We start from the raw sequence: 55,395 nt of genomic DNA on the forward strand, positions 1-55,395 counted from the left end.
CGATCGATCAGCCGGGCCCGGTTGGCTGAGGGCCCGGCTGTCTCAAGGCCTAGTTGGACTGCAGCGCCTGGACCGCAGGGCCGAACATGCCTTGTTTGATCGCACCCAGGGTGCCGGGGTCCTTGCCGCCCAACGGGCGCAGCAGCGTGGTGGCCGTCGTCGTCGCCGCGCCCTCGGGTGCCGTGGCGTCAACCAGGCCGAAGGCCTCGGCGTCGACGCCGCCGAACCGGCGTCCGGTGGTCATTGAGGCGACTGCCGCCTGCGGAGTCAGCTTGGCCTGGATCAGCGCGGCCATGCCCGGGGTGAACGGGATCCGGATGTCGACCTCGGGGAAGCAGAAGAAGCCGCGGTCGTCACGCATCACCCGGAAGTCGTGGGCGATGGCCAGCATCGCGCCGGCACCGAAGGCGTGCCCGACCACCGCGGCGGCTGTCGGGATCGGCAGCGTCAGCACCCGTGCCAACAGGCCCTGCACCCGGCCGACGTACCAATCGCCCTGATCACTGTGGGCGCCAAGCCAATCCAGATCCAGTCCATTCGAATAGAACTTGCTGTCGGCCGTCGTCACCAGGCCGTGTGCGCCCTTGGCCAGGACCGCGTCGAGGTGTGCGTCGACCGTGTCGAGGAACTCGGGGGTGAACCGGTTCTCGTCGTCGCCCAGGTCGAGGATGGCGATTTCACCGTCGTAATCCAGGGTGGGGGTCATGCGATTCCTTTCGTTGGGGGGAGTTTCGGCGTGTGTCTCGGGGCAGGTCCCACCGCCAGCACGGCGGCCACGGCCGCGTTGAGATGATGGCGGGCGGTCGGGTCGGTGAGGCGGTTGCGGTGCAGCAGGATGGCCGTCGGCAGGTCCACGATGCACGTCGTCACCGTGTCCACGGCGGCCCGGTCGCGCCGGTCCCATGCAGCCATCGCAAGTTCGATCATCAAGTCCACCAGTTGCTTTTCCAGCGCGTGCGACTGATCGGCCAGCTCCTCGGGTAAGTCGGGGCCGAGCACCTGCTCACGGCGGAGCTGCAGGAGCAGCCGCGCCGAGTCCGGCCGGCGCTCGGCGAAGATCACCGGCGCATACGCGGCGGCGGCGATCGCGTCGGTGCCCTGGTTGGCCGCGTCGACAAGTTCACGCTGCAGTGCCAGGAACCGGCGTCCGGCGCGGAGCCAGACCCGGCCCAGCAGGCCGGCCCGGGAGCCGAAGGAGTGATACAGCGCGCCGTTGGACAGCCCGACCGCATCGCTGATAGCCCGGATCGTCACGGATGCCGGCCCCGAGCGCACGGCCAGCGATTCTGTGGCATCGAGGACCGTATCCGGGTCGTAGACGCGAGGGCGTGGCACCACGTCACCATAACAGAGCAACTGCTCTGTTATTGAGGGGGCGGTTGACGGGAACTAAGGTAACCCTTAGTTTGTGGGTAACTTTCCCGTGGAGGTGCTCGTGGCCGGATCCGGTGTCCCCGCGACGACGCCCCTTTGATCCGGGGACTGCTGACGTCCGCGGTCCCCGGCAGGCCGATTACCGACATCGTGGCGGAGCTGACCGCCAAAGGAGAGGACCGCTGATGGCACGCGGATTTCAGGGAGTGATGATGCGCGGCTTCGGCGCGCGCGATCACCAGGCGACCGTGGTGGAGACCACCTACCTGACTCCGAACATGTTGCGGCTGCGCATGGTGTCGCCGACGGTGTTCGAGGACGCCGTCGCCGAGCCGACGTCGTACCTGCGCTTCTGGGTTCCGGACCCTGACGGCTCGAAGACCGAGTTCCAGCGGGGCTACACCATGTCCGAAATGGATCCCGAAACCGGGCATTTCGCGGTCGACGTGGTGCTGCACGAGCCGTCCGGCCCGGCATCGAAGTGGGCGAGGACCGCCAAGCCGGGCGACACCATCCCGGTGATGGCCCTGGGCTCGACGGGATTCACCGTGCCCGAGGATCTGCCCGCCGGATACCTGTTGATCGGTGATGCGGCGGCCATCCCGGCCATCAACGGAATCATCGGCGTTCTACCGCACGACATTCCGATCGAGGCCTACCTGGAGCAGCACGACGAGAACGACCTGCTCATCCCGATCGCCGAGCATCCACGGTTGCGGGTCCACTGGGTCAAGCGCCACGACACGACATCACTGGCCGCTGCCATCGAGGCCCGGGACTGGTCGGACTGGTACTGCTGGGTGACGCCGGAGGCCGGCTCGCTCAAACATCTGCGCACGCGGCTGCGGGACGAGTTCGGCTTTCCCAAGTCCGAACTGCACGCCCAGGCCTACTGGACCGAGGGCCGGGCCATGGGCACCGATCGCACCGAAGCCGCCGAGCCCGTCACCCCGGCCGAGTCGGAAACCGCTGTGGCTGAGCCCGCCCCCGCTGAGCCCGCACGCGGCACCTGGCGAGCGCAGGGCGCGGGGCGTCTGCTGTCCCCGCTGAAAACCCCGCTGATCGTGTCGGGTGTGTTGCAGGCGCTCATCACCCTGATCCAGCTGGCCCCGTTCGTGCTGCTGGTCGAATTGGCTCGACTGCTGTTGGCCGGCGCCGAGGAATCCCGGTTGTGGACACTCGGTTTGACCGCGGTCTGGCTGCTGGGCCTGGGCGCGCTGCTGGGTGCCGGCCTGACCCTGTGGCTGCACCGCCTCGACGCGCAGTTCGCTCGTGAATTGCGGACCAGGTTGTTGACCAAGATGGCCCGACTGCCACTGGGCTGGTTCACCGCGCGCGGGTCGGGCTCGATCAAGCAACTGGTGCAGGACGACACCCTGTCGCTGCACTATCTGGTGACCCATGCGATCCCGGATGCCGTTGCGGCGGTGGTTGCCCCGGTGGCCGTGCTGGTCTACCTGTTCACCGTCGACTGGCGGCTGGCCCTGGTCCTGTTCATCCCCGTGCTCACCTACCTGGTGCTGATGTCGGTGATGACCATCCAGTCCGGCGCCAAGATCGGTCAGGCGCAACGGTGGGCCGACCGGATGAGCGGGGAGGCCGGTGCCTACCTCGAGGGCCAGCCCGTCGTCCGGGTGTTCGGCGGCGCCGCATCGTCGAGCTTCCGCCGCCGCCTCGACGAGTACATCGGCTTCCTGGTCGGCTGGCAGCGGCCCTTCACCGGCAAGAAGTCGTTGATGGACCTGGTGACCCGACCCAGTACCTTCCTGTGGCTGATCGCCGCCGTCGGCACCCCGATGATCATCGGCGGCTCGATGGCCCCCGTCGACCTGCTGCCGTTCCTGTTGCTGGGCACCACATTCGGGGTTCGGCTGCTGGGCGTGGGCTACGGGCTCGGCGGGATTCGCGGTGGCATGCTGGCCGCGCGACGCCTCCAGAACGCGCTCGACGAGGCGGACCTGGCGCTGCTCGAGCAACCGGGCGAGCCGGGCGCCCCGGCTGCGGTGGTGTTCGACGGCGTGACCTTCGGGTACCGGCCGAGTGTCCCGGTGATCAAGGACGTGTCGCTGACCTTGCGTCCGGGCACGGTCACCGCGCTGGTCGGTCCGTCGGGGTCGGGCAAGTCCACCCTCGCCGCGCTGCTGGCTCGCTTCCACGATGTCGACTCGGGATCGATCCGTTTGGACGGCAAAGATATTCGAGCACTGTCGGCTGACGAGCTGTACCGCCGGGTCGGCTTCGTGCTGCAGGAAACCCAGCTCGTGGCCGGCACCGTGGCCGAGAACATCGCGCTGGCCGACCCCGACGCCGGCCTCGACCGGATCGAGCAGGCCGCGCGCGACGCCCAGATCCACGACCGGATACTGCGGCTACCCGACGGGTATCAGACGGTGCTCGGCGCGTCGTCGGCATTGTCCGGCGGTGAACGGCAGCGGCTCACCATCGCCAGGGCCATCCTCGCCGACACCCCGGTGCTGATCCTCGACGAGGCCACCGCCTTTGCCGACCCGGAATCGGAATACCTTGTGCAGCAGGCACTCAACCGGCTCACCGAGGACCGCACCGTGCTGGTGATCGCGCACCGTCTGCACACCATCACCCATGCCGACCAGATCGTGGTGCTCGACGGCGGCCGTATCGCCGAAGCCGGCACCCACGATGAACTGCTGGCCGCCGGCGGTCGCTACCACCAACTCTGGCAGACCGGACAGTCGCTGCACCCCGGCGACGCCGTCACCGCAGGAGAGGCCGCACGATGATCCGCACCCTGATCACCCTCATCCCGGCTGATCGCCGCGGCCGGGTCGGCCTCTACGCCACTCTCACCCTGGTCTCGGTGGTGATCCGCGCTGCAGGCACGGTGCTGTTGGTCCCCCTCGTGGCGGCCCTGTTCAGCGAGGCGCCGCGCGACGCACTGCCGTGGCTGGGTTGGCTCACCGCCGCGACCGTCATCGGCTGGATCGTCGACACCGCCACTTCACGGCTCGGGTTCGACCTCGGCTTCGCGCTGCTGGACCACACCCAACACGACGTGGCCGACCGGCTGCCCGGTATCCGGATGGACTGGCTCGGTGGCGACGGCGGGGCGAACACCGCCAATGCCCGTCAGGCGATCGCGGCCACCGGGCCGGAACTGGTCGGCATGGTGGTCAACCTCCTGACCCCGTTGATCGGGGCGATTCTGCTGCCGGCAGCCATTGCGCTTGCACTGCTGTTCATTTCGGTTCCCTTGGGGTTGGCCGCGCTGGCCGGTGTGGTGATCCTGCTCGGGGCGTTCTGGGTCTCGGGTCGGCTGAGCCGCAAGGCCGACGCGGTGGCCGACGAGACCAACCGGGCGTTCACCGAACGCATCATCGAGTTCGCCCGCACCCAGCAGGCACTGCGCGCCGCCCGGCGGGTGGAGCCGGCCCGGAGCATGGTCGGCGACGCCTTGGCCGCACAGCACGGTGCGAGCATGCGGCTGGTGCTGATGCAGGTGCCGGGACAGTTGCTGTTCAGCCTCGCCAGCCAGTTGGCTCTGCTGATCCTGGCCGGGATGGCCACGGCACTGACGGTGCGGGGGACCCTCGGGGTTCCCGAGGCGATCGCGATGATCGTCGTCGCCGCGCGCTATCTCGAGCCGTTCACCTCGCTGTCCGAGCTGGCCCCGGCGATCGAATCCACCCGGGCCACGCTCGGCCGGATTCGCGCGGTACTCGACGCCCCCGTGATGGCGACCGGCACCGCCACGCTGGCCACGAACACCGCACCCCGCATCGAATTCGAGGGTGTGAGTTTCGGTTACGGCGATACCCCGGTGCTGCAGGATGCCAGCTTCGTCCTGGAACCCGGCGGCACCACCGCGATCGTCGGCCCGTCCGGATCGGGCAAGAGCACCATCCTGTCGCTGATTGCCGGGCTGCATCACCCGAGCGCCGGCCGGGTGCTGATCGACGGAGTGGACACGGCTCAGATGGACGCCGAAACCCGCAGGGCGGCAACCAGTGTGGTGTTCCAGCATCCCTACCTGTTCGATGGGTCGATCCGGGACAACATCCTGGTCGGCGACCCGAGTGCCGATGCCGGGCAGCTCGCCACCGCGGCGCGGTTGGCCCGGGTGGACGAGTTGACTGCGCGGTTGCCCGACGGTGACGGCGCCAAGGTGGGTGAAGCCGGAACGGCACTGTCGGGCGGCGAGCGTCAGCGGGTCAGTATCGCCCGCGCCCTGGTCAAACCGGCACCGGTGTTGCTGGTCGACGAGGCGACCAGCGCGCTGGACACCGAGAACGAAGCCGCCGTGGTCGATGCCCTGACCGCCGACGAGAGGTCGCGAACCCGCGTCATCGTCGCGCACCGCCTGGCCAGCATCCGGCACGCGGACCGGGTGTTGTTCCTCGACGGCGGAAAGGTTGTCGAGGACGGCAGCATCGATGAGCTGCTGGCCGCGCGCGGACGGTTTGACGAGTTCTGGAATCAGCAGCGCGAGGCCGCCGACTGGCAGATCACGCACTAGACGTCGGCGTGGGCTTTTGAGGTTTTGGATGACACCGTCAGTTGCGCGAAGGTCGGTGGCGGAGCCTATCTGGTTCTCTTCGAGTTGTTACGAACCTCTGCAGGGGACGACCCGACTGAGCACCGTCCGAGTCTCAGCGTGACGCCTCGTCGACAGTGCCAAGTTCCGCACGCTGCGTCCTGATCCACCCGTATATCGGCAGAATCTGGCCAGGCGAATGCGCCCAAGCGAAGAGGTGCGCCTTAAACTCGCCACGAAACGCAGGGTCTCGCGCCTTGTTGGTCACCGCGTAACGGTCCTTGGCAAGCTGCCATAAATCCGCAATGGGACGCCAAGCGTTCTTATCAGCCGCCACTGCAGTTTTCGCCTCCAGATCCCACCACCACGTGGACGCCGATGTGCCGTCATTGATCAGTTCTAGGTGGTTGTGCAGTCGCAGCAAATCCTCGACAATTGTCAGCCGGTCCGCTCGTTCGGCGGTCTGTCGGTGGTATTCCAATGCGTCCTTCTCCGTCTTCACCGCCGCCTGCGCGGACAGCGCGGCAGCTTCAGCCGTTTTCGCGGCCCTCCTGGACGTAAGCCAAGCTGCTGTCGCGACTACGAAGGTCGATATGGCGCCAAACGCACCTACGCCGACCTGCCACCAGTCAGCACTGGTCGGCTCCTCTGCCGCGAGCACTACGCTGAGGGCAACATGCGCCGTGATGCTGCTAACAAGCATGCACTTGGTGTATCACGATTGCTCGAAGCCTTCCCTGGGATACCACCCACTTCTAAGATCTGCATTGCAGGCTAGGCGCGTCCGTATCAACCAGTCACAAGAAATAGAGACATAGATTGAACAACTTGGACGAATTGTCCATCAAGCTTCGCTCGCTCGACGTTCCCGATCAACTGATTGCTGAGCTAGCAACGAAGCTAACCGACGTGCCAATGATAGGCGCGCTCCTTTACGGCAGTTGGGCACGTCTCGAGGCAGAACCAACATCCGACCTAGATATTCTGATCCTTTCCGAACAGCCTGCAAGATCCTCACACGGCGACCGAGTGAGCGTGTCAGGATATACCCCAGATCAGCTCCTGAGCGCGGGCTCGACGCTTTTTGGAATGCATCTGGCCCGCGATGGCATAATTCTTACCGATTCGAGCGGAACGCTCCAATGCATTCTGCACCAGTTCAGTCGGCCCGATCCCAATGATCTATTGGACCGTCTGCGCCGGCTTTCAGCCGTACTCGACTCGCCCGACGCGGAGGTCTACACATACATAGGCGGATTTTGCCGACTCGCACGGTATCTCTTGCGGACTGCTATCTACGCATCCGCGATCCGCGAAGGAGAGCCATGCTTCTCGATCAGGGAGTTAGCAATTCGCTACAACGATCCCGCCTTAGAGACGATATTGTCGTCTCATTCCAGCATTCATCCAGAACCCTCGATGACGGTATTCGAAGATCTAAAGCATCGCATAGTGAAAGTCCTGGGATATATATCGCGTAATGAGCACTATTCACTTCACTCTTTGATCGTTGGCTCCTGGGATACCGATCGGGAAGTGTCCTACTTGGCACTTCTGGTATTAGGCCAAGACGATAACCTACCGTACGCTGAGATCCCGAAGGTCATTCTATGATTCAGTACGGTTTCGTAGGTGACATTCATGGCTGCATCCGACAACTCCACGAAGTAATCGGTGAGGCAAAACATATCGCCACCCATCTAGTGTTCTTGGGCGACTATGTAAATCGCGGCGCACATTCGAGAGAAGTTATCGAATACCTAGTTGAGCTCAACAAGGAAATCCCATCGACATTCCTGTCCGGCAACCACGACCAGAGCCTGCTGAGGTCTCTTGAGGGGCCCGGCTTCGATGAATTCTTGAGGATGGGGGGTGCGTCGACCGTAAGAAGCTATATTGAAGCGTTGCCTCAACCCGATGTACTTTCACAATTTCGTAGTTCGGTGCCACCTGAGCACTTAATCTTCCTGAACAACCTGCAACCCATATTCGATGCCAGCGGCGTATTTGCCACGCATGAGCTAACCTCGCTAGGGTCCGCCAGGTCGAAATTCCAGGTCTGCGGCCACGCACCTCGGCCCACTATCACTCCTTTAATAAGCGATCGCGCCGCACTAATTGACACCGGATGCGGAACGCTCAGCGGAGGCCGGCTTACCTGCTTCTTTTGGCCAAGCCGACAGTGGATACAATCGACGCCCTGGGATGAATAAAGCCATTATGCCCAACAATCAATCGTCCACGTTCAATTTTGCCGCGGTCGAATCAAGATCCAGCTTGAACAAGGAATCAGGGTCATTCCGCGATAGTTCACGAGCCTCTTTGAGGTGCATTTTTGCATCGTCGATGCGTTGTTTTGCCGAAGCAACCTCAGCCAAAAGCCATGCAGCAGTAGCACGGCCGCCGAGATTCAGCGCACGTTCACTCTCCTCCTGACACCGCTCGGCAAGACTCTGGGCACCTCCGATGTCACCACTAGCAAGTGCGAGACGCGCTTGCAGACCCATGCAAATCGACACGCCATCCGAGTTCATTAGTGTTTGATTCGTCTCCAGCGCCTCCGAGAGGAGCTCTCCCACCCCCTCCGTTCTACGGGCACGGATTCTTGCCTCGGCAGAACCTGCCAGTGCATTTGCCCTCAGAGGACTGTCACGGGCCCCCTCGGGCAGGATATCAAGAGCACTGTTGAAATTGACTTCCGCGGCCTCATATTCCTGTAGAAATAACTTTGCTCGGCCCAAATTGATTTCAGATTGAGCAATATCGGCGGGTTCGGATCCGAAATTAGTGCGGAGTTTCTTGGCTTCCTCGAACTGTTCTACCGCATCTTCCGGACGATCCAGTTTCATTAGGGTGAAACCGTAATTATCCAGAGCATAACAGAGTTGTCTATTGATGACTTGCGGACTAGAATTTGCGGTCTTTACTGCCTCATCTAGCACACGCTGAGATTGGGCGAGATCGCCCTTCTTGCGATAAATTATGCCCAGATTTGCCAGCGATTTCACTCTATAACCGATCGCTTCCGCGTCATTTCGGCGGAGTAAATTCGGATCCCCAAGAAGCTGCTTATTCAGTTCTATCGCTTTCTCTGGCCGTCCGGTCCTGCGCATAAAACTTGCAAAGCGGGACATCGCTTCTGGGTTACCATCCGCGATTGCGTGGGAGAAAGCTGATTCAGCTTGCGTGTATAAACTTTGTTTCCACAACTCAAGTGCGCGTTGCAGGAACTCGCTCGGGCTCTGCCCCTCTTGCGTACCGGCCACCTCTTCCGACAGCGATATCGCGATACGACGAACTTCACGATCCTCAAGTGGTTTAGCCCATTCGGCAAGTTTTAAATTGATTGCCACAGTCAAGCTCTCAATGGAATCGAAACTACTGTAGGTGAGCACATGCGATTTTTCGAGCGCGCCTCGGAAGGCTACAACTTTCTTAAGTTCGTCACCAGGATCGCGCAATCTCGACGCATCGACAGTCCGAAACAACACCAGAATATCGCGCATGGAAGCCTCTGAAAGGCCGATTAACTCCACGCCGCGGAAGAATTCCTCTTCTGTACCCGACGAGTACAGCCCAGCAGTCGCGGGGGCGGTGCCCCATCGCTCGGCAAACATTAGAATCATGAAATCGCAATCATCAATAACTGCATTGATGCGTCCCTGGGGGCGCCCGATACCTCCAGGCATCTGCTCCCACGCGCGGACCATGAAGTGAACACCGTCGAGGTTCGCTCGACTCTCGTTGAACGAGCGGACAACATCCCTGCACACCTGCCGCTCCGAGGCCAGGTCACCCGGAGAAGCTAGGAAGACATTGCGTCCGGACAGCGAAATCGGCATGAGCGTCAAGATAACAGCGATCTGAACAAGCCGAATCTACATACTGCTGCGGTCGCGCAACAATCAGCGACCCCAACCGCGTACTAGCCGACCGGATACTTGAACCCAACCTACTGTAACCATTACAGTTGGGCGTCCCGCAATGATGTCGGGGCCGGTTGCGGTACTTGGCGGGAGGTTGTGGTGACGACATCGCAGGTGGTGTTCGACCCGTTCTCGACGGATTTCTTCAATGGCCCGTATGAGACGTATCGGCGCATGCGGGAGGAAGCCCCGGTCTATTACAGCGCCGAGTACGACTTCTACGCGCTGACCCGGCACGTCGATGTGGCGGCCGCGTTCAAGGACTTCGAGACGTATTCGTCGGCCTACGGCGTGGACCTCGCCATGGTCCGGACGGGGCAGAAGGCACCGGCGAAGATGATCATCTCGCTGGATCCGCCCGAGCACCGGCACATGCGCAGCCTGGTGAACAAGGTCTTCACCCCCAGGGCGATCAGCGCGCTGCAGGACATGGTGGCCCAGCAGATCGATCGCTACCTCGCCGCCGTCGATCCGGTGGAATTCGATGTGGTCTCCGACTTCTCGGCGTACTTCCCGGTCGAGGTGATCACCACGATGCTGGGGGTACCGCCGGAATCGCGCCAGCAGGTGCGGCTGTGGATCGATGCCTCGCTGCACCGGGAATCGGGCCAGATCGAGATGTCGGAATCCGGGATCGAGGCGATGGCCCAGTCCTGGCTGTTGTACTACGACCTGATCAAACAGCGTCAGGCCGAGCCGCGCGACGACATGATCAGCAGGTTGATCTCCGCCGAGATCGAACGCGAAGACGGCGAGCTGACCCGCCTGCGCAATTCCGAAATCGCCGGATTCGCCACCCTTCTCGGCGGTGCCGGAGCCGAGACGGTGACCAAGCTGGTGGGCGCGGCCACGGTGATGTTCGCCCGCCATCCCGAACAATGGCAGCGCCTCGCCGCGGACCGCAGCAAGATCCCGGCTGCGATCGAGGAGCTGCTGCGCTACGAGGCTCCGGCCCAATACAACGTGCGGCGATCGCAACGTGAGATTCACCTGCACGGTGTGACGATTCCCGAGGGTAAGCCGGTGTTCCTGGTCGGTGGCTCGGCGAACCGTGACCCCGATGCGTGGACGGACCCCGACGCCTTTGACATCGACCGGGACCGCACCGCGGCTCAGAACCTCGGATTCGGATACGGGATCCACAGCTGCCTCGGCGCTGCGCTGGCCAGACTGGAATGCAGCATTGCCCTGGACAAGCTCCTGGACTTCATGCCCCGCTACGAGGTGGCCTGGGACCGCTGTGAGCGCGTCAGTATGCAGAACGTCGCCGGATGGGCGCACGTCCCGGTGCGGGTGCTGCGATGAAGAGCGAAAAGGCGTGTGGCACAGTCGGATATCGCATGCACGTGGTGGCACGGGATGCGGCCGAACTGGCCACGAATGCCGGGGGACTGATCGTCGATCGGACGATGAGCGGTTGGCGCGTGAGCGTGCAGCTTTCGCAGGAAGGCGACGTTCGGCCGGTGCAGATCCTCGGCGCCGAGCTGGTCGACGCGGTGACTTCGCCGGGCCTTCCGGACGAGGAACAGTGCGTCCTGGTCATGGGAGCCGACGCATACGCCCGTGCGATTTCGGGTGACGGTCAACAGCTCCCCACGGGGTGCGCCGAGGTTCTGGTCTGGGGTGAATCCCCGGACCAGAACCACGTATTCGGACACAACCTGAGTGCGGCGGCGCGGGCATTCAAGACACTGGCCATTGCCGCCGCCCATCTCACCGTCGATGAGGTGGGCATCGCCGAGGCCTTCACTTCGGTGGTCGCGAAGGCCGGCGATGTAATCCTGCGCGCCTGAGGTCAGGCCTTGGAGAGTTGCTTCTGCTCGTAGAGGCGGGCCCATTCGGCGCGCGGGCGGATCGAGGTGTCGACGTCGGCGGCCTCGGCACGCAATGCACCGACGGTGGCCTGATCCCGTGGAGTCAACCCGAACGGATCCCAGCCGAAGAACCGCGCCGAGTTCTGCCAGGTGATCTTGTTGATATCGGAATCGCTTGCGCCCGCGGCATTCAGCTCGGCCAGCACCTGCTCGGGTGCGTCGGGCCAGAAGCAGTCGGAATGCGGGTAGTCGCATTCCCACGCGATGTTGTCGATACCGATCTCGTGGCGCAGCTTCAGCGAGGTCTTGTCGGTCACGTAGCAGGCCAGTGAGTGCTCGCGGAACACGTCGGACGGCAGCTTGTCGCCGAAGTCCCGGCGCAGCCACTTCTGGTTCGTGTAGTGCCGATCGCTGCGGTCCAGATAGAAGGGGATCCAACCGATTCCGCCCTCGGAGAAGGCGAACTTCAGGTCCGGGTAGTTGCGCATCGCCGGACCCCACAGCAGATCCTGGGCACACATCGCCGAGACCTGGGTGGCCAGGATGATCAGGTTGTCGATGGGGGCGTTGGGGGCCATGCTGATCGCACCGAAGCCCGTGCCGATGTGCAGGCACATCACCACGTTCTCCTCCGAGAGCGTCCGGAAGACCGGGCCCCAGTAGTCCTCATCGTGGTAACTCGGCAGACCCTCGAGGTGTGGCAATTCGGGCATCGTCACCGCGCGGCAGCCCTTGGCGGCCACGCGGCGGATCTCGGCGCACATCCCCTCGGGAGTCCACGTCGGCAGGATCGCGATGGGGATGAACCGATCCGGGTAGCTGCCCGCCCACTCGTCGATGTGCCAGTCGTTGTAGGCCGACACCATCACCAGCGTGACGTCCTCACGTGTCATGTTGAGGTGCCGGGCGGAGAACCCGGTGAAGGTCGGGAAGCACATCGACGCGAGGATGCCGTTGCGGTTCATGTCGCGGACCCGCTCGTGCACGTCGTACACGCCGGGACGCATCTCGGCGAACCCGGCCGGATCGCGGCCCCACTCCTCGGCCGGCCACGACACCACGGCGTTGAGTCCGGACACGCCCTGCGGGCGTCCCTGATACATCCACTGGTCGACGCCTTTGTCGTCCGTCACCACGATGGGTGCCTCGGGCTTGAACTTCGCCGGCACGTGGTTGAGGAACATGTCGGGCGGCTCGACGACGTGGTCGTCGATGCTGATCAGGATCAGGTCGTCGGTCTGCATGATTCAACTAGTACCCTCGGACGGTGTGACCGTCTCTGCACTTTCGGACAGAGGTTTGACTCAATCGGCCAACATGTCCAGGCCGGTCATCGAACTGCGCCGAGGCGGCCACGCACTGGCCGGCAGCTACCTCTATGAAGGCGACGGGCTGATCACCGGGTGGCACTCGCACGAGGTGCATCAGATCGAATACGCGCTGCACGGCGTGGTCGAGGTGGAGACAGACGCCGCTCACTACCTGTTGCCCCCGCAGCAGGCCGCGTGGATTCCGGCCGGCCTGCAGCATCAGGCCGTGATGAACCCCGACGTCAAGACTGTCGCGGTGATGTTCGATGCGCAGTTGATTGCCGACCCCGGTGACCGCGCCAGGATCATCGCGGTCTCACCGCTGATCCGCGAAATGATGATCTACGGGCTGCGTTGGCCGGTCGACCGAACCCATGGCGACGACACATCCGACACGTTCTTCCGGACCCTGGCCAACCTGGTCGTGGAAGCGCTCGATCACGAAGCGCCGCTGAGCCTGCCGACCACCGATCATCCGATCGTCGCTGCAGCGCTGGCGTACACCAAGGAGCACCTCGCCTCGGTGACGGCCGAGGACGTCAGCCGGGCGGTGGCGGTGTCCGAACGGACGATGCGGCGCTTGTTCGCCGAGACGATCGGGATCTCTTGGCGGACCTACCTTCTGCATGCCCGGATGCTGCGGGCCATGGCGCTGCTGGCCGGCCCTGACCAGTCGGTGCAGGCGACCGCGACGGCGGTGGGATTCGAGAATCTCAGCTCGTTCACCCGGTGCTTCAGCCAGTTCTGCGGTGAGACTCCGTCGGCGTATCGGTACCGCGCACGTGAGGAACATCTGGAGCAGCCAACCCGGCCCGCTCGACACTGAGCAGGCTCTCGGTGTGATGCTCGGCGCGGTAGGCCTCGCCGCCGCCGTTGATCCCGAAAAGCCTTTTGCTCCAGAGCAACCAGATCACTGCGGCCAGGTTGATCACCAGTGCGCCTAGGCGCAGGACGGTCACCTTCTCGGTGAGCTCGTAGATCTCCAGCGGCAGGAACACGCCGGTGGCGATCACCGCGAAGTACTCGCCCCACCGTTTCATCAGCCACAGTCCCACGGCCTCGGTGAACTCGATCAGGGCATAGGCGGCGACGCCGACGGCGATCCACAGCAGGGTGGTCGACGACAGGGTGAATGCCTCGCCGATGTGTCGCACGATCTTGGAATCATCGATGTTCCAACCGATTTGGTCGGCCAACGGCCGCATCAGCGGAATGTCCTTCTCGAAGGCGTCCTGCAGCTGACTCCGTGACGCACGGACCTTGAGGATGCCCACTGCCAGCAGCACGAAGACGATGCCGCGGACCGCCCGCTCGGCGGCGAGCAGCCGCATGATGGTGCGGTCTCGCAGCAGCCGGCCGCGGGGGATCTCCGGTGCGGTGTCGGCAGGCCCGTGACCGCGGGGAGGGCCGACGACAAACGTCTCGCACCTCAGGCAGCGCCACGCCTCTCCGACGGGGGTGTCTATGCGCAACCGGTCGCGCAGTTCCGGTTCATCGGGGGCGAACGTCGCGTGCCCGCGTAGCCCGCATGACCGCAGGGCGAAATCCACCATGGTCAGCACCGTAGCGCTGCGGGGTGCGTCAGGCCCGGCAGCTGAGCTCCATGCTGTCGCTGTCGCGCGCGAGGAAGTTCACGCTGACATACCCGTTGGCGGGCTCGCGGACGTGGTCCAGGTACGGCTGGGTGTCGGCCATCGACGTGTTGTCCGCAACCAGCAACGCGCCAGTGGTGAGCTGTGGCTCGAGGAGCTCGAGCACCGGCAGATAGAGCTCCTTCCAGCCGTCGAGCAGCACGAAGCCGATGTCGCCGGTCACGGACTTCAGCGTCTCCAACGCATCGCCTTCGAGCACGGTGATGACATCGTCGAGACCGGTCTCGGCGAACGTCTGCTTGGCCGCGGCGATCTTCGTGGCGCTCAACTCGGTGGTGAAGACCCGCCCAGACCCGTTGTCGCGCACAGCCGATGCCAGGTGCAGGGCCGAGAGGCCGAACGACATCCCGAACTCGACCACGATCGCGGGCTTGGTGGCCCGGACCAGGGAGTACAACAACCGGCCGGCCTCCCGCGTCACCGGCATGTAGATGTCGCTGAGTGCATCCGCACGTTCCTGTGCGGTCGCGTTGGACAAATCTGCGAACCTGCGGGCGCCGTCCTCGCGCATTTTCTTGAACTGCTCGTCGGAGGCGGCGTACATCCGGTCCAGCGCGCCCGCGACGCGGGCGTCGTTGAGAGTAGTCACGCTAACGAACCTACGCCGAAGGGTGAATTATGGCCGGTGTGCGAAAACTACGAGCACTCCCGCTGTCCGCCGCCATCGCCCTTGTCCTTGCCACGCTGTTGGCGCCGATTGCGGCCGCAGGTGGTTACCGCTCCATCACCCTGACCTTTGTCCGTCACGCCCAGTCGGCGGGGAACGCCTCGGGACTCATCGACAGCTCTACACCGGGCCCGGCGCTCACCGATCTGGGCCGGACGCAGGCCGTCGCCAGCGCACAGCGGCTGGCGCCGAACCATTACGACGGCATCTTCGCCTCGACCATGATCCGGACGCAGCAGACCGCCCAGCCCATGGCCGACACGCTGGGTGAGCCGATCACCGTGCTGCCCGGCCTTCACGAGGTCGAGGCGGGCATCTATGAGGGCCAGCCCGAGGCGAGCGCGGTGCAGACGTACTTCGCAGCGCCGGAGCAGTGGTTGCGCGGCGACCGGAATGCCCGTATTCCAGGCTCGATCGACGGCAACGAGTTCGACGCCCGGTTCGACGGGGCGGTGCAGCAGATCTATGACAGCGGCGACGACGATCCCGTCGCGTACTCGCACGGCGCGGCCATCATGTTGTGGGTCCAGATGAACGTCCGTAATCCCAATCCTCAACTGTTGATGCAGCACCCGCTCGACAACACCGGCTACGTGGTGATCAAGGGCAATCCGACCGACGGTTGGACGCTGACCGACTGGGACGGGGCCGGAAGCTAGCTACCGGTGTGATCCGCTGGCCATAAACTGGCGGAATGCGGCGCCGGTCACGTCTGGGTGGCACCACGCCCGGGCGCGGATACTGTGAGCCAAGGCAAGCGGAGATGGGAGCGGGGCTATGAGGTTTCGGTTGTTGCCATACGTGACCGTCGAGGTCGACGACCGGGTCCGACTGCGGGCACGCAGGGCCGGCGAGCGGCTCCGGGTCAACCTCAGGGGCTACCTGCGCAGTGCAGCCGACGAGGTCGAGACCGCCAGCGGCCGGGTCCGCGACCTGTGCGACACCGCGGTGAACCGCGTCGACCACGCGGTGGCCAGCGTCAACGACAAGATTGCCCCCGAACCGCAGTCGGCCCCCGACACCCCATTCACCGGATCCGCCGGCACCACCGACGAGCCCCCGAAGCGGCATCTGCAGGTGGTCTAGCGCCCGGTCCAACCCCGGGCGGCGCGGCAACCGTCAGCGCTCTACGGTTGGAGGGCACTGGCCTTCTCCCTCTGGAGAGGTCGACACATCGGCCCGGGAGGGGTTGACGAGGCTTGCTCGGCAACAGTCTTGCGGTGCTGTTCGCCCTGTGCGCAGCGGTTTTCGCGGCTGTCGGCATTGTGGTGCGACAGCGCGCCACCATGGACGTTCCGCCCGAGAAGGGCGTCAGCACGGTCATGCTGCGCACCCTGCTGCGCCGCAGGTTGTGGTGGGCGGGAACCGCGTCAGCGGTGGCCGGGTACGTTTTCCAGGCGCTGGCACTCGGGTTCGGCTCGCTGCTACTCGTCCAGCCGGTGCTCGTGTCGGCGTTGTTGTTCGCGCTTCCCTTGAGCGCCCGGCTGGCCCACCGGAAGGTCAGCCGCGCCGAATGGGCCTGGGCCCTGCTACTGACCGGGGCGTTGACCGTGTTCGTCGCGCTGGCCAGGGCCAGCACCGGGACTTACGGGGTATCTGTGGCCACCACGGTCACCGTCGTCATCGTGTGCGCAGCGGCCGTCGGCCTGTGCGTCCTGGCCGCCACGCGGAGCACCAACTGGCGCCGCGCGGTGCTGTTGGCACTTGCCGTGGGCGTGATGTTCGGCGTGGTCGCCGTGCTGACCAAGATCGTGATGCACACGATCGCCGTGGACGGCGTGCTCGCCGTGCTGACCACGCCGGCCCTCTACCTGGTGGTGACACTCGGAGTGATCGCGACGCTGCTTCAGCAGTCGGCATTTCACGCCGGATCGCTGCAGACCTCGGTGCCGACCATGCTGGTGCTCGAGCCCGTGGTGGCCGTGGTGCTCGGCTCTGTCGTATTGGGCGAGCACCTGTCGATCACCGGTTGGGAACCGGTGGCCCTGTCCGTGGCGGTCGGTGCGATGGCCGCGGCCACCATCGCACTGGGCCGTGACGAGGGCGCCTACGAGGAGAAGCTCGAGGCCGAACTCGAAGGCAAGGCCGCCGTGCCGCACATCCAGACGGCCGGCGAGGACCGCTAGGTTTTCGGCGCGTTTCGCCGGAACACTTTGCGCAGGTCTGTGGCGGCGGCGGTGGCGTGCGGACCGGTTTGATCCTCGGTCAATCAACAGTCAGGATGCCTCGACATGCAGATCAATTGGCTCAGTGTCGCGCTCGCCCTGATGGCGGGCATGGTGGTCGCCGGTGACCGTTTCGGCCACCGGGATCCACTCGGTCTGGCTCGCACTCGTTGTCGGGTTCGCAGCATGGCGGGCGTTCTCGGCGACGACGCTGTTTCAGCACAACGCATTCGAACTCAAGCCACCGAAGTTGACGGCGATCAACACCGCGTATCAGCTCGCGCTCTTCCTCGCGATGAGCTTCGTGATCGGGCTCTTCTAGCGAGCGCTAGGGGTTGATCGTGTTCTCGCCGATCTGGCGTCCCCACACGTACTCGGACACGAGCGGCTGGCCGAGTTCGAAGTGGTTGTACGGCGCGATCGATGCACCGATGTCCATCACCAGATACGGAGCCGGCCACAGGTCCTTCGTGACCGGCTGCCAGCAGCCGGGCCGGCCTTCGGGCCCGCCGGTGGCGTTCACCCGCGGCAGGTTATCCGGATACACCCACGCATTGGGTGCGCCGACCAGGAAGTCCTGCAGCTCGAACCCGTAGCCGTTGCGGGTCTGCTGGGCGAACTTCGGGGCGGCCAGGGCGTAGTTGTGGAACATGCAGTACAGCGCTGGGCTGTTGCGGTCGAACATCGCGCTGACCGGCAGCAGGTCCTGGGCGCCGCGGACCAGGTAGGGGCCACCGCGCTCGAAGATGTCGCCGCCGGTGTTGCCGAAGCCGACCGCGGCCACCAGGGCCTGGTCGAGGTTGCCGCGCTGCTCGTTGAGGGTGCGGGCAGTGGTGACGGCGTTGGTCAGGCCGTCGAACAGGTCGGGGGCGGCGTTGGCGTAGACCTCGCCCAGGTCGGCCAGACCGGAGATATCCCGGCGGATCTGGGGCATCCGCGGGTTGAGGTCGGCCAGGATGTCGTTGCCGTTGACGATCGACTGGCCGAACTTGTCGCCGAGGCCGTCGAGGGCCTGGGCGGTGGCGGTCAGGGTTTCGTTGAGTTTGATCGGGTCGATCTGCTCGGAGATCGCGGTGATGGTCTCGAACAGCGTGTTGAATTCCGTCGTGACGCCCTTGGCGCGGATCGGCGTGTCCGGGTCGACGCGTGCCGACGACGGATTGTCCGGTGCGACGAACGAGATGTACTTGTTGCCGAACACCGTGGTGGCCTTCAGTTCGGCGGTCACGTTCTCGGGGATCAGCTTGAGGTACTTGGGCTTCACGTCCACGGTCAGTCGGGCCTGCTGCTCGCCCTCGACCTCCGCGACGTCCACGGCGGTCAACCGGCCGATCGGCACCCCGTTGAAGGTGACCTTCGAGCCCGGGTCCATCGACAGACCGGAACGGTTGGACAACACCGTGAGCTGTGTTTTTTCCTCGAATACCCCGCGGAACTGCATCCACGTCAGCGCCAACACCGCGACCACAAGGATGACCATGCCCGCGCACGCGGACTTGTACGGCGGGTCGTACCGCCAGTGCTTGAACCGCTGTTCGAAGCGGTCCCGCACCGTCGCGGTGGATGAGGCCACGCGCAAACCTCCGACATATTTGACGCAGCCAGCTAGTTAGGAGCAAAACTGTCGCAAATAACTAGAGACAACTGCAACTACAAGCCGCCCAATGCGGCGAACATCAAATTGCCAACATTGGGAGACCCCCGTCACAGCGTAAGCGCTGATCAGGTATTTCTGCCGCCGTTCACGCCGACGACCTGGCCGGTGATGTAGCCGGCCTCCTCCGAGATGAGGAACGAACACGTTGCTGCAATGTCCTCCGGCCGCCCTATCCGCCGCACCGGGGTGGCGTCGATGGTGTTCTGGATGTCGCCCAGCTCACCGCGAGATTCGGCGGCGCGCAGCATCGGCGTGTCGATGAAACCCGGCGGTACGGCGTTCACAGTGATCCCGGCCGGGCCGAATTCCAGGGCCAGCGACTTCGTCAGCCCGTTGACGGCGGACTTGGCGGCCACGTAGTCCGACATGTACGGCACGCCCGAATGCGTGCTCGACGAGGAGATGTTGACGATGCGGCCCCAGCCCGCGGCGATCATGTCGGGGAGCGCGGCCTGCACTACGTGGAACACCCCGTTGAGGTTGACGTCGACGACCTTCTGCCAACGCTCGAAGGTGAGTTCGGTGAACGGCGTGAAATCGCTGAGACCGGCCGAGTTGACCAGGATCGTGACCGGGCCCAACTGCTCGCGAACCGCCTTGAAGACGGCATCGACCTGGGCCCGGTCGGTGACGTCTGCGGCGTACGAGTGCGGGTCGTCGGTTGCATTGAGGTCGAGGGTCGCCACCTGGTATCCGTCGGCGGCCAGCCGGTCGGCGATCGCCTTGCCGATTCCGGATGCACCTCCGGTGACCAATGCTGTCTTGACTGTCATCTCGTTCCTTTCGGTAAGCCGTGTACTTCGGTAAAGCTCTGAATCGCAATGTGTTTCGTCATCGCCGGACGGCGCGCAGGCCGAGGGTGCGGCGCGCGGCATCGGTCAGGAGGCGGTGGAGCCGCTCATCGGGTAGATCCGGCGGGGCGACGCCGGCGCCGCCGGCGATTCCCGCGAACACCATCGCGGCCTTGACCGCGCCGGCCGGGCCGGGATCGACATCGGCGAGCAGTGCCAACTGGCGGTCGATCAGGTTGTCCCATTCGGGCCGGGTGCGCAGGGCTTCGTCCACGCTCGGATCGCCGGCCAGAACCGCGACCAACGCCCGATTGTGGACGGCGAGATTGGCGTAGCCGCGCACCATGCGGTCGGCCCGGGCGTGCACGCCGCGGTGCGTCTCGGCCTCCTCGGCGATCCGCTGAAGCTGCGCGAGCACCGGGTCCAGGACGGCTGCCAGCAGCTGTTCGCGGGTGCGGAAGTGGTAGTAGATGGCGGCCTTGGTGAAGCCCAGTTCATCGGCGATCATCTGCAGCGATGTCCCCGCGAAGCCGTGTCGGGTGAACAGCCGGACCGCCGCCTCGACGAGGCGCGCTCGGGTGGTGTTCACGCTGGCCGGTTCGGCCGTGGCGGTGTCCATCGGTGCGTCCTCTCGTGTGCGCTGCGACAAAATGTCCTTTACGATCGTAAAGGAGATTACTAGTCGATCGTAAAGTAGGGCTATCGCATGTTGACGCCGTTGCCGGCTGAAGACTGGGACGATCAGGCGCGCGAGGCGTTGGCCTCCACGGTGCCGCCGGAGCGCCGCCGCCCGGACAAGGCGGGCAACGCGTTGTCGACGCTGGTGCGCCACCCCGGGTTGGCCGGGGCGTTCCTGCCGTTCAACACATACCTGCAGAAGGGCTCCACGCTGCCCAAGCGCATCCGTGAGCTGGTGATCCTGCGTACCGCTTTCCACCACGGCTGTGTGTATGAGTGGGGTCATCACAGCGCGATGGCGCGGCAGGTGGGGTTGACCGAGGCTGATGTCGAGGCAGCTCAAAGCGGCTCGGCGGCAGACGAATTCGACCAGGCCGTGCTGGACGCGGTCGATGAACTGCACGCCGGATCCCGGATATCGGCTGGAGTCTGGGAGCGCCTGGGGCAGCAACTCGACGACCGTCAGCGGATGGATCTGATGTTCACCTTCGGCGGCTACAGCACGCTGGCCTTCGCCTTGAACACCTTCGAAGTCCAGCTCGAGGACGGCGCAGGCAGCGACGAGTTCTACGCCTCGCTCGCGAACTGAAAGACGACTACGCGGTGCGGCGTACCCGTGCCGCGGCGGATTCGGGCATCGGCTCGTAGCGGGCGAACTGCCGGGTGAATGCGCCGGCGCCGTGCGAGAGGGACCGCAGGTCGATCGCGTACCGGATCAGTTCGACCTCGGGAATTTCGGCCTTCACCACGGTCCGGTCCTCGTCGGCCTTGTCGGTGCCGAGGACCCGGCCCCGTCGGCTCGCCAGATCGCTCATCACCGCGCCGACCAGATCGTCGGGCACCACCACGGTCACGTCGTCGATCGGCTCGAGCAAGTTCACACCGGCGGCCGCGGCGGCTTCCCGCAACGCCAGCCCGCCGGCCATCTGGAAGGCGAAATCCGAAGAGTCGACACTGTGTGCCTTGCCGTCGACCAGCGTGACCCGGATGTCGACGACGGGGTAGCCGGTGTCCCCGTGATCGCCGGCCATTCCCTTTTCCATCTGGGCCCGCACGCCCTTCTCGACGCTCGGGATGAACTGGCGCGGTACGGATCCGCCGACGACCTTGTCGACGAATTCGAATCCGGAGCCCTCCGGCAGCGGTTCGACCTCGATGTCGCACACCGCGTACTGTCCGTGCCCGCCCGACTGTTTGACGTGTCTCCCGTGTCCTTTTGCCTTGCCGCCGAGCGTTTCCCGCAGCGGTACCCGCAGCTCGACGGTATCCACCGTGACTCCGTAGCGCCGGGACAATCCGTCGAGCACCACCCCGGCGTGCGCCTCACCCATGCACCACAGCACGATCTGGTGGGTTTCGGGATTCTGTTCGATGCGCAGCGTGGGATCCTCGGCGGCCAGCCGCTGCAACCCGACCGAAAGCTTGTCCTCGTCGGTCTTGGCGCGGGGCTGCACCGCGATCGGCAGCAGCGGGTCGGGCATCGTCCACGGGCGCAGCACCAGGGGATCGGCCTTGTCGCTGAGGGTGTCACCGGTCTCGGCGCGGCTCAGCCGCCCGATCGCGCAGATGTCACCGGCCACCACCGTCGGTGCCGGGCGCTGCTGCTTGCCCAGCGGGAAGGACAGCGTGCCGATGCGTTCGTCCTCATCGTGATCGGCGTGGCCGTGCGACCCGGCCGGCGCCACGGATCCGTTGAACGCAGAAAAATGGCCCGACACATGCACGGTGGCGTCGGGCCTGATGGTTCCGGAGAACACCCGGACCAGGCTGACCCTGCCGACATACGGATCCGACGTCGTCTTCACCACCTCGGCCAGCAGTGGCCCGGACGGATCGCAGCTCATCGGCTTGCGGGAAGCGCCACTGGCCGCGAACACCTCGGGCAGGCGGTGCTCGGGCGGTGACGGGAAGCCGCGGGTGGCGATCTCGAGCAGTTCGAGCGTGCCGACCCCGGATCCGCTGCACACCGGGATCACCGGGAAGAACGAGCCGCGGGCCACGGCCTTCTCCAGGTCGGCGATCAACACTGCCTCGTCGATCTCCTCGCCGCCGAGGTAGCGCTCCATCAGCGTCTCGTCCTCGGACTCCTCGATGATGCCCTCGATCAGGGAGCCTCGGAGTTCGGCGATCTCGTCGTCGTAGGCGCCGTCGGGCGGCCGGGTGGTCCGGGTGCCGCCGCTGTAGCAGTAGTACGTGCGGGTGAGCAGACCGATGACACCGCCGGCCGAGCCGGCAATCGAGCCGGAGTCCCCGGCCGGGAAGTACAGGGGTGCCACCTTGTCGCCGAAGGCCTGTTGGGCGCCGGCCAGCGCGTTGGCGTAGTTGGCCCGGGCGTGATCGAGCTTGGTGATCACCACCGCACGCGGCATGCCCACCGCCGCGCATTCCTGCCACAACGCCTTCGTCGGTTCGTCGATGTCCTCGTTGGCCGCGATGACGAACAGCGCACAGTCGGCGGCACGCAACCCGGCGCGTAGCTCCCCGACGAAATCCGCGTATCCGGGGGTGTCGATCAAATTGACCTTGATTCCGTTGTGCTGCAACGGGGCCAGCGCCAGCCCGACCGAGCGCTGCTGGCCGATCTCGGCCTCGTCGAAATCGCAGACCGTCGACCCGTCGACCACCGAACCCGCGCGGGTCAGCACACCGGCGGCGACCAGCAGCGCCTCCACGAGGGTGGTCTTGCCTCCACCCGACGGGCCGACGAGCGCGACGTTACGAATGACGGCGGGGCTGTCCGCGATCGGAACAGCCCCGTTGCCGGCCGAATGCGTCTTGTCCGCCATGGCGTTCCTCCTGGTGTCCCCGGGGCGCCCCGCTGCGGCCCGCCGGACCTGCACTCCACCATTCCCCGATGTGACCTGGAGCACAAGATCTGCCCGATCGGACTGCAGGTGAACGCTCCGAGAAAATGCACAGCAGGCTGTCAGAATGTGTTCATGACACATGCGCCGAGTCTCGGTACGGCAGAGTCGTTGGACGCGGTGGGCAGTATTGCGGTGGTCGATCTGGAGGCGGCCTGCGAACTGTACGGCCGCGACATGTTGCCGTATCCGTTGGGCCGTAGCCGACCGGTGGGATCGGTGTGGCTTCTCACCAGAGAAGTGGGGCCGATCGAAGATCGCCTCAACGGTGGAGACCTTTATGGTGTTCGAGCGTGGGTGGAAGCCTTTGTACGGGCTGATGATTGCGTGGGCTGCCGGGTGAGCTTCTCCGATGAGGGCACCCCCGATCTTCGTTTGCAGGGTCTGCTGGCCGGCGAGTCCGGGTTTGTTGCGGTGCAGCACAGTGACCCTGATGGAGTCGACACCGTCGACATCTACTCCGCAGCACCGGCGGACTTGAGCGCGGTGATCGCTGATTCGGTCGGACTGGTCGGCCCTGGCTCTCATGCGCGCATCGCGGTCGCGGGCTTGGAGGATCGACTTCCGGCCCCGCCTGAGTCGATCGAGTTGTATGACGACCTCGGCTTCCCGATTCCACATGCGGAGCCAGACGGTCCGCCCGTGCGCGTTGTGGATGGGAGTGAGGTCGCAGCGATCGGGACAGTGCAGTCGCTCTCCGGCGCGACTCGGTACTGGGTCAACGTCGACGATGACGGCGACTACCTGTACGAGCCTGATGATGCCGGCTATGCCGTACCGCTTGATGCCCAGAGGCTCCGCGCGTGCATCGATGGCGAGGTATCAGTCCGGTGGGACGAGTGATGACAGTTCGTTGTTGACGCGTAGGACAAGCGTTGTGTTCACGCGCCAGATGTCTTTGGCTTCGTCAATGGTGGGTCCGGGTAGCGTCCACAGGGTTTCACACGTCATCAGATCCATGCCCTGGGCCAGAGCCTTCGTGTTGCGCCCACCGCTCGTGACGACAACGTCGCCGCTGGAGCCGATATAGGCGTATGAGATCGCCTCGTTGTCACAAGTCTTGCCTTCGGTGCCAGTGCGCAGATCGAACTGCCGCCATATCCGTTGGTCCTCGTCGGTGGAGACCAACAGCGTCGTGCCGGCCAGACGGGTGTACGGCATCAAATTGAATTTCGGCAGCTCCAGCAGTGGCTTGCCGGCGATCGTGAGAACTCGGTCAGCAGTTTCGGTTTGAGCAATCGGAATGACTTCAGAGCCGGAGCGTAGCTGCGCGTCACCGTCGAGTCGGCCCTGCTCGCGGCCCTCGTCATCGAAGAATGCGATGCCGGTGCCCGTGTAATCGCGATCGAGCTCGTAGGCAAAGCCGTCCGCGTATACGACAGCTCGGCGAACCTTCTCGCCGGCGGGCACCGGCGGCGTGAGTACCTTGCCGTCGGCGAGGGAGAACACCACGTCGGGCTCACGCAGACGGGACTGCACTGCCAGGGCCGGCGCGGGGACATCGCTATCGTCGTCTTTGGGGAATGACCCGGATCCGGTGCCCGGCACGTGCCAGGTCAGTTCGGCGCGAGGGCCGACACCGTAGACTCCCTGATCATCGGCGGTGGCCACCAGATAGTCGCCGAGTTGCTTGACGGCCGGATCTGCCTTGGGCATGGCCCAATTCAGGTCGGTGGGCCCGTCGTAGCGCAACCCACCGGTGTCGGTGTCGATGACCCAGGCATGTGTCCGGGCACCCGGTTCGGTGCCACCTCGAAGGCACACGACCATTTTCGGGCCGTTGGCAAAACAGGCCGAGGCCAGCATGCCTTCGGCGCTTTCGTGACGGCCCAAGCGGACTGGCTCGAACAGTTTGTGTCCGTTGCTCACGTCGATGCCGATCACCGACCAGTCCGCAGAGGTCATCGCCAGAAAGATTGCCCGGTCCCCGATGTTGCGGATCGGTGAGTAGCGGATGTTGGCTTTGGAATCCAATCCGAGTGTGGCTGCGCCGATCCGCCAGCCCCGCACCGGCTGGCGGCGCATCGGCATCGCGAACAGAGATTGCTGGGGCAACCCCAATTCCGTTGCGGTCGGCAATCCGTCGCGGACCGGGCGCCCGTCGACGACACACCCGGTGGCGGTCAGCAGCACGAGCGCGATACGCGCTGTCGCTGTCAGGCGAGACCGGATACGCATTGCGGAGTCACTAGACGTTGAACTTCCCATCCTCAAGCCGCTGTAGGGCACGTCCGTCGGTCAGTTCGGTGCGGTAGTCGGGATGCTGCCAATAGAACCGCGCCCACTCGCGGAGCGCATGGCTGTCGGCGGTGATGGTGCCGGAGCCCAGCTTTGCGCTGCGGCCTTTGGGGAGGATGAAAACAATCAGATCGGTGAATGACGTCTTGCCCTTGAGGGGGTGATCCAGGATCTGTTCGACATCGTCCCACGTTCCACGTGCGAACGAATTCCACTGACCGTCCCACACCTCGAAACCGTGCGGATCCAATCGCAGGTGTTTTCCGTCTTGGTATTTGAACATCCGATAGAGGACCGGCGCGCCGTAGATGACGTAGAAAATGCAACCGGCCGGCAAAATCAGCCGGTTGGTGCTGGATGGAATGAAATCGACCATATCGAACTGCGCGAATATGAGGAATGCACCCGCGGACAGGACGCCCATCAGGAGGCCGATGCTGAATATCAGATCTGCATATCTCTGCGGACGGACTTGGGTGCCTTCGGGGCCGTACTCGCACCTCGGGTGTGCTGCCCCCGATAGTGGGTAAGCATGGTGAAACAGCAAGCTGAAGAGCAACAGCGATGCGCCGAGGCAGAGGGCTGCCGTCAAATAACTGCCGCGGGTGAACCAGATGACAGCCCAGACCGTGACGAAGCCGCCGCCGCCGATCAATATGGCGAAGATGAATGCCAGGCGGAGGTAACCGGAGGTTTTCATCGGGGGCAGAAGGTGTTGCCGATCCAGTTGCCGAGGGCTTCGCCGCCGAGCGCTGCGGTCAGGCCAATCGGGATGGCGAGCGGGCCTGTCTCTGACGCCGCGATTCCGGCGAGCGTACCGGCGGTAACCGAAGTGACACCCTCAGCTGTGGCGACGCATTTCTGAAAACTCGTCTCTGCCACGGCTATGTCCCACAATGAGGTGGCAATACTTACGCCCGGCCCGAAGTATTTTCCGGTAGCGCCGAGCGGGCTCAAAATTGGATGGTCGATGAGATTGATGGGAACATCTGCCTGACGACCATCCGGCGTACGGACGTAGGCGGTTTCCTTGCCATCGGGCCACTTCGTCACCTCGGCGATCGTGCCATTCGCGTATTGGGTAGTGCTGATGGTCTTTCCGGCCATCCCGTACTGAGCCCAATCCTCAAAAGTGACCGTCGTTGTTCTGGAAACCTCGTTGCCGTTCTTGTCGATATGCACGTCGGTGGTGAGCGGCCCTCGATCTGAGAAATTTGGTTTGGCATCGACAGTGTGGACGTTCTTGCTGCCGTCCATCATGTATCGGGTCGTGGTTGTCGCGACCGCTTCTCCGGTGGCGGGGTTGTACTGCGTCTCTACCTTCGTTTCCCGCACTGTCTGCGACATGTCGGTGTCGCGGAGGATGCCCTGCTGCAGCATTCCGATCGTTGACAGCGGGTTTGGCACCTCGTCGCCCGGCTTCTGAATTCCGGGAAACAGACTGCCCAGGCCGCCTGGGTTGGGCACCTCGAATCCGTGCTGTTGTGCCGCGCTCGTCACCTTCCCGGCGACGCTCTCGTCGGCCGCACCCACCTTCGCCAGCAACAAGTTGACATTGACCTGCTCGGACTGAGCACGCTTCTCCAGCGCAGCAGCCTGCTCGACGGTCATTTGACCGCCGTGGATCAACACCACCCATTGATCGCTGACATGCAATTGGCCGGTTGCGTCGATCTCGTCGGCCTTGTTCAGCAGTGGGGTGCGGGCACCTCCGATGGTGCCGGCACCCTCTTTGAACGCGTCGCCCACGGCGGTGGTGTATTTCGAGAAGTCGTCGGTCTGTTTTTTGGCCCGGTCGAACATCGCCGTGGCTGCGTTGTGCGCATCACCTGACCACGCTTTGGTCTCGGGCATCGTCGCGAGATTGCTGTTGATCCGCGAGACCGCGTCCCCGACGGCCGCACCGGAAGTCTTGATGGCTTCACCGGCGGGAGTCAGCGAGTCGGGATTCCAGCGTTCGAGACGAGGACGTGAGGGCAACACGGGTCAGAAGATCTTTCCGAAGCTGCCCGCCAGACCGGCGTCCGTGACCTCATAGCTGTTGCCCGCGCCGCGCACCGCGGTACCCATGTCGTTGACGCTGGTAGCGATTTTCTCGGCCACCTGTTTGACGTGTGCACCGACGAGCTGTGCCGCCCACTGCGTGGTCGATCCGTCCAAGCCGTTGGCCGCGGTGGAGACCTTGCTACCGACGTCAGCCTCGCGGATCAGCCCCGACGCGATATCCACCTGACCGGCAAAGGCACGCAGGACCTCGGGGTCAACCTCCATGACAGCCTCCGTTCCCCTGTTGGTTTGCTGTCTCGTCAAAGATGTTAAGGCAGGTCGGTGACCCCTCCGATCACCAATCTGGCTGCCCCGACGTGCTCACACCTGCCAGGACGACCAGCGCGTGACCTCGACGGTGACCACCGGACCATTGAGCGCAATTCGCTCGTACTGCGGGTACTTCGCGCGCAGAAGTCCATAGCCCGTGGCCATCTGGTCGCCGCTGTGATGGACCGTCGCCAGTCCGTCGGCCCGAACCCACCACAAGTGCGCCCACTCGTCGGCGTAGTGGTCGACCAGCAGGCTGACCCGGGAATCGCCTTCGATATTGGCCAGCCGGCGCAGCCGCTGGGTGGACTTCGGTTTGGCGTCCACTGCCGTGTAGATCGTGGCCGGTGTGGGTCCGTCGCCGGATCGCTGGACCGCGAACACCACCGGCACCAGATGCGGTGCGCCGTCCGGTCTCAGTGTCGCCAGGACCGCGGTGGGTGCCGTGGCGAATCGCATTGCGGCATCGAGATCGGCCATCACTCCAGACTATGTGGATGAAACCGGCAATGCGTCAGGGCGGCGGTAGGTCGCCGGACAGTCCACCGTCGTCCGGGAGCGGTGGCAGCTTCATGAGCTCGTCGTAGTTCGGGTCATCGCCCTCACCAGGTGGCGCGGGCCGATTCGGCATGACGATCGTGGGCCGGTAGTCCTCTGGCGGATTCTCGACGGGCGCGACACAGCCCACGCCGTATGTGGTGTTGGCAGGGACTCCCGCGTTATCGACGCAGCAGGTCGTGGCGACGGCGTCGAAGTTCTGGTCGGCTCCGGGTGCCGCCGTCGCGGTACACCTGTCATATCCCTGCGCGTCGAAGGCCGCCGTGGCGGGTGCGATCCCGAACTGAGCTCCGGCGCAGATGACCACAAAGGCGCCAGCTGTGGCGAGTGGACGCCGCCGACGTGCGAGGTTCGTGCGGATGGGCGTCATGGGCGCCACCCTAGTCAGCCGGGATCGCCGCCGTCCACTCACCGGGCGGCCCGCGGTGCCATTCGGGTCCAACAGATTTCACTCGAAGCGCGATGCCAAAATCCCAGGTCGCGGCGATGCCTCTCACGTTCGGTGAGGTCGCGATAGGGTGCCGGTGCGCGCGCTTGGTGACCGACGGAGGGTTTGGCAATGATCTCGTCCCGGATCGTGACAGCATCTGCTGCTCTGGCCGCATCGGCCCTCGTCGCGGTGGGTCTGGCGGCGTGCGCGCCGCCGCAGAAGGGTGCTGCCGGCGGCGACACCGATACCGGAGTCAAGGTCGCCGAGGCCAAGTCGGCAGCCGATTTCGGCGGGATGGACAAGCTCGTCGCGGTGGCCAAGGCCGAGGGCGAGCTCAATGTCATTGCGCTGCCCCCGGATTGGGCCAACTACGGCGCCATCATCAAGGCCTTCGAGGACAAGTACGGCATCGAGGTGAACTCGGCGCAGCCCGACGGTTCCAGCCAGGAAGAGATCAACGCGGCCAACCAGCAGAAGGGCAAGAGCACCGCGCCCGACGTGTTCGACCTGGGACAGTCGGTCGCTCTCGCGAACACCTCGATGTTCGCCCCATACAAGGTGGCCACGTTCGACGACATCCCGGAGAAGCTCAAGGACCCGGACGGCACCTGGGTCAACGACTACGCCGGCTTCATGTCCATCGGCTTCGATTCCACGAAGGTTCCGCCGATCACCTCAGTCGACGATCTGCTCAAGCCCGAATACCACGGCATGGTCGCGCTCAACGGGGATCCGACTCAGGCCGGCGCCGCGTTCGCCGGGGTGCTGATGGCGGCGGTGGCTCAGGGCGGGTCAGCCGATGACATCGCCCCCGGCGTCGCGTTCTTCGAAAAGCTCAACGAGGCAGGCAACTTCCTGCCGCTCGACCCGACCCCGGCCACCATCGAATCGGGGCAGACCCCCGTCGTGATCGACTGGAACTACCTCAACGGCACCGAGAGCCAGAAGGTCCCCGGCTGGCAGGTGATGGTTCCCCATGAGGCGCTGGTCGCCGGGTACTACTTCCAGGCGATCAGCAAGGACGCGCCGCATCCGGCGGCGGCCCGGTTGTGGCAGGAATTCCTGTTCAGCGACGAGGGCCAGAACCTGTATGCCAAGGGCGGGGTGCGCCCGGTGCGCGCCGACAACATGATTCTCGCCGGCACCGCCGACCGTGCCGCGTTCGGTCAGCTGCCCCCCATCGACGGCCCGGTGACCGTCGCGACCCAGGACCAAACCGAAAAGGCCAACAGGTATCTGGCAGACAACTGGGCCAAGGCGATCGGATGATGCCCTGAATGCCGGGTAGTACTTCGCGCCGGGACCTTCGCGCCGACATCCGTGACGCGCTGCCATTGCTGCCGTTTGTGGCGGTGGTGACGGTGTTCCTGATCGTCCCCACCGTGACGGTGATCGTCATGGCGTTCTTCGCCGACGGATCCTTCTCTCTTGACCGGATCGCAGCGCTGTTCTCCGGTACCGCGTTGACCGCGCTGGCGAAAAGTATTGCGCTGTCGGCCAGTACCGCGCTGATCGGGGCGGTACTCGGCGCCGCGCTGGCCTGGTTGATCGTCAGCAGCCCACCGGCGTCGATGCTTCGGCGCACGGTGCTGGCGCTGTGCAGTGTGCTGGCTCAGTTCGGCGGTGTGGCACTGGCTTTCGCATTTCTGGCCACCATCGGGCTCAACGGCGTGCTGACGCTGTGGGTCAGGGAGAACCTCGGCTGGGACCTGGCCGGCTCGGGTTGGTTGTACGGACTGGGCGGGCTGATCCTGGTCTACAGCTACTTCCAGATCCCCTTGATGGTGATCGTCTTCCTGCCCGCCCTCGAGGGGTTGCGTGAGCAGTGGCGCGAGGCCGCGGTGAGCCTCGGCGCGTCACGGTGGCAATACCTGCGGGAGGTCGCGGTGCCGCTGCTGACCCCGGCGTTCCTGGGATCGGCGTTGTTGTTGTTCGCCAATGCGTTTGCCGCCTATGCCACCGCGGCCGCCCTGGTCAGTCAGGGCAGTCCGATCGTGCCGTTGTTGATCCGCGCCGCACTCACCAGCGAGGTCGTGCTGGGTCAGTCCGGCTTCGCCTATGCGCTGGCGTGCGAGATGATCGTGGTGGTGGCCGTGGTGATGATCGCCTACAACGCGCTGGTGCGCCGCACGGCGAGGTGGCTCAAATGAATCGCGCTGCCCGCGTGGCGCTCTGGGTGGTGTTCGGCCTGTTCTTCCTGTTTCCCCTGTATGCCATGGCCGACTTCTCCACCCGCAACCTGCTCGCCGGCGGGCGCACCGGCGCGGCATGGCGCAACCTGGTCGCCGACGAGGCGTTGTATCAGGCCATTCTGATCTCACTGCTGCTCGCGGTGTTCACCGTCATCGCGATGCTGGTGCTGCTGGTTCCCACGATGATCTGGGTGCGCGTGCGGGTCCGCTGGGCCGCACCGATGGTGGAGTTTCTGTGCCTGCTGCCATTGACGATCCCGGCCCTGGTGATCGTGGTGGGCCTTCGCAACGTGTACCTGTGGGTCACTTACCTTCTCGGCGAATCGGCGCTCACCCTGACGTTCGTCTACGTGGTGCTGGTACTGCCGTTCGCCTACCGAGCAATCGATTCCGCGCTGTCGGCAATCGACCTGCAGACGTTGTCGGAGGCCGCCCGATCGCTCGGGGCCGGTTGGTTGTCGACGATCACCCGGGTGATCGTGCCCAACATCTGGTCCGGGATCCTGTCCGCGGCGTTCATTTCCATTGCGGTGGTGCTCGGTGAATACACCGTCGCCTCGCTGAGCGGCTTCGAGACGCTCCCGGTGCAGATCGTGGCGATCGGTAAGAGCGACGGCGCGACGTCGGTGGCGGCCTCGCTGGCCACCCTGCTGCTCGGATTCGCTCTGTTGTTGGTCTTGGCGGCGCTCACGCGGGGCCGCCGTCGAACGTTGGGAGTTCAGACATGAGTCTCGGTGCCGGTGTGCGGGTTGAACTTCGCGACCTCACCCGCACTTACGGCAACGTCCACGCGCTCGACGGGCTGAGCCTGTCCATCGAGCCCGGCGAGTTGGTGGCACTGCTCGGGCCGTCTGGCTGCGGCAAGACCACTGCGCTGCGAATCCTGGCCGGACTCGAGGAGGCCAGCTCCGGCACCGTGCTCGTCGGCGGCCGTGACATCAGCTCGGTGCCGGCGAACAAGCGGGATATGGGCATGGTGTTCCAGGCGTACAGCCTGTTCCCGCACCTGACCGTGTTGGACAACGTCGCGTTCGGCTTGAAGATGCGCGGAAAATCCAAGCAGGACAGACTGTTTCGAGCCGCAGACATGCTCGACCTGGTGGGTCTGGCGGCGCACAAGGGTAAGTACGCAAGTGAGTTGTCCGGGGGCGAACAGCAGCGGGTGGCGCTGGCCCGGGCCCTGGCGATCGAGCCAAGGGTGCTGCTGCTCGATGAGCCGCTGTCGGCACTCGATGCCAAGGTGCGTTCCCAATTGCGCGACGAGATCCGGCGGGTACAGCTCGAAGTCGGCATCACGACGTTGTTCGTGACCCACGACCAGGAGGAGGCCCTCGCGGTTGCGGACCGGGTCGGCGTGATGAGTCACGGCAAACTCGAGCAGCTCGCCACTCCCGCCGTGCTCTACTCGCGCCCGTCGACGCCGTTCGTCGCCGAATTCGTCGGCCTGCACAACAAGGTGCGCGCTCGGGTGTCGGGTGGACGGGCCAGACTGCTGGGCGCCGAGTTGCCGACGCTGCCCGGATCGATCAGCGCCGGGGCGGGTACCGCGATGGTTCGGCCGGAATCGGTCCGGGTGCGCGCCGATCCGGACGGGCCGGCGGTGGTGGAATCCGTGGCGTTCCTGGGCCCCACATCCCACGTGTACATGTCGCTGCCCGACGGCTCGCTGATCCACGCGCAGCTGCCCAGCTCCCGAGCCCGCGCCTTCCGGCCCGGCGTGGTGGTCAGCCTCGCCCTGGAGCGGGCGCCGGTGCTGGTGATCTAGCTCAGACGTCGGCCCTAGACGTCCTTGACGGGTTCGATGCCCAGATCGCGGTAGGTGACCAGCGCCGCGAACGGGACCCCGCGCTTGGCGAACCGTCCGGTGGCCACGTCGCCGCGGTCGACCATCGGGATGACTCCGGTGACGACGGCGCCGACGGCGGTGACCCGCTCGAAGGCGATCTCGGTGGAGCCGCCGGTACTGATCACGTCGTCGACCAGCAGCACGCGGGTGCCGGGCTCGAGCCGGGTGCCTTCGATCCACTGCTCGCGGCCACGTGACTTCTGTTCCTTGCGCACCGAGAACCAGGCCTTGCCGGTCACCATCGCCACACCGTGGGCCAGCGGGTCGGCGCCCATCGTCAGCCCGCCGACGGCGTCGAACTCGATACCGGTCGCGGCCGCCAGATCGGCGACCGCGCGACTCACGATGGTCATCCGCTCGCCGGTGTCGATGGCGAACTTGCCGTCGATGTAGTCGTGGCTCAGCTGTCCGCTGGCCAGCCGGAACGGTTCCTCACGGTGTTCGTAGCCGCGGGTGCGGATCAGGTCGAAGGCGGCTTGCCAGGTCTCCGGGCGCTCAGGCATACCCGCGATCGTATTGCACGGCGTGGCGGGGTCGCGGGCGTAGCCGGCGCGGTGCGCCGATCAAGCCTGAGCGCGCTGAGCCAACTCGACGGTGGCCGCCCGCAGCTCGCCGTACGAGCTGATCGGCGCGGCGTAGCCGACGCGGGTGTAGGCAATCCCGCGCTCGGTGGTGACCCGCAGATCCAGGCCGTAGCGGTCCGCCCCGGTGCACACTGCCGCGTCTGCGTCGGGATAGCCGCCGAGGGCACGGGCCATCTCGGCCAGCGAATCGGCGTGGTCGGCGTTGAGATGCTCGACCGCACCGGCGGCGTGCGGCGCGACGGGGTCGGGTTGGGCGGCGGCATAGGCCTCGCCGGTGGTCGAGTCCATCCGGCCGTATCCGCCGACCCAGCGCACGCGTCGTACACGCAGCACCCAGAGCGAGAAGTCGCTGAAATCGATGTAGTAGCGGGCGGCGGCCACCGCGTCCAGGTGGGCCTGGCGGGCCGCGGCGAGCTCGTCGCCGGTGGGCCGCTCGGCGACCCCGGCCAGCGTGACGCGGCTGCCGGCCAACGGATCTGACCCGGTGTCGGGGGCGACGACGGAGATGCTGGCCCGAGGGTCGCCGGCAAGGTTGCGGCCGTGCTCGGCCATGTTCGACACACAGAGCACCGGTGCGCCGGCCAGGAGCCCGTAGGTGACGAAGGACGCCCACGGGTCGCCGTCGGCGGTGAGCGAGGCCAGCGTGCCTGCGTTGGTCGACGCGGCGACGGTGCGGGCTTCCTCGGCTGCAGACGGACGTGCCCCCTCGACAACCTCCGTCAGTGGGGGAGGAACCGAGGGGGCATCACCGGGGTCGCCATGATCGCGTGTCACGCAGCGACCCTACCGTTCGTGCGTCGGGTGGATCAGCCGCCGAGCGCGGCGATCAGATCCTTGATCTGAGCGGTTTCGGCTTCGGTCGCGGGCTCCTCGGCCTCGACGGCCTCGATCAGGTCCTTACGTAGCCCGACGCCGTTGGCGGCTTCCTCGGTGGACAGCTTCGCTTTGCCGCGCGCAACGTAGAGACGCTGACCGAGCGTGGCGCCGGGGCCCTCGGACGCGGTCGTCATCAGCTCGTCGTAGCGGTGCCGCACGCCGCTGAGCGCCACGATGACCGACGGGGTGACGCGGCTGCGTCCCGCCGCCTCCGACAGCGACGTCTGCAGCTTGCGCAGACCGCTGAGGACGACTGCGGCGCGGTCGGCGTACTCCGGGTCGCCGACCGGCGGTAGCGCGTCGATCGCGGCGATGTACATGTGCATCGCTGCATCAGAAAGTCCAACGATTACTGGTGCTTCACCGTCATTAGGTGCCGACTCACCCACAGGCCATCCCTCGTCGAAAGTTTGTGCTCGCCGGCCCATAGCCGACGAGGAGATCAAATGCGGGGAAAACGTAACCCGTTGCTGTCTCTTATTCAACCGTTAGTTTTTCCGCAAACACGCGCACATTGGCGAATCACGTTGCTGCAGGATCGTTTCGGATCGCCACGCTCCGTGCCAGGTTCCGTGCAGGTGTCGGGGACGGACGAAGTGGGTACGTTTGGAAGCTGATGGACAACGTTCACGACGATCACTGCATGGTCGAGCATCCGACCGCCGAGGACTTCGGCCATGCCAGAACGCTGCCCACCGACCGTGACTGGTTCAAGCGGGCGGTGTTCTACGAGGTCCTGGTCCGGGCGTTCTACGACTCGAACGCCGACGGTGTCGGCGATCTGCGGGGTCTGACCCAACAACTCGACTACCTCAAATGGCTGGGTGTGGACTGCCTCTGGTTGCCGCCGTTCTACGATTCGCCGCTGCGTGACGGTGGCTACGACATCCGGGACTTCTACAAAGTGCTGCCGGAGTTCGGCACCGTGGAGGATTTCGTCACGCTATTGGACGGCGCACATCGACGTGGTATTCGAGTCATCACCGACCTGGTGATGAACCACACCTCCGACTCGCACGCCTGGTTCCAGGAGTCGCGGAACAACCCCGACGGCCCCTACGGAGACTTCTACGTCTGGAGCGACACCAGCGACCGGTACGCCGACGCGCGCATCATCTTCGTCGACACCGAGGAGTCGAACTGGACGTTCGACCCGGTGCGCCGGCAGTTCTACTGGCACCGGTTCTTCTCGCATCAACCGGACCTGAACTACGAGAATCCAGCCGTGCAGGAGGCGATGATCGACGTCCTGCGATTCTGGCTGGATCTGGGTATCGACGGTTTCCGGTTGGACGCGGTGCCCTACCTGTTCGAACGCGAGGGCACCAATTGCGAGAACCTGCCCGAGACGCACGCTTTCCTCAAGCGCTGCCGCAAGGTGGTCGACGACGAGTTCCCGGGCCGGGTGCTCCTGGCCGAGGCCAATCAGTGGCCCGCCGACGTGGTCGAGTATTTCGGCGATCCGGCCACCGGCGGCGACGAATGCCACATGGCCTTCCATTTCCCGCTGATGCCGCGGATCTTCATGGCGGTGCGACGGGAGTCGAGGTTCCCGATCTCCGAGATACTGGCCCAGACGCCGGCGATCCCGGACACGGCACACTGGGCGATCTTCCTGCGCAATCACGACGAGCTGACCCTGGAGATGGTCACCGACGACGAGCGTGACTACATGTACGCCGAGTACGCCAAGGATCCGCGGATGAAGGCCAACGTCGGTATCCGCCGCCGGCTGGCTCCGCTGCTGGAGAACGACCGCAACCAGATCGAGTTGTTCACCGCGCTACTGCTGTCCCTGCCCGGATCACCGATGCTCTACTACGGCGACGAGATCGGCATGGGCGACATCATCTGGCTGGGCGACCGCGACAGCGTGCGTACCCCGATGCAGTGGACGCCGGACCGCAACACGGGGTTCTCCACCGCCAACCCGGGCCGGCTCTACCTGCCGCCGAACCAGGACGCGGTCTACGGGTACCAGTCGGTGAATGTCGAAGCCCAGCGCGACAGTTCGACGTCGCTGCTGAACTGGACCCGCAGCATGCTGGCCGTGCGCGGCCGCCACGACGCGTTCGCGCTCGGGACGTTCCGCGAGCTTGGTGGCTCCAATCCGTCGGTGCTGGCATACGTCCGTCAGCTCGACGAGGAAGCCGGAGTCGCCGGTGACGCCATACTCTGTGTGAACAACCTGTCGCGGTTCCCGCAGCCGATCGAGCTGAATCTGCAGGAGTGGAGCGGATACACGCCCATCGAGATGTCCGGCTACGTCGAGTTCCCCAGTATCGGTCAGCTGCCGTACCTGCTGACCCTTCCCGGCCACGGGTTCTACTGGTTTGAGCTTCGCGGGCCCGAGCGAGAGGCCGCACAGCAATGAGTCTCGAATTCGGTGACTGGCTGAGTCAGCAGCGCTGGTACGCCGGCCGCGGCCGCGAGTTGGCCGCCGCCACACCAGGTCTGGTGCTCGAGTTGAACGAGGACCTCGACCTGACGCTGCTGCACGTGTCCTACGTCGACGGAACCACCGAGCGCTACCAGGTGCTGGTGAAGTGGGATGCGGACCCGATCGAGGAGTACAGCTCCGTGGCCACGATCGGCAGCGACGCCGGGCGGACCGGCTATGACGCCCTCTATGACCAGGACGCCGCGCGGTACCTGCTGGAGCTGGTCGACCGTTCGGCCACGGTGGGCGTCATGAGGTGCAGCAAGGAGCCGGAGGCCACCCTGCCCCTGGAGGCGCTGCCCCGGGTGTCGGCAGCCGAGCAGAGCAACACCAGCGTGGTGTTCGGGCAGGACGCCGTGCTCAAGATGTTCCGGCGGATCACCGCGGGCACCAACCCCGACATCGAGCTCAACCGGGTGCTGGCCCGGGCCGGCAACCCGCATGTGGCCAGGTTGCTCGGATCGATCGATATCGACTGGGACGGTGAGTCTTTCGCGCTGGGGATGGTGACCGAGTTCGCCGCGAATTCCGCCGAGGGCTGGGATATGGCCAACGCCAGCACCCGCGACCTGTTCGCCGAGGGCGATCTGTACGCCGACGAGGTCGGCGGTGACTTCGCCGCCGAGTCCCACCGGCTGGGGGAGGCCGTGGCCTCGGTGCACGCGTGCCTGGCCGAGCAGCTCGGCACCGAGTCGGTGCCGTTCCCGGCCGAGCTCATGTCCGCGCGGCTGGCCACCGCCGCGGAGGCGGTACCCGAACTGCGCGAGCATGTCTCGTTGATCGAGGACCGCTACCGCAAGCTGGCCGACGAGCAGGTCGGTGTGCAGCGGGTGCACGGCGACCTGCATCTCGGGCAGGTGCTGCGCACGCCGGAACACTGGCTGCTGATCGATTTCGAGGGCGAGCCCGGCCAGCCGTTGCAGTTGCGGCGCAGCCCCGACTCCCCGCTGCGCGACGTTGCGGGCATGTTGAGGTCTTTCGACTACGCGGCGTATGCCCGCCTGTTGGACCTGGCAGGAGACGATGACCGGGCCCGGCAGTTGGCGGCCCGGGCCCGGGAGTGGGCCGACCGCAACAGCACGGCGTTCTGCGACGGCTATGCCGCGGTGGCGGGCGCCGATCCACGCGAGCACGCCGCGTTGTTGGCGGCCTACGAGCTGGACAAGGCGGTCTATGAGGCGGCCTACGAAGCCCGGTTCCGGCCGAGCTGGCTGCCCGTACCGCTGGGATCGGTGACTCGCCTGATCGGCTGATATCTTCATTAGTATGCCTAATCAGCCTGCGCGCCGACCGGCGTCCGACGGGCTGCTGATCGCCGTTCTCGCGGCGGCCGGTATCAGCGTCTCGCTCATGCAGACCCTGATCATCCCGTTGATCCCGCAGTTGCCTGCGCTGCTCGACACCACCGGAGCCAACGCATCGTGGGCGATCACCGCGACCCTGCTGACCGGCGCCGTCGCCACCCCCATGCTGGGCCGGCTCGGAGACATGTACGGCCCCAAGTGGATTCTCGTGTTGTGCGCTGCACTGCTGTTCATCGGATCGGTGATCGCGGCCCTGACCACCTCGCTGATCCCCTTGATCATCGGGCGGGGGCTGCAGGGGTTCGGCGCCCCGGTGATCCCGCTCGGCATCAGCGTGCTGCGTGCCGCCCTGCCTCCCGAGCGGGTGGCCTCGGCCATGGGGTTGATGAGTGCGTCATTGGGCGTCGGCGGCGCGCTGGGCCTGCCGTTGTCGGCCGTGATCGCCGAACAGTTCAACTGGCATGCACTGTTCTGGTGTGCGGCCGCACTCGGCCTGGCCTCGGGAGTCCTGTTCGTCCTGCTGGTGCCCGACCTCGAACCGGTGTCCGCCGATCACCGCTTCGACCCGATCGGCGCCGTCGCGCTGGGCGCCGGCCTGGTGCTGCTGTTGCTGCCGATCTCCAAGGGCTCGATGTGGGGCTGGACCAGTGCTCCCACGTTGGGCATGTTCGTCGCCGCCGCGGTGACCTTCGGGTTGTTCACCTGGTGGCAGTACCGGGTGCCCTCGCCGATCGTGGACATGCGGACCACGTTGAAACGGCCTGTGCTGCTGACGAATCTGGCTTCCATCGCGGTGGGCTTCGGCATGTTCGCGCTGTCGCTGGTGGGCCCCCAGTTGCTGGAGATGCCCCGCGAAACCGGATTCGGCCTGGGGCAGAGCATGATCGCCACCGGTCTGTGGATGGCGCCCGGCGGCCTGGCGATGATGGCGGCGGCTCCGATCGCCGCACGGGTGGTGTCGACGCGCGGGCCGAAGATCGTGCTGGTGATCGGCAGCACGATCATCGCCGCGGGCTACCTGGCCGGCACCCTGATGCTCGGCAGCCCCGTCGGCCTGTTGGTGCTCGGCCTGATCGTCAGCTTCGGCGTCGGGTTCGCCTTCGCGGCGCTGCCCGCCTTGATCAACGCAGCGGTGCCGGTGTCGGAAACCGCGTCTGCCAACAGCATCAACTCACTGGCCCGCTCACTGGGCACCTCGACGTCGAGCGCGGTGATGACCGCGGTGCTGGCCCAGCTGACCATCAACTTCGCCGGGCACGTGTTGCCGTCGCTGGATGGGTTCCGCACCGCGCTGCTGATTGCCGCGGCCGCGGCCGCCGGCGCCGCACTCATCGCCGTGGCGATTCCGAAAGGGCCCCGGCCGGGGGTACCGGGCGAGGCCCTCTCGGAGCAATTCCGTTCAGAGCGTGGCGATCTCGTAGCTGTCGAGCTGATCGACCAGCGTCCGTAGCTGATCGGCGGACGAGCCCAGGGTGTGCTCGATCGCGGTCAGCCGGGCGGCGTAGTGCCCGATCGGGTACTCGGCGGTGACACCGATACCGCCGTGCAACTGGATCGACTCCTGCGAGATGTGCCGTCCCGAGCGGCCGATCTGCAGTTTGGCCCGCGCCGCGATCACCGGGTCGAGCTGACCGTCGGCGATGGACATCGCGGCGTAAGTGCCCATGCTGCGCGCCAGTTCGAGCGACATGTACATGTCGGCGGCCCGCTGGGTCAGCGTCTGGAACTTGCTGAGCGTGACCCCGAACTGCTTGCGGGCCTTGAGGTAATCAGCGGTCAGCCGCAGGGATTCATCCATCACTCCGACCGCCTCGGCGCACAGGCCCGCAGAGATCCGGACCAGGGCATTGGCGATCGCGTCGCCGGCGTCGGCGGCTTCGCCGAGCGGTTCGGCCGCAGTGGAATCCAGACCGATCTGGGCGCCGCGCTGGCCGTCGAAGGTGCGGTAGCCCTGGCGCGTGACATTTGCCGCGTCGACCAGGAACAACCCGGTACCGCCATCTGGCAGGGCCGCGCTGACGATCAATGTATCGGCGACGTCACCGGCCAGTACCGGGTTCTTGGTGCCGGTCAGCGTCCACCCATCCCCGCTGCGCGTCGCGGCAGTCGTCACACCGGCTGATCCGCGCACCCCTGGTTCGGAGTGGGCGAAGGCCAGAATCCGCTCGCCGGAGGCGACTTCGTCGAGAAGTGCACGCTGGGCGTCGGTGCCGGCCTCGGCGATGATCGCGCCGGGACCGATCGCCCCGTGCAGTACCGGTTCGGGTGCCAATCGGCGCCCGATCTCGTTGAGCACCACCATGATCTCGATCTGGCCACCGGAGTCCTCATCGAAACCCAGCCCCAGAACGCCGACCTCGGCGAGCTGTCCCCATACCGTGCGGTCGAATCCGGGCTCGGTCTCGACCACCTTGTTGCGCTTTTCGGTGTCGTAGCCCGACAGCAGGTCGCGGGTGGTGTCGGCCAGCAGGGTCTGTTCGTCAGTTAGCTGAAAGTCCATGGCTCAACTCACAATCCGAGAATGGTGGACGCGATGATGGTGCGCTGCACCTCGTTGCTACCGCCGTAGATCGAGGTCTTGCGGTAGTTGAGGTAATGCGGGGCGGCGTGCTGGGCCCATTCCGGCGAGGCGATGTCGCCGGCCTCATACGGCAGCGCGTCGGCGCCGGCGACCTCGACGAGCAGTTCGGTGGCGGTCTGCTGCAGCTGGCTGCCGCGCAGCTTCAACACCGACGAGGCCGGGCTGGGCTTGCCGTCGGCCGAATCGGAGGTCACCCGCATCTGGGTGACCTCCAGTGCCAGCACGTCGTTTTCGGCCTCGGCCAGACGCGCGGCGAACAGCGGATCGGCCAGCAGACCATTGGCCGCGGCGCGTTCCTTCACCTCGGCGAGACGCACCTTGGTCCGGGCCACCTGGGCGATCCCGGTGCGCTCGTTGCCGAGCAGGAACTTCGCGTAGGTCCAGCCCTGGTTCTCCTCGCCGACGAGCTGGTCGGCGGGCACGCGGACATCGGAGAAAAACACCTCGTTGACCTCGACGCTGCCGTCGATCAGCTTGATCGGGCGGAGCGTGATGCCGGGGGTGTTCATGTCCATCAGCAGGAACGAGATGCCGGCCTGCTTCTTGGGCGCCTGCGGGTCCGTGCGGACCAGGCAGAAGATCCAGTCGGCGTGCTGGCCCAGCGTGGTCCAGGTCTTCTGACCATTGACCACGTAGGTGTCCCCGTCGCGTATCGCGGTGGTGCGCAACGAGGCCAGGTCCGAGCCGGCCTCCGGCTCAGAAAATCCTTGGCACCACCAGATGTCCAGCGCGGCGGTGGGGGGAAGGAAGCGTTCTTTGATCTCCTGGGAGCCGAATTCGGCGATTACCGGGCCGACCATCCTGGCGTTGAACGTCAGGGGCTCGGGGACGCTGGCCAGTTGCATCTCGTCGAGCCAGATCTGCATCTGATTGGGCGTCCAGTCCTTGCCGCCCCACTCGACCGGCCAGTTGGGGACCGCCAGCCCGTGCTCGTGCAGGATCTTGTGCGCAGTGACGATCCCCTCTTTGCCGAGGGGCAACCCGAGCCGATTCTGTTCGCGAAGCTCGGCGGGGATCTTCGTCGTATAGAAGGTGCGCAGCTCATCGCGGAAAGCTGCTTCCTCCGGTGTGAGCGCCAGTTGCATGACCGTCTCCCTGTCGGTGGATCTGACTGCACACTAAACCACCCGGTTGGTTGGGGACGCCAGGGTCTGTCTAGCGGACCAGCCGGCGCAACAACAACGAGGCGACCGCGACGCCGAGCACTGCGGCCGCGACCAGCACGCTGATGTCGAGTGCCCAGTTGGTCGGGGTGCCGATCAGCAGCCCGCGCAGCGCGTTGACCTCGTAGCTGAGGGGGTTGACCGTGGACAACCAGCGCAGCCAGGTCGGCATGATGTCGACGGGATACAGCGCGTTGGACGCGAAGAACAACGGCATGGTGATCGCCTGGCCGATGCCCATCAGACGGTCCCGCTTGCGCACCAACCCGGCCAGCGTCATCGACAGGCAGGCGAAGAATGCCGCACCGAGCGCCACCACGGCCATCGCGCCCAGGATGCGCAGCGGATTGACCGTCATCGCGATGCCCATCAGATAGGCCAGCGCCACCACTCCGACCACCTGCACCACCGAGCGCACCCCGGCCGCGAATGCCTTGCCCGCCACCAGTGCCGATGCCGGCGCGGGGGTCACCATGAGCTTGGCCAGGATGCCCGCGTCGCGGTCCCAGATGATCTGGATGCCGTAGAAGATCGAGATGAACAGCGCCGACTGGGCGATGATGCCGGGCGCCAGAAAGGCCAGGTAGGGCACGCCGCCGGTGTCGACGAGGTGCAGCCGGCTGAAGGTCTGGCCGAAGATCAACAACCACAGCGCGGGCTGCACCATGCGGGTGAACAACTCGGTGCGGTCGTGGCGCAGCTTCTGCAGTTCGACCAGGGCGAATGCCGACATTCGCAGCGCCATCGCGCGGACCCGGCGCATCCCGCGCGGGGCCAGGACCAGAGCTTCAGCTGACACGGCGGGCCGTCCTGCGGGTCGCGCGAACCTCACGCATGCCGCCGGGTTGATGCCCGGCATCGGCCAGGTCCGACCCGGCGTAGTGGCGGAAGACGTCCTCGAGAGTGGCGTCCGCGGAAGCCTCGGCCGTCGAGACTCTGGCCTTCAACTCTGCCGGCGTACCGACCGCCTGCAACCGGCCGTGATGCATCAGGGCCACCCGGTCGCACAGGGCGTCGGCCTCGCCCATGTAGTGCGTGGTGAGCAGCACCGTCATCCCGAACTCGGCCTGCATCCGGCCGACCTGTGCCCAGACGCTGTCGCGGGCGATGGGATCCAGCCCGACCGTTGGCTCGTCGAGGATCAGCAGCAGCGGACGGTTGACGAGTGCCTGGGCCAGCTCGAGGCGGCGCACCATGCCTCCGGAGTACGTGCCCGCCACGGCGTCGGCGACGTCGAGCAGTTGCATCGACTCCAACGCCTGGTTCACCCGATCGGTGCGTTCGGCCCGTGGCACGTCGTAAAGACGCGCGAACAACTCGACGTTCTGTCGGCCCGTCAGCGCTGCTTCGATCGAGAGTTGTTGTGGGACATAGCCGATGTTGTGCCTGATGTCCATGGTGTGCCGGTCCGCGTCGAGACCGAAGATCCGGACCTCGCCCTCCTGCACCGGCGTCAGGGTGGTCAGCACCCGCACCGCCGTGGTCTTGCCCGCGCCGTTGGGGCCGAGCAGGCCCAGGGTCTCGCCGCGATGCACCTGCAGGGTGAGGTCATCGACCGCCGTGAAGGTGCCGTAACGATGGGTCAGGTGCCGGCAGTCGATGGCCGGAGCGCTCATTTTTCGTCCTCGTGCAGGAGCCGGGTCAGTTCGGTCATCACGTCCAATCCGTTTGCCAGGTCTTTGATCTGGCCGTCGTCGAGTTGTGCCAGCACAGCCGCCAGCGCGGCGCGGCGCGCCGCGCGGGACTCGTCGGCGATCGCCTGTGCGGGCGGGGTGAGCCGCAATCGGACCACTCGTCGATCCGAGTCGTCGGCGGTTCGGCTGAGCAGCCCGTCGGTGACCAGGCGTGACACCAGCGTGGACGCGGAGTTGGGCACCAGGCTGAGTTCCGCCGCCGCTTCCCGCACCGAGATGTCGGGTCGCCGGCCGACGAGGCGTAACAGTTCGCCCTGCGACTGGGTCAGCCCTGCCGAACCCGATGTCGCCGCCGCGGCGGCTCCGATGTCGAATCCGCCGCCCGTAGACCGGCGCAGTTGCCTGCGGAACCGGCCGACGACGGTGAACAACTCGCCGACGAGATCTCGATGTGTTTCCACGCCGACACAATACCTCTGTAACAGAGGTATTGCACGGTGCGCGACCGGTGGGTGAATGGTGAATGAATCAGCCTTTTTAGGCTGGGAAGGGCATGCGGCAAACCCGCTGAGACGCCGCAGCCGTGGCCGCAGGGTAGTTGCCGCCGCTCTTCGGCTCGTACCCCCCAGCCCGCCCGGCCGGTGACATCAAACAAGCGCTCGACGTCTACTTAGGCGGCCACGGCTGCTACATGTTCAAGGTACCAGACTTCCTGGTTAGGGCAGGGACATCCGACCGATGAGCAACGCTTTGAATTGACGCTCAATCTGATTCGGCCTGCAGCACCAGGACGGCGCGCGCATCCACACGGACGGTGTTGCCGGCTGCGGCCGCATCGCGTGTGGAGTTTGCCGAGGTGCTGATCGCCGGACGCCAGCGGGCACCGAATTGTGCCGGTGGTAACGCGAACTCGATCGGCTCATAGTGCGCGTTGAAACACAGCAGGAACGAATCGTCGACCACGCGCTGACCCCGGACATCCGGATCGGCGATGCCCTGCCCGTTCAGATACACGGCCACCGACTTGGCATACCCGGTCTCCCAATCCTCGGCCGTCATGTCGGAGCCATCGGGTGCGAACCAGGCGATGTCGGGCAATCCGGCGGTGCCCGCCTCGCGTACCGGCCGGCCGTCGAAGAACCTGCGGCGCCGGAACACCGGATGTGCGGCGCGCAGTGCCGACACCGAGCGGGTGAACTCGATCAGGTCAAGATCGGCTGTGGCCCAGTCAATCCAGGAGATTTCGTTGTCCTGGCAGTAGACGTTGTTGTTCCCGCGCTGGGTGCGGCCCAACTCATCGCCGTGCGAGACCATCGGAACACCCTGGGAGAGCAGCAGGGTGGCCAGGAAGTTGCGCTGCTGACGGGCGCGCAGCGTGTTGATCTCCGGATCCTCCGACGGACCTTCGGCTCCGCAGTTCCACGACTTGTTGTTGCTCTCCCCGTCGCGGTTGTCCTCGCCGTTGGCCTGATTGTGTTTTTCGTTGTAGGACACCAGGTCACGCAGCGTGAAGCCGTCATGCGCGGTGACGAAGTTGATGGAGGCGAACGGGCGCCGGCCGGTCTGCTCGTACAGATCAGCAGAACCGGTCAGCCGGTAGGCGAACTCGTCGAGGGTGGCCGGTTCGCCCCGCCAATAGTCGCGCACGGTGTCGCGGAACTTGCCGTTCCACTCCGTCCACTGCGGCGGGAAGTTGCCCACCTGGTAGCCGCCGGGCCCGACGTCCCACGGTTCGGCGATCAGCTTGACCTGGCTGACGATCGGATCCTGTTGCACCAGTTCGAAAAACGCGCTCAGCCGGTCCACGTCATAGAACTCTCGGGCCAGCGTGGCAGCCAGGTCGAAGCGGAACCCGTCGACATGCATCTCGGTGACCCAGTAACGCAGCGAGTCCATGATCAGCTGCAACGAGTGGGGATGACCGACGTTCAGACTGTTGCCGGTACCGGTGTAGTCCATGTAATACCGCTTGTCGTCGTCGACCAGCCGGTAGTAGGCGGCATTGTCGATACCGCGCATCGACAGCGTCGGCCCCAGATGGTTGCCCTCGGCCGTGTGGTTGTAGACGACATCGAGGATCACTTCGATGTCGTTGGCGTGCAGTTCGCGCACCATGGCCTTGAACTCCTGGACGTGACCGCCGGGGGTGCCGGCGGAACTGTAGCGCGGGTCGGGCGCCAGGAACCCGATCGTGTTGTACCCCCAGTAATTCGACAAACCCTTGTCGACGAGCGTGGAATCATCCACGAAATGGTGCACCGGCATCAGCTCGATCGCATTGACCCGCAGCGCTTTCAGATGCTCGATGATTACCGGGTGCGCGACGGCCGCATAGGTTCCGCGTAGCTGTTCGGGGATGTCCGGGTGGGTCTGGGTGAGGCCCTTGACGTGAGCTTCGTAGATGACCGTGTCGGCATACTCGTGACTGGGCGGGTGGTCGACGCCCCAGTCGAAATACGGATTGATCACCACCGCTTTCGGCATGTTGGCCGCCGAATCGTCGTCATTGCGGCTGTCCGGATCGTCGAAATTGTAGGAGAAGAGGGGCTGACCCCAGTCGAAGGCACCTTCGATCGCCTTGGCGTAGGGATCGAGCACGAGCTTGTTCGGGTTGCAGCGCTGCCCGGACGCCGGATCGTAGGGGCCGTGCACCCGGTAGCCGTAGCGCTGGCCGGGCTCGATCCCGGGAATGAAACCGTGCCAGACGAATCCGTCGACCTCGGGCAGCGTCACCCGCGTCTCGCGCAGCGCCCCGGACTCGTCCGGATCGAACAGACACAGTTCGACCCGGTCGGCCACTTCGCTGAACAACGCGAAATTGGTGCCCGAGCCGTCATAGGTCGCGCCGAGCGGGTAGGGCTTGCCCCGCCACGTTTCCAGCCCACTTCGGTCAGCTTGCTCCGTGGAGGTCACAAATCGACCTTACGGCGCTCGGGGACCCGCGGCCGGGTGAATGTTCGGCGGTACAGTCAGGCGTGACCATCAGCGCTGACGTGCCGGAGTACCGGACGGTGCGGGTCACCCTCGACAATTCGGTCGCGATCATCACGTTGGACCGTCCGCAGCAGCGCAACGCCTTCGGCGGTGGGATGCGCGAGGAGCTGGCCGACGCCTACCTGCGTTGCGACGCCGCCGACGCGGTCCGGGTGATCGTGCTGACCGGCACTCCGCCTGCGTTCTGCGCCGGTGCGGATCTCGGCGCGGGGGAGCAGACGTTCACCGGACCGGGGCAGGAGTTCAGCGCCGCCGGCCTGGCCGTACCGGCGTGGACCCTGGACAAGCCGGTGATCGCGGCGGTCAACGGACACGCCATCGGTATCGGGCTGACCCTGGCTTTGCAGTGCGACATCCGGCTTTTCGCCGCCGATGCCCGGTACGGCGTGGTGCAGGCCCGGCGCGGCATGGTCGGCGACGCCTACTCGCACTGGGTGTTGCCCCGGCTGGTGGGCCTGGCGAATGCGGCGGAGATCCTGTTGGCCGGAGCCACATTCGACGGACATCGCGCCGTCGAACTCGGCCTGGGCAGCCGCGTTCTCCCGGCCGAGCAGGTTCTACCCGCCGCACTGGAACTCGCACACGACATCGCGGTCAACACCGCGCCGATGTCGGTCGCGGCCAGCAAGCGGCTGCTGTGGGATTCCTACGACCTCGACCGCGCGGGAGTCGGCGCCCGGGAGACCCAGATACACTTGCAGTTGATGGCGCACGACGACGCGCGCGAAGGCGTGCGTGCCTACGTCGAGCGTCGGAACCCGCGCTGGACCGGCCGGCCCGTCGACCCGACTAGGTGATTTCCACCCCGGCAGAACGCAATTCGGTCAACGCCGCAGTACTGCTCTCCGGCGCGACGCCGGCCGTCAGGCCGGTGAGCACGCGGGTGTGCAGCCCCGCCTTCACCGCGTCGGCGGCGGTGGCCGCGACGCAGTAGTCGGTGGCGATGCCCACCACGTCGACCGCTTCGACGCCGCGCTCGGCCAGCCAGTCCGCCAACGGTGTCCCGGAAGCGTCGACTCCTTCGAACCCGCTGTAGGCCGCCGAATGGTGCCCCTTCTCGAACACCGCCTCCACCGTGGTCGCGTCGAGATCAGGATGGAACGCCGCACCCGGGGTACCGGCCACGCAGTGCCGCGGCCACGACGTCCGGTAGTCAGGGGTGTCGGAGAAATGCTCACCCGGGTCGATGTGGAAATCCTTGGTGGCCACCACATGGCCGTACCCGTGATCGGTGGCCAGCAGCGCGCTGATGCCCCGCGCCACCGCTGAACCGCCGGCGACCGCCAGCGAGCCGCCCTCACAGAAATCGTTCTGCACGTCGACGACGATGAGTGCCCGGGTCTGCCTGGACGTCATGGTCCCGACGTTACCCGCCGAACAGCAGATACAGCCCGGTGAAGGTGTAGCCGACCATCACCAGCATGGTGGCGAGTTGGCCGGTGAGCTGATGCTGCTTCGGCAGCAGGCGCAGGGCCCGGTCGTGCGCGGCGATCACGCCGGCCACATGACCGGCGAGGACGAACCCGACCTTGAGGCTGGCCAGGAGCGTCGGGTGAGTGGACAGAAAATAGCTGACCTGCACATCGTGGAGCCCGAAGAGCAGGATCACCGTCTGCTGGCCGCGCTCGACCAGATAGGAGAGGTAGTGGGCGAACACGTAGCCGATGACGATCGGGATCAGCGAATGTGCCATCAGCCCGGGCAATTCCCGTCGCAGGCGGCGATCGACCCCGCCGGTGGTGCGGGTGGCTGCCCAGAACGTGATCGCCACGGTGGAGGCGAACACCAGCAGGCCCGCGGTGCGGATCAGGCTGGAGCCCAGCGGTGAGCCCGAATGCGCGTCGACGAAGTTGCGCCACTGCGGCATTGCCGAGAAGCTGTCGAACGCAGTGGATCCCAACAACACCGCCAGCACGGCGACCAGCCCCGGCCGCACCGCCAGCGAGGGCAGGTGATCGAACGGGTTGCCGATCACGATCCGGCCGTCGTGGCGGCGCAGCGGCGAGAGCTTCGAGACGACCGTGCTGTACACCTCGAACGGGTCGGCGCTTTCCAGCCAGCGCTGCCCGCAACACCACGCGCCGGCGAGCGTCGCCACCATGTAGATCAGCAGCCAGTTACGAATGGCCACAACAGATCCCGGGTCCGGACTGGCCAGCTCCAACCACACGAACGCGAAGAGTCCGGCGGCGGCGGGCCAGTAACCGAGCCGTTCGGGATAGCGCCACCGGCCCGGCCCTGGCCGGAACCGTAACAACGTTCGGACCGGAGAGATCAGCCGCCACACCGGGCCGAACAGCACTGAGGCGGCGACCAACCCCACCCACAGCAGGACGTAGAAGACACCCGGCAGCGGATTGGCACCCGGCGGCCGGACGAACGCGGTGTACGCCACCCACCCGGTGAACGCGAGCGCGAGCAGGCCCACACCCCAACGGGTTACGGGGGAGTCCACCGCCGTCGTCACCCAGGACGGCAGCCGCAGACCTGGCTTGTCCGGATCGAACCGGGGCCGACGCCAGGCCAGCGCCACCACCGCAAAGGTGAACGTCAAAGTCCACGCCGCACCGATCAGCGCATACGTGTAGGGGATCGGGAGGTCGGTCGAACCGCCCAGACCGTGGGCCAGTACCGCGGTCGCCCCAGGCGTCACTGCTGCACTTGCACGCTGGCGATCGTGCGATTCAGGTGGTGCAGCTCGATGTCGACGGTGCCGGGCACGTCGACGGTGAACTGGAACTGCTGACCGTTACGTGCCTCGATCTTGAAGCTGTGTTCGGGATTCGAGTGCACGTGCAATTCATCGGCGGCGTCGCTGTTGACCCGCACCACGATCGGCTCGCCGACCTTGCCGTTGCGCTGCTCGTTGGTCGGGGTGACCTGGCCGGCCTTGATGGTGACGTCGATAAGCAGCCGGGCGGGCGCCTGCTGCTGGTTGGTCATGTCCGACGGACTGACAGTGGTTGCCGAGGGAGTGGCCGAACCGTCGGTCTTCTGAGACTCGCCGGAACTGCCGCAACCGGCCGTCACCAGGGCGAGGGCGGACGCCAGGACGATGACACTGCTTTTGAGGTTGATCACGGTGAACCATCTTCGCCTGAGGAGTCCGTACCTTCATCTTGAACGTCGCCGCTGTCGTCGTCTCGCGGCTCGCCGCTGTCGTCGTCTCGCGGCTCGCCGCGGCGGTCGCGCATGGCGACGTACACCACGACGCCGACCACGACCAGGGCCGGAGCGAAGGCGGGCAAGGCAAGCAGCAGTGTGTGGTCGGCCTGATACGTCATGTGAGCCCGGCGGGTTCACGGCCCGCGGCCAGCTCCCGGGCGTTGATCCGGCCCGCACCCCAGGTCAGCCCGGCGATCAGGATCAGCGTGCACACCAGCACCACCAGCGACGCCGCGTTGTACAGCCAGGACGGGTGATCGAGATTGCGTTCACGCTGCAGAATCGTGATCTCCTGCACGAACTCCCGGCTGCTCGAGGTCAGCGCCGGAGTTTCGGGGGCCCCGATACCCGGGTCGGCGGGCAGGAAGATCGGCACACCGGCCATGGTGGTTCCGTCCTGCAGGCGCAGCAGTGTCTTCCACTTTCCGGACACCGGGATGGGCTGCGTCGAGCGGTAATGCCCCGGGCCCACCTTCTCCAACGGGTTGATCATCAGGCCGCGATCGTTGGCCAGGCCGCCCTGCCACGCCAGGATCGACACCCACTCCGGGTTGTCGCTGACCAGGTCGGCCGGGCTGATCCGCACATCGGCCGAGGCCATGCGCTGCCCGTTGTGGGCCGGAAGATCCGTCAAAGTGATTGTGGCTTGGGCATTTTCCGGGACCTCGGTACGCAGCCCGTTGGCCACGGCGCCACCGATCACGAGGACGGTGGCCACCACGATGGAGATTCCCACCGCGGGCCGGGGCAGCCGCTGTCCGGTGAGTACCAGGGCCAGCAATGCGCCACACAGGCCCATCGCGACGGCGACCGGGATCGCCATGGCCAGCGCCTCGCCCCACATGCTGGTCGGCCACGGATAGTGGTAGACCGCGCCGATCCACAACGACTCCAGCCAGAGCCCGACGGTGGCCACACCGAGCCCGGCCACTGCGCCGAACAGGATGGGGCGTTTGACAATCGGGGTCAGTGCGATGAGTTCGACCACCAGTGCCGGCCCGAGGTACAGGGCGAACCAACTGGTCGGCGCTCCCAGTACCGGGCCGACGATGAAGGCCACGGCACCGCGCAACGCGATCGCGAACCCGGCGGCGATCAGCGCGGCGCCGGGGCCGAGGACCAGGCGCGCCGCGACCGCGGCGAAGGCCGCCGCGGCGGCGATCATCATCGGCTGCAACACCAACCGGAACTGCTCGACGCCGAAGTCGTATTCGATCTGGAACACCGACAGGCCGATGAACAGACCGCCGAAGGACAGGAAGTAGAGGAACTTGTTGAACTTGCTGTCCTCACCTGCGTCCGGGCCCATTGCCACCCGGCCCTCATGCTCGAGCAGCAGCACGGCGATCAGTGACAGCCCGGCGCCGCCGATGAGCATCAAATGCGTTGGACCCCAGAGGGTGACGTCCTGGCCGAAGATCCGGTGCCAGATGTCGTCGAGCGGGAAACCGATGAGCGCATAGAGGCCGCACAGCGCCATCAGCACACCACCCACCGGGGCGTACCAACTGCGGGTGATGCGGATGGCCGCCGGGCCGGGCTTGTCGTAGGGCAGCACGATGGCCATCGAGCCGGCGATGAACAGCAGGAACAGCCCGAACAGGATGAAATAGTGCGCGGGGTTGGCCAGGGGGCCCGGATCCCGGCCCTTGCCGATGTGCAGGCTGACATCCCAGATGAATCCGAACAGCGCGCAGATGATGGTCGCGGTGAACAGGAACACCTGCAACGCCACCCACGGCGGCCGGTGGAATTTGCGGCCCAACCATTCGGCGAAATCGTTCAGCCAGGTGATGCGCCGGTTGCGGTGCAGGTACCCGATCCACAGTAGGGCGACGGTGACGATGAGGGCGACCACCGACATGCCGACCACCTGATCGAGCGCGGCGCCACCGCCCTCTGTCCCGGTGGCCGCGGTGAGCGTGATGTCCGATGAGCTCATCATGACCTCCGGTCAACTGACAGTGGTGTCGGTGACAGATGTTGCCAGAACCGGGTGGCCGCAAACAGGCGTTCGGTTAGCTCCGTCGGCTCCACGGCGTGACCGGACGATCCACCCGCTCGCCGTCGACGAACACATCGACGTGCTCGTCGAAGAAGCAGATGCGGTCGCCCACCGGCACCGCGTCGCTCAGCGGTTCGTGATAGGCCCAGGCCAGATCGGTCGCCCCACCGGGCACGGAGTAGTACGTGGCCCGGCCCTTGTACGCGCAATACGTGACGGTGTTGCTCACGACGAGCCTGGTGGTGACGTCTTCGCGAGGTAGGTAGTAGCGGGTGGGGAGCCCGGTCTCGAATAACAGCATGGGATCGGCGGATTCGGCCAGCACCCGCCCGTCGAGTTCGACGCGGATGCGTCGTCGGCTGCGCCGGATGTCGATCCGGTGGAACGGGTCGTGCGGGTGCGCGACGATCGCCTCGTCTTCCTCCCGCCATTCGAAAGTCGAGAAATCCAGGATCAGGTAGTCGGCCAGGTCCGCGTCGTCGGGCGCAAAGGCCGCGGCGGCACCGGTTTCGTCGCCGGCGATGACGTCGAACGCTGTGCCCGGGCAGGTGTGGGCGGTGAACGGCACCGACGGATCCAGGAAGCCGGGGATCTCGTCATCGCCCACGTCCCCGCCGGCCGGGACCAGTTGTGCCGTCAAAGCCGAACGCGGCACCGCATACGTCGGGACCACCCGGCGCGGTTCCCAGACCAGGACCGCCTCGCCGGTGTCGGCCACCGGCTCACCACCCAGGCAGACCCGAATTCGCTTGGTAGTGGGCTGGTATCGCAGGCCACCCAACTGGCTGCCCAGCAGGTCGGCCATCTTCACTGCCATCACCTCATTATCGACGGCGATGGCAGTGGCTGTCTGCTACTTGACGTCGACGTAAACCGTGCGCTGCGTGACGGCGCTCAGGGTGTCGGTGCGGCTGAAATTGGGTCCGGGTCGCACGGACACGACGGATGCCTCATCCAGCGGTGACGAACCCAGGCGGTTGACGATCACCGTGTACCCCTGGGACTGCAGCTCTTTGATGGTCTGCTGGGCGTTGCTGGGTCCGTTGGGTGCGGCTGTTGCGGGGGCGACGGCCGGCCCGGCCGAACCGATGACAGCAGCTGCCAGCCCACCTATGGCCGCGGCGACGACTCGCGACTTTCCAATTCTGTTTCGCACGGGACTGTCCCTCCTACTCGGGTTCGCGGCGTTTCGATACGCTGCCAGATGTCAGGTAAAACCAGCAGCTCAGAAGCTTTAGTTCCGATGGCAGGAATTGATCGGTCAGATGACGGGATCTGTGTGAAGCCAGGCAGACTGGCGGCCCTGCGGCTACGGCAGCGTGACGGGATCACTTGCGGCCCTACGGTCGCGGTGGTGGCCGGCGCCCTGCTGGATCACACGTATCGCGCGGAGTTGCTGAACGTGGGCGGGCACACCTGGTTCGCGGAGGAGCAGGGCCGAATTCACGCCGCTGTCAACCGGATCTGGCCGCGACAGCTCGGGACCACCCCGGTGGGAATGGCCCGAGCCCTGTCCGATCACAGTGCGAAACGTGGCGTCGGATACCGGTGGCGGCGCTTCCGCGGCGCCCGCGACACGTTGTCGGATGTGCGTCGTGCTGTCGCGGAGGGTTGGCCGGTGGCAATGCTGCTCGGTGAGCGCGGCATTCCGCGGCACTGGGTGCTGATCGTCGAAGTGGATGACGATGTGCTGCAGTGCTACGAACCGTCGTCGGGCAAGGTGCTGCCGATCGACGTCGCGGCGGTGCGCGGCGCGCGACTGACCGGGTTGGGCTTTCCCCGGCCGTTCGCCTTCGTGCTGCCCCGATTGCCTTGACTGACAACTTGACTACCGTCGAGGCATGGCCCGAAAGTATGCGACCGCCGACACCGTAGGAATCGACGAACTCCTGGACTTCGTGCGCCCGCGTCACCACATGGTGCTCACCACGTTCCGGGCCGACGGCTCGCTGCAGACCTCGCCGGTCACCGGCGGGGTGGATGAGCAGGGGCGCATCGTGATCGCGAGTTACCCGCAGCGGGCGAAGGCAGCCAACCTCCGGCGCACGCCCCGGGCCAGCGTGACGGTGCTGTCCGACGAGTTCAACGGTCCGTATGTGCAAGTTGACGGTGATGCCGAGGTGATCGCACTGCCCGACGCGGTGGAACCGCTCGTCGAGTACTTCCGTGCCGTCGCGGGTGAACACCCGGACTGGGATGAGTACCGCCAGGCGATGGTGGATCAGCGCAAGTGCCTGATCCGGGTCACGCCCAGGCGGTGGGGCCCCGTTGCCACGGGGGGCTTTCCTCCGGCCTGAGCGCTGGCCGACGCGTTGCGTTGGCTAGCAGGTCAAACTATAGTCTGGACACATGTCCAGAGGGTTCGGAGTCGACGCGTGAGCGTGTATTCCCAGCTCAGCACGATTCCAGCCGTCGGGTGATCTGATTATGCGTATCGCGTTGCTGTCCTACCGGAGCAAGACTCACTGCGGTGGCCAAGGTGTCTATGTGCGCCATCTGAGCCGCGGGCTCGCCGAACTCGGCCACGACGTCGAGGTGTTCTCCGGCCAGCCCTACCCCGAGGGCCTGGACCCGCGGGTCACGCTGACCAAGGTCCCCAGCCTGGATCTCTACCGCGAACCGGACCCCTTCCGGGTGCCTCGGCCCAGTGAGATCCGCGACGGCATCGACGCCCTGGAACTGGCCACGATGTGGAGCGCGGGCTTCCCGGAGCCCCGGACCTTCACCATGCGTGTCGCCCGGATCCTGGCCGAACGCCGCGCCGAGTTCGACGTCGTCCACGACAACCAGAGCCTGGGCTCGGCGCTGCTGAAGATCGCCGGCCTCGGCCTGCCCGTCGTGGCCACCGTGCATCACCCGATCACCCGCGACCGGGTGGTCGAGATCGCCGCCGCCACGTGGTGGCGCAAACCTCTGGTGCGGCGCTGGTACGGGTTTGCCGAGATGCAGAAGAAGGTGGCCCGCCGGATTCCCGAGCTGCTCACCGTCTCGTCGTCCTCGGCTGCCGACATCGCCGAGGACTTCGGGGTCGCGCCGAGCCAGCTGCACATCGTGCCGCTGGGAGTGGACACCGAACTGTTCACGCCTGCCGAGCACCGGGTGAACGGACGCATCATCGCGATCGCCAGCGCCGACGTCCCGCTCAAGGGCGTCAGCCACCTGCTGCATGCGGTGGCCCGCCTGCGGGTGGAGCGCGACCTCGACGTGCAGTTGGTGTCCAAGCTCGAACCGAACGGGCCGACCGAGAAACTCATTGCCGAGCTCGGCATTTCCGACATCGTGCACAGCTCCAGCGGGCTGAGCGATGAGGAACTCGCCGCGCTGCTGGCCTCCGCCGAGGTGGCCTGCATCCCGTCGCTCTACGAGGGCTTCTCGCTGCCCGCCGTGGAAGCCATGGCCAGCGGCACGCCGATCGTGGCCAGCCGCGCGGGTGCACTGCCCGAGGTGGTCGGTGACGACGGTGCCTGCGCCCGGTTGGTGCGCCCCGCCGATGTCGACGAGCTCACCGCGGTGCTCGGTGAACTGCTCGACTCGCCGTTGGAACGCCGCAAGCTCGGCGCCGCCGGACGGCAGCGGGCGCTTGATGTCTTCAGTTGGGAATCGGTTGCCGCACAGACGGTATCGGTGTACGAGATGGCCCTTGAGCGGGTGGGTAAGCCGC

58 protein-coding genes (2 of these 58 running past the window's edge) are annotated in these 55,395 nt (G+C 65.7%); 25 read left to right on the top strand and 33 right to left on the bottom strand.

Annotated elements, in window-relative coordinates; all coding sequences use genetic code 11:
• A protein-coding gene (locus tag AB0I14_RS14815; RefSeq protein ID WP_358022326.1) for a TetR/AcrR family transcriptional regulator crosses the window boundary here: on the top strand, positions 1-29 show its 3' end. It extends 646 nt beyond the left edge of the window; the window shows 29 of its 675 coding nt (coding positions 647-675); the start codon falls outside the window, past its left edge; the stop codon is at positions 27-29.
• A 20-nt stretch (positions 30-49) separates the two neighbouring features.
• Here the strand turns inward: AB0I14_RS14815 and AB0I14_RS14820 are convergent, their stop codons facing one another.
• Together AB0I14_RS14820 and AB0I14_RS14825 are read right to left on the bottom strand one after the other, a co-directional pair.
• Positions 50-706: an enoyl-CoA hydratase-related protein gene (locus AB0I14_RS14820; RefSeq protein ID WP_358022329.1), complete on the bottom strand. Its 657-nt coding sequence runs from the start codon at positions 704-706 to the stop codon at positions 50-52.
• The gene (locus AB0I14_RS14825) at positions 703-1,335 is read right to left on the bottom strand and encodes a TetR/AcrR family transcriptional regulator (protein WP_358022332.1); all 633 of its coding nucleotides are present in this window, start codon (positions 1,333-1,335) and stop codon (positions 703-705) included. The genes AB0I14_RS14820 and AB0I14_RS14825 overlap by 4 nt, the downstream gene beginning before the upstream one ends.
• Before the next feature lie 224 nt (positions 1,336-1,559).
• On the opposite strand from AB0I14_RS14825, the gene AB0I14_RS14830 reads away from it, so the two are divergent.
• Both AB0I14_RS14830 and AB0I14_RS14835 read left to right on the top strand, forming a co-directional pair.
• The gene (locus AB0I14_RS14830; RefSeq protein ID WP_358022336.1) at positions 1,560-4,133 is read left to right on the top strand and encodes an ABC transporter ATP-binding protein/permease; all 2,574 of its coding nucleotides are present in this window, start codon (positions 1,560-1,562) and stop codon (positions 4,131-4,133) included.
• Entirely contained in the window at positions 4,130-5,866 is a 1,737-nt protein-coding gene (locus AB0I14_RS14835; RefSeq protein ID WP_358022338.1) for an ABC transporter ATP-binding protein, read from the top strand. The genes AB0I14_RS14830 and AB0I14_RS14835 overlap by 4 nt, the downstream gene beginning before the upstream one ends.
• 133 nt (positions 5,867-5,999) lie before the next feature.
• On the opposite strand, the gene AB0I14_RS14840 is transcribed toward AB0I14_RS14835, so the two are convergent.
• On the bottom strand, positions 6,000-6,587 hold the full coding sequence (locus AB0I14_RS14840; protein ID WP_358022341.1) for a hypothetical protein: 588 nt from the start codon (positions 6,585-6,587) through the stop codon (positions 6,000-6,002).
• 125 nt (positions 6,588-6,712) lie between these two features.
• Here AB0I14_RS14840 and AB0I14_RS14845 point away from each other — a divergent pair, with 125 nt between their 5' ends.
• Positions 6,713-7,498, top strand: coding sequence for a nucleotidyltransferase domain-containing protein (locus AB0I14_RS14845; RefSeq protein WP_358022344.1), 786 nt, complete (start codon positions 6,713-6,715; stop codon positions 7,496-7,498).
• Positions 7,495-8,097, top strand: coding sequence for a metallophosphoesterase (locus AB0I14_RS14850; RefSeq protein ID WP_358022347.1), 603 nt, complete (start codon positions 7,495-7,497; stop codon positions 8,095-8,097). Before AB0I14_RS14845 ends, AB0I14_RS14850 begins: the two co-directional genes overlap by 4 nt.
• An 18-nt stretch (positions 8,098-8,115) precedes the next feature.
• Here AB0I14_RS14850 and AB0I14_RS14855 read toward each other — a convergent pair whose 3' ends face one another.
• Positions 8,116-9,726 carry a tetratricopeptide repeat protein gene (locus AB0I14_RS14855; protein WP_358022350.1) on the bottom strand — a complete coding sequence of 537 codons (1,611 nt, stop codon included), beginning with the start codon at positions 9,724-9,726 and terminating at the stop codon, positions 8,116-8,118.
• Between the two features lie 183 nt (positions 9,727-9,909).
• Here AB0I14_RS14855 and AB0I14_RS14860 point away from each other — a divergent pair, with 183 nt between their 5' ends.
• Together AB0I14_RS14860 and AB0I14_RS14865 are read left to right on the top strand one after the other, a co-directional pair.
• Positions 9,910-11,115: a cytochrome P450 gene (locus tag AB0I14_RS14860; RefSeq protein WP_358022353.1), complete on the top strand. Its 1,206-nt coding sequence runs from the start codon at positions 9,910-9,912 to the stop codon at positions 11,113-11,115.
• A complete protein-coding gene (locus AB0I14_RS14865; RefSeq protein ID WP_358022356.1) occupies positions 11,112-11,603 on the top strand; it encodes a hypothetical protein in 492 nt (163 codons plus the stop codon). The genes AB0I14_RS14860 and AB0I14_RS14865 overlap by 4 nt, the downstream gene beginning before the upstream one ends.
• 2 nt (positions 11,604-11,605) lie before the next feature.
• On the opposite strand, the gene AB0I14_RS14870 is transcribed toward AB0I14_RS14865, so the two are convergent.
• Entirely contained in the window at positions 11,606-12,868 is a 1,263-nt protein-coding gene (locus AB0I14_RS14870; RefSeq protein WP_358022359.1) for an amidohydrolase family protein, read from the bottom strand.
• A gap of 25 nt (positions 12,869-12,893) precedes the next feature.
• On the opposite strand from AB0I14_RS14870, the gene AB0I14_RS14875 reads away from it, so the two are divergent.
• On the top strand, positions 12,894-13,760 hold the full coding sequence (locus tag AB0I14_RS14875) for a helix-turn-helix transcriptional regulator (protein ID WP_358022362.1): 867 nt from the start codon (positions 12,894-12,896) through the stop codon (positions 13,758-13,760).
• Here the strand turns inward: AB0I14_RS14875 and AB0I14_RS14880 are convergent.
• Both AB0I14_RS14880 and AB0I14_RS14885 read right to left on the bottom strand, forming a co-directional pair.
• The gene (locus AB0I14_RS14880; RefSeq protein ID WP_358022364.1) at positions 13,669-14,487 is read right to left on the bottom strand and encodes a DUF2127 domain-containing protein; all 819 of its coding nucleotides are present in this window, start codon (positions 14,485-14,487) and stop codon (positions 13,669-13,671) included. The genes AB0I14_RS14875 and AB0I14_RS14880 overlap by 92 nt on opposite strands.
• A 28-nt stretch (positions 14,488-14,515) precedes the next feature.
• A complete protein-coding gene (locus tag AB0I14_RS14885) occupies positions 14,516-15,130 on the bottom strand; it encodes a class I SAM-dependent methyltransferase (protein ID WP_358022859.1) in 615 nt (204 codons plus the stop codon).
• A gap of 74 nt (positions 15,131-15,204) precedes the next feature.
• On the opposite strand from AB0I14_RS14885, the gene AB0I14_RS14890 reads away from it, so the two are divergent.
• The 4 genes from AB0I14_RS14890 (at position 15,205) to AB0I14_RS14905 (ending at position 17,740) form a co-directional block, all read left to right on the top strand.
• Complete coding sequence (locus AB0I14_RS14890; RefSeq protein ID WP_358022367.1) at positions 15,205-15,912, top strand: histidine phosphatase family protein; 708 nt, start codon at positions 15,205-15,207, stop codon at positions 15,910-15,912.
• Between the two features lie 118 nt (positions 15,913-16,030).
• Positions 16,031-16,339: a hypothetical protein gene (locus AB0I14_RS14895; protein WP_358022370.1), complete on the top strand. Its 309-nt coding sequence runs from the start codon at positions 16,031-16,033 to the stop codon at positions 16,337-16,339.
• Positions 16,340-16,452: 113 nt separating this feature from the next.
• Entirely contained in the window at positions 16,453-17,379 is a 927-nt protein-coding gene (locus tag AB0I14_RS14900; RefSeq protein ID WP_358022373.1) for a DMT family transporter, read from the top strand.
• Between the two features lie 163 nt (positions 17,380-17,542).
• Positions 17,543-17,740, top strand: coding sequence for a DUF1761 domain-containing protein (locus AB0I14_RS14905; protein WP_358022376.1), 198 nt, complete (start codon positions 17,543-17,545; stop codon positions 17,738-17,740).
• 6 nt (positions 17,741-17,746) lie between these two features.
• On the opposite strand, the gene AB0I14_RS14910 is transcribed toward AB0I14_RS14905, so the two are convergent.
• From AB0I14_RS14910 to AB0I14_RS14920, 3 genes are all read right to left on the bottom strand, one after another.
• Positions 17,747-18,898: an MCE family protein gene (locus AB0I14_RS14910; protein ID WP_358022862.1), complete on the bottom strand. Its 1,152-nt coding sequence runs from the start codon at positions 18,896-18,898 to the stop codon at positions 17,747-17,749.
• Between the two features lie 242 nt (positions 18,899-19,140).
• Positions 19,141-19,848, bottom strand: coding sequence for an SDR family NAD(P)-dependent oxidoreductase (locus tag AB0I14_RS14915; protein WP_358022378.1), 708 nt, complete (start codon positions 19,846-19,848; stop codon positions 19,141-19,143).
• Between the two features lie 58 nt (positions 19,849-19,906).
• Positions 19,907-20,485: a helix-turn-helix domain-containing protein gene (locus tag AB0I14_RS14920; RefSeq protein WP_358022380.1), complete on the bottom strand. Its 579-nt coding sequence runs from the start codon at positions 20,483-20,485 to the stop codon at positions 19,907-19,909.
• A gap of 87 nt (positions 20,486-20,572) precedes the next feature.
• Between AB0I14_RS14920 and AB0I14_RS14925 the strand changes: the two genes are divergently transcribed.
• Entirely contained in the window at positions 20,573-21,133 is a 561-nt protein-coding gene (locus AB0I14_RS14925) for a carboxymuconolactone decarboxylase family protein (RefSeq protein WP_358022384.1), read from the top strand.
• Positions 21,134-21,140: 7 nt separating this feature from the next.
• Here the strand turns inward: AB0I14_RS14925 and AB0I14_RS14930 are convergent, their stop codons facing one another.
• Complete coding sequence (locus AB0I14_RS14930; protein WP_358022387.1) at positions 21,141-23,330, bottom strand: elongation factor G-like protein EF-G2; 2,190 nt, start codon at positions 23,328-23,330, stop codon at positions 21,141-21,143.
• 153 nt (positions 23,331-23,483) lie between these two features.
• Between AB0I14_RS14930 and AB0I14_RS14935 the strand changes: the two genes are divergently transcribed.
• The gene (locus tag AB0I14_RS14935) at positions 23,484-24,251 is read left to right on the top strand and encodes a hypothetical protein (RefSeq protein ID WP_358022390.1); all 768 of its coding nucleotides are present in this window, start codon (positions 23,484-23,486) and stop codon (positions 24,249-24,251) included.
• On the opposite strand, the gene AB0I14_RS14940 is transcribed toward AB0I14_RS14935, so the two are convergent.
• From AB0I14_RS14940 to AB0I14_RS14965, 6 genes are all read right to left on the bottom strand, one after another.
• Positions 24,231-25,586: a hypothetical protein gene (locus AB0I14_RS14940; protein ID WP_358022393.1), complete on the bottom strand. Its 1,356-nt coding sequence runs from the start codon at positions 25,584-25,586 to the stop codon at positions 24,231-24,233. The genes AB0I14_RS14935 and AB0I14_RS14940 overlap by 21 nt on opposite strands.
• 10 nt (positions 25,587-25,596) lie before the next feature.
• Positions 25,597-26,346, bottom strand: coding sequence for a hypothetical protein (locus tag AB0I14_RS14945; RefSeq protein ID WP_358022396.1), 750 nt, complete (start codon positions 26,344-26,346; stop codon positions 25,597-25,599).
• Positions 26,343-27,629 carry a hypothetical protein gene (locus AB0I14_RS14950; RefSeq protein WP_358022399.1) on the bottom strand — a complete coding sequence of 429 codons (1,287 nt, stop codon included), beginning with the start codon at positions 27,627-27,629 and terminating at the stop codon, positions 26,343-26,345. Before AB0I14_RS14950 ends, AB0I14_RS14945 begins: the two co-directional genes overlap by 4 nt.
• A gap of 3 nt (positions 27,630-27,632) precedes the next feature.
• Positions 27,633-27,917 carry a type VII secretion target gene (locus AB0I14_RS14955; protein WP_358022402.1) on the bottom strand — a complete coding sequence of 95 codons (285 nt, stop codon included), beginning with the start codon at positions 27,915-27,917 and terminating at the stop codon, positions 27,633-27,635.
• Positions 27,918-28,013: 96 nt separating this feature from the next.
• On the bottom strand, positions 28,014-28,442 hold the full coding sequence (locus tag AB0I14_RS14960; RefSeq protein WP_358022405.1) for a TIGR03668 family PPOX class F420-dependent oxidoreductase: 429 nt from the start codon (positions 28,440-28,442) through the stop codon (positions 28,014-28,016).
• A 34-nt stretch (positions 28,443-28,476) separates the two neighbouring features.
• The gene (locus AB0I14_RS14965; protein ID WP_358022409.1) at positions 28,477-28,890 is read right to left on the bottom strand and encodes a hypothetical protein; all 414 of its coding nucleotides are present in this window, start codon (positions 28,888-28,890) and stop codon (positions 28,477-28,479) included.
• A gap of 189 nt (positions 28,891-29,079) precedes the next feature.
• Here AB0I14_RS14965 and AB0I14_RS14970 point away from each other — a divergent pair, with 189 nt between their 5' ends.
• The 4 genes from AB0I14_RS14970 to AB0I14_RS14985 are packed head-to-tail and all read left to right on the top strand — an operon-like array spanning position 29,080 to position 32,907.
• The gene (locus AB0I14_RS14970; RefSeq protein ID WP_358022412.1) at positions 29,080-30,219 is read left to right on the top strand and encodes an extracellular solute-binding protein; all 1,140 of its coding nucleotides are present in this window, start codon (positions 29,080-29,082) and stop codon (positions 30,217-30,219) included.
• Positions 30,220-30,227: 8 nt separating this feature from the next.
• Positions 30,228-31,100, top strand: a complete 873-nt coding sequence (locus tag AB0I14_RS14975; protein WP_358022415.1) for an ABC transporter permease subunit — start codon at positions 30,228-30,230, stop codon at positions 31,098-31,100.
• Positions 31,097-31,870: an ABC transporter permease subunit gene (locus AB0I14_RS14980; protein ID WP_358022418.1), complete on the top strand. Its 774-nt coding sequence runs from the start codon at positions 31,097-31,099 to the stop codon at positions 31,868-31,870. Before AB0I14_RS14975 ends, AB0I14_RS14980 begins: the two co-directional genes overlap by 4 nt.
• On the top strand, positions 31,867-32,907 hold the full coding sequence (locus AB0I14_RS14985; protein WP_358022421.1) for an ABC transporter ATP-binding protein: 1,041 nt from the start codon (positions 31,867-31,869) through the stop codon (positions 32,905-32,907). The genes AB0I14_RS14980 and AB0I14_RS14985 overlap by 4 nt, the downstream gene beginning before the upstream one ends.
• Before the next feature lie 14 nt (positions 32,908-32,921).
• Here AB0I14_RS14985 and pyrE read toward each other — a convergent pair whose 3' ends face one another.
• The 3 genes from pyrE to AB0I14_RS15000 are packed head-to-tail and all read right to left on the bottom strand — an operon-like array spanning position 32,922 to position 34,768.
• Positions 32,922-33,491, bottom strand: a complete 570-nt coding sequence (gene pyrE / locus AB0I14_RS14990) for an orotate phosphoribosyltransferase (RefSeq protein ID WP_358022424.1) — start codon at positions 33,489-33,491, stop codon at positions 32,922-32,924.
• Positions 33,492-33,551: 60 nt separating this feature from the next.
• Positions 33,552-34,346, bottom strand: a complete 795-nt coding sequence (locus tag AB0I14_RS14995) for a DUF2470 domain-containing protein (protein WP_358022427.1) — start codon at positions 34,344-34,346, stop codon at positions 33,552-33,554.
• Between the two features lie 32 nt (positions 34,347-34,378).
• Positions 34,379-34,768: a hypothetical protein gene (locus AB0I14_RS15000; RefSeq protein ID WP_358022865.1), complete on the bottom strand. Its 390-nt coding sequence runs from the start codon at positions 34,766-34,768 to the stop codon at positions 34,379-34,381.
• A gap of 296 nt (positions 34,769-35,064) precedes the next feature.
• On the opposite strand from AB0I14_RS15000, the gene treS reads away from it, so the two are divergent.
• The 3 genes from treS to AB0I14_RS15015 are packed head-to-tail and all read left to right on the top strand — an operon-like array spanning position 35,065 to position 39,642.
• Positions 35,065-36,822, top strand: coding sequence for a maltose alpha-D-glucosyltransferase (treS, locus tag AB0I14_RS15005; protein WP_358022430.1), 1,758 nt, complete (start codon positions 35,065-35,067; stop codon positions 36,820-36,822).
• On the top strand, positions 36,819-38,141 hold the full coding sequence (locus AB0I14_RS15010; RefSeq protein ID WP_358022433.1) for a maltokinase: 1,323 nt from the start codon (positions 36,819-36,821) through the stop codon (positions 38,139-38,141). Before treS ends, AB0I14_RS15010 begins: the two co-directional genes overlap by 4 nt.
• Before the next feature lie 13 nt (positions 38,142-38,154).
• Entirely contained in the window at positions 38,155-39,642 is a 1,488-nt protein-coding gene (locus tag AB0I14_RS15015; RefSeq protein WP_358022436.1) for an MFS transporter, read from the top strand.
• On the opposite strand, the gene AB0I14_RS15020 is transcribed toward AB0I14_RS15015, so the two are convergent.
• From AB0I14_RS15020 to glgX, 6 genes are all read right to left on the bottom strand, one after another.
• Positions 39,592-40,692, bottom strand: a complete 1,101-nt coding sequence (locus AB0I14_RS15020) for an acyl-CoA dehydrogenase family protein (RefSeq protein ID WP_358022439.1) — start codon at positions 40,690-40,692, stop codon at positions 39,592-39,594. The two genes, AB0I14_RS15015 and AB0I14_RS15020, sit on opposite strands and share 51 nt — an antisense overlap.
• Before the next feature lie 8 nt (positions 40,693-40,700).
• Positions 40,701-41,858 carry an acyl-CoA dehydrogenase family protein gene (locus tag AB0I14_RS15025; RefSeq protein ID WP_358022442.1) on the bottom strand — a complete coding sequence of 386 codons (1,158 nt, stop codon included), beginning with the start codon at positions 41,856-41,858 and terminating at the stop codon, positions 40,701-40,703.
• 70 nt (positions 41,859-41,928) lie between these two features.
• Positions 41,929-42,681, bottom strand: coding sequence for an ABC transporter permease (locus AB0I14_RS15030; protein ID WP_358022868.1), 753 nt, complete (start codon positions 42,679-42,681; stop codon positions 41,929-41,931).
• A 43-nt stretch (positions 42,682-42,724) separates the two neighbouring features.
• A complete protein-coding gene (locus AB0I14_RS15035; RefSeq protein WP_358022445.1) occupies positions 42,725-43,552 on the bottom strand; it encodes an ATP-binding cassette domain-containing protein in 828 nt (275 codons plus the stop codon).
• On the bottom strand, positions 43,549-44,031 hold the full coding sequence (locus AB0I14_RS15040; RefSeq protein WP_358022448.1) for a MarR family transcriptional regulator: 483 nt from the start codon (positions 44,029-44,031) through the stop codon (positions 43,549-43,551). The genes AB0I14_RS15035 and AB0I14_RS15040 overlap by 4 nt, the downstream gene beginning before the upstream one ends.
• Before the next feature lie 301 nt (positions 44,032-44,332).
• A complete protein-coding gene (glgX, locus tag AB0I14_RS15045; RefSeq protein ID WP_358022872.1) occupies positions 44,333-46,450 on the bottom strand; it encodes a glycogen debranching protein GlgX in 2,118 nt (705 codons plus the stop codon).
• Between the two features lie 95 nt (positions 46,451-46,545).
• Here glgX and AB0I14_RS15050 point away from each other — a divergent pair, with 95 nt between their 5' ends.
• Positions 46,546-47,361 carry an enoyl-CoA hydratase-related protein gene (locus AB0I14_RS15050; protein WP_358022451.1) on the top strand — a complete coding sequence of 272 codons (816 nt, stop codon included), beginning with the start codon at positions 46,546-46,548 and terminating at the stop codon, positions 47,359-47,361.
• Here the strand turns inward: AB0I14_RS15050 and AB0I14_RS15055 are convergent.
• From AB0I14_RS15055 to AB0I14_RS15085, 7 genes are all read right to left on the bottom strand, one after another.
• Positions 47,354-47,920 (bottom strand): isochorismatase family protein, encoded by a 567-nt coding sequence (locus AB0I14_RS15055; protein WP_358022454.1) that lies wholly within the window; start codon positions 47,918-47,920, stop codon positions 47,354-47,356. The genes AB0I14_RS15050 and AB0I14_RS15055 overlap by 8 nt on opposite strands.
• A 10-nt stretch (positions 47,921-47,930) precedes the next feature.
• Positions 47,931-49,217, bottom strand: coding sequence for a hypothetical protein (locus AB0I14_RS15060; RefSeq protein WP_358022457.1), 1,287 nt, complete (start codon positions 49,215-49,217; stop codon positions 47,931-47,933).
• On the bottom strand, positions 49,214-49,645 hold the full coding sequence (locus AB0I14_RS15065; protein WP_358022460.1) for a hypothetical protein: 432 nt from the start codon (positions 49,643-49,645) through the stop codon (positions 49,214-49,216). The genes AB0I14_RS15060 and AB0I14_RS15065 overlap by 4 nt, the downstream gene beginning before the upstream one ends.
• On the bottom strand, positions 49,642-49,848 hold the full coding sequence (locus AB0I14_RS15070; protein WP_358022463.1) for a hypothetical protein: 207 nt from the start codon (positions 49,846-49,848) through the stop codon (positions 49,642-49,644). The genes AB0I14_RS15065 and AB0I14_RS15070 overlap by 4 nt, the downstream gene beginning before the upstream one ends.
• Positions 49,845-51,671 (bottom strand): hypothetical protein, encoded by a 1,827-nt coding sequence (locus tag AB0I14_RS15075; protein ID WP_358022466.1) that lies wholly within the window; start codon positions 51,669-51,671, stop codon positions 49,845-49,847. The genes AB0I14_RS15070 and AB0I14_RS15075 overlap by 4 nt, the downstream gene beginning before the upstream one ends.
• Before the next feature lie 76 nt (positions 51,672-51,747).
• Positions 51,748-52,551 (bottom strand): DUF427 domain-containing protein, encoded by an 804-nt coding sequence (locus AB0I14_RS15080; RefSeq protein ID WP_358022469.1) that lies wholly within the window; start codon positions 52,549-52,551, stop codon positions 51,748-51,750.
• A 36-nt stretch (positions 52,552-52,587) separates the two neighbouring features.
• Positions 52,588-52,890: a hypothetical protein gene (locus AB0I14_RS15085; RefSeq protein ID WP_358022472.1), complete on the bottom strand. Its 303-nt coding sequence runs from the start codon at positions 52,888-52,890 to the stop codon at positions 52,588-52,590.
• 123 nt (positions 52,891-53,013) lie between these two features.
• On the opposite strand from AB0I14_RS15085, the gene AB0I14_RS15090 reads away from it, so the two are divergent.
• From AB0I14_RS15090 to AB0I14_RS15100, 3 genes are all read left to right on the top strand, one after another.
• Positions 53,014-53,550 (top strand): hypothetical protein, encoded by a 537-nt coding sequence (locus tag AB0I14_RS15090; RefSeq protein WP_358022475.1) that lies wholly within the window; start codon positions 53,014-53,016, stop codon positions 53,548-53,550.
• A 25-nt stretch (positions 53,551-53,575) separates the two neighbouring features.
• The gene (locus AB0I14_RS15095) at positions 53,576-54,031 is read left to right on the top strand and encodes a PPOX class F420-dependent oxidoreductase (protein ID WP_358022478.1); all 456 of its coding nucleotides are present in this window, start codon (positions 53,576-53,578) and stop codon (positions 54,029-54,031) included.
• Between the two features lie 130 nt (positions 54,032-54,161).
• Positions 54,162-55,395: the 5' portion of a glycosyltransferase family 4 protein gene (locus tag AB0I14_RS15100; protein WP_358022481.1), read on the top strand. Its footprint extends 38 nt past the window's final position; only the first 1,234 of its 1,272 coding nucleotides appear in the window; it begins with the start codon at positions 54,162-54,164; its stop codon lies off the right edge, out of view.

Source organism: Mycobacterium sp. NPDC050441 (genome assembly GCF_040655355.1).
In the GTDB taxonomy this organism is placed as follows: domain Bacteria; phylum Actinomycetota; class Actinomycetes; order Mycobacteriales; family Mycobacteriaceae; genus Mycobacterium.

Excerpts from the sequence above, each read along its gene's own strand:
- AB0I14_RS14935 (WP_358022390.1), top strand. The coding sequence starts at position 23,484 with ATGACACATGCGCCGAGTCTCGGTACGGCAGAGTCGTTGGACGCGGTG.
- AB0I14_RS14820 (WP_358022329.1), bottom strand. The coding sequence starts at position 706 with ATGACCCCCACCCTGGATTACGACGGTGAAATCGCCATCCTCGACCTG.
- AB0I14_RS14915 (WP_358022378.1), bottom strand. The coding sequence starts at position 19,848 with ATGACAGTCAAGACAGCATTGGTCACCGGAGGTGCATCCGGAATCGGC.
- AB0I14_RS15075 (WP_358022466.1), bottom strand. The coding sequence starts at position 51,671 with ATGAGCTCATCGGACATCACGCTCACCGCGGCCACCGGGACAGAGGGC.
- AB0I14_RS14960 (WP_358022405.1), bottom strand. The coding sequence starts at position 28,442 with ATGGCCGATCTCGATGCCGCAATGCGATTCGCCACGGCACCCACCGCG.
- AB0I14_RS14895 (WP_358022370.1), top strand. The coding sequence starts at position 16,031 with ATGAGGTTTCGGTTGTTGCCATACGTGACCGTCGAGGTCGACGACCGG.
- AB0I14_RS15055 (WP_358022454.1), bottom strand. The coding sequence starts at position 47,920 with ATGACGTCCAGGCAGACCCGGGCACTCATCGTCGTCGACGTGCAGAAC.
- AB0I14_RS14855 (WP_358022350.1), bottom strand. The coding sequence starts at position 9,726 with ATGCCGATTTCGCTGTCCGGACGCAATGTCTTCCTAGCTTCTCCGGGT.
- AB0I14_RS15010 (WP_358022433.1), top strand. The coding sequence starts at position 36,819 with ATGAGTCTCGAATTCGGTGACTGGCTGAGTCAGCAGCGCTGGTACGCC.
- AB0I14_RS14870 (WP_358022359.1), bottom strand. The coding sequence starts at position 12,868 with ATGCAGACCGACGACCTGATCCTGATCAGCATCGACGACCACGTCGTC.
- AB0I14_RS14940 (WP_358022393.1), bottom strand. The coding sequence starts at position 25,586 with ATGCGTATCCGGTCTCGCCTGACAGCGACAGCGCGTATCGCGCTCGTG.
- AB0I14_RS14980 (WP_358022418.1), top strand. The coding sequence starts at position 31,097 with ATGAATCGCGCTGCCCGCGTGGCGCTCTGGGTGGTGTTCGGCCTGTTC.
- AB0I14_RS15095 (WP_358022478.1), top strand. The coding sequence starts at position 53,576 with ATGGCCCGAAAGTATGCGACCGCCGACACCGTAGGAATCGACGAACTC.
- AB0I14_RS15015 (WP_358022436.1), top strand. The coding sequence starts at position 38,155 with ATGCCTAATCAGCCTGCGCGCCGACCGGCGTCCGACGGGCTGCTGATC.
- AB0I14_RS14910 (WP_358022862.1), bottom strand. The coding sequence starts at position 18,898 with ATGGTCATCCTTGTGGTCGCGGTGTTGGCGCTGACGTGGATGCAGTTC.
- AB0I14_RS14890 (WP_358022367.1), top strand. The coding sequence starts at position 15,205 with ATGGCCGGTGTGCGAAAACTACGAGCACTCCCGCTGTCCGCCGCCATC.
- AB0I14_RS14955 (WP_358022402.1), bottom strand. The coding sequence starts at position 27,917 with ATGGAGGTTGACCCCGAGGTCCTGCGTGCCTTTGCCGGTCAGGTGGAT.
- AB0I14_RS14925 (WP_358022384.1), top strand. The coding sequence starts at position 20,573 with ATGTTGACGCCGTTGCCGGCTGAAGACTGGGACGATCAGGCGCGCGAG.
- AB0I14_RS14975 (WP_358022415.1), top strand. The coding sequence starts at position 30,228 with ATGCCGGGTAGTACTTCGCGCCGGGACCTTCGCGCCGACATCCGTGAC.
- pyrE (WP_358022424.1), bottom strand. The coding sequence starts at position 33,491 with ATGCCTGAGCGCCCGGAGACCTGGCAAGCCGCCTTCGACCTGATCCGC.
- AB0I14_RS14885 (WP_358022859.1), bottom strand. The coding sequence starts at position 15,130 with ATGTACGCCGCCTCCGACGAGCAGTTCAAGAAAATGCGCGAGGACGGC.
- AB0I14_RS14930 (WP_358022387.1), bottom strand. The coding sequence starts at position 23,330 with ATGGCGGACAAGACGCATTCGGCCGGCAACGGGGCTGTTCCGATCGCG.
- AB0I14_RS15000 (WP_358022865.1), bottom strand. The coding sequence starts at position 34,768 with ATGTACATCGCCGCGATCGACGCGCTACCGCCGGTCGGCGACCCGGAG.
- AB0I14_RS14985 (WP_358022421.1), top strand. The coding sequence starts at position 31,867 with ATGAGTCTCGGTGCCGGTGTGCGGGTTGAACTTCGCGACCTCACCCGC.
- AB0I14_RS14865 (WP_358022356.1), top strand. The coding sequence starts at position 11,112 with ATGAAGAGCGAAAAGGCGTGTGGCACAGTCGGATATCGCATGCACGTG.
- AB0I14_RS14840 (WP_358022341.1), bottom strand. The coding sequence starts at position 6,587 with ATGCTTGTTAGCAGCATCACGGCGCATGTTGCCCTCAGCGTAGTGCTC.
- AB0I14_RS15080 (WP_358022469.1), bottom strand. The coding sequence starts at position 52,551 with ATGGCAGTGAAGATGGCCGACCTGCTGGGCAGCCAGTTGGGTGGCCTG.
- AB0I14_RS15030 (WP_358022868.1), bottom strand. The coding sequence starts at position 42,681 with ATGGCGCTGCGAATGTCGGCATTCGCCCTGGTCGAACTGCAGAAGCTG.
- AB0I14_RS14945 (WP_358022396.1), bottom strand. The coding sequence starts at position 26,346 with ATGAAAACCTCCGGTTACCTCCGCCTGGCATTCATCTTCGCCATATTG.
- AB0I14_RS14835 (WP_358022338.1), top strand. The coding sequence starts at position 4,130 with ATGATCCGCACCCTGATCACCCTCATCCCGGCTGATCGCCGCGGCCGG.
- treS (WP_358022430.1), top strand. The coding sequence starts at position 35,065 with ATGGACAACGTTCACGACGATCACTGCATGGTCGAGCATCCGACCGCC.
- AB0I14_RS14970 (WP_358022412.1), top strand. The coding sequence starts at position 29,080 with ATGATCTCGTCCCGGATCGTGACAGCATCTGCTGCTCTGGCCGCATCG.
- AB0I14_RS14830 (WP_358022336.1), top strand. The coding sequence starts at position 1,560 with ATGGCACGCGGATTTCAGGGAGTGATGATGCGCGGCTTCGGCGCGCGC.
- AB0I14_RS14880 (WP_358022364.1), bottom strand. The coding sequence starts at position 14,487 with ATGGTGGATTTCGCCCTGCGGTCATGCGGGCTACGCGGGCACGCGACG.
- AB0I14_RS14920 (WP_358022380.1), bottom strand. The coding sequence starts at position 20,485 with ATGGACACCGCCACGGCCGAACCGGCCAGCGTGAACACCACCCGAGCG.
- AB0I14_RS14850 (WP_358022347.1), top strand. The coding sequence starts at position 7,495 with ATGATTCAGTACGGTTTCGTAGGTGACATTCATGGCTGCATCCGACAA.
- AB0I14_RS15070 (WP_358022463.1), bottom strand. The coding sequence starts at position 49,848 with ATGACGTATCAGGCCGACCACACACTGCTGCTTGCCTTGCCCGCCTTC.
- AB0I14_RS15025 (WP_358022442.1), bottom strand. The coding sequence starts at position 41,858 with ATGCAACTGGCGCTCACACCGGAGGAAGCAGCTTTCCGCGATGAGCTG.
- AB0I14_RS14965 (WP_358022409.1), bottom strand. The coding sequence starts at position 28,890 with ATGACGCCCATCCGCACGAACCTCGCACGTCGGCGGCGTCCACTCGCC.
- AB0I14_RS15020 (WP_358022439.1), bottom strand. The coding sequence starts at position 40,692 with ATGGACTTTCAGCTAACTGACGAACAGACCCTGCTGGCCGACACCACC.
- AB0I14_RS15035 (WP_358022445.1), bottom strand. The coding sequence starts at position 43,552 with ATGAGCGCTCCGGCCATCGACTGCCGGCACCTGACCCATCGTTACGGC.